Source organism: Candidatus Thiodiazotropha endolucinida (genome assembly GCF_001715975.1).
GTDB lineage: Bacteria > Pseudomonadota > Gammaproteobacteria > Chromatiales > Chromatiaceae > Thiodiazotropha > Thiodiazotropha endolucinida.
The window spans coordinates 170,872-228,542 of sequence record NZ_MARB01000003.1 but is presented as its reverse complement, the minus strand read 5'-3'; the positions used below and the strand labels follow the sequence as shown (position 1 = coordinate 228,542).

48 protein-coding genes and 1 pseudogene (1 of these 49 running past the window's edge) are annotated in these 57,671 nt (G+C 52.3%); 22 read left to right on the top strand and 27 right to left on the bottom strand.

Annotated features, from left to right (window positions below; all coding sequences use genetic code 11):
* Positions 1–98 carry the final stretch of an endonuclease/exonuclease/phosphatase family protein gene (locus tag CODIS_RS03675; RefSeq protein ID WP_069121366.1) on the top strand. It extends 706 nt beyond the left edge of the window, so 98 of the gene's 804 nt are visible here — the last part of the coding sequence; its start codon lies off the left edge, out of view; the stop codon is at positions 96–98.
* Positions 99–183: 85 nt separating this feature from the next.
* A complete protein-coding gene (locus CODIS_RS03670; RefSeq protein WP_069121365.1) occupies positions 184–1,725 on the top strand; it encodes a GGDEF domain-containing protein in 1,542 nt (513 codons plus the stop codon).
* 56 nt (positions 1,726–1,781) lie between these two features.
* On the opposite strand, the gene CODIS_RS03665 is transcribed toward CODIS_RS03670, so the two are convergent.
* From CODIS_RS03665 to CODIS_RS03650, 4 genes are all read right to left on the bottom strand, one after another.
* Positions 1,782–2,357 carry a hypothetical protein gene (locus tag CODIS_RS03665; RefSeq protein WP_069121364.1) on the bottom strand — a complete coding sequence of 192 codons (576 nt, stop codon included), beginning with the start codon at positions 2,355–2,357 and terminating at the stop codon, positions 1,782–1,784.
* The gene (locus CODIS_RS03660; protein ID WP_470259998.1) at positions 2,354–2,905 is read right to left on the bottom strand and encodes a CreA family protein; all 552 of its coding nucleotides are present in this window, start codon (positions 2,903–2,905) and stop codon (positions 2,354–2,356) included. Before CODIS_RS03660 ends, CODIS_RS03665 begins: the two co-directional genes overlap by 4 nt.
* Positions 2,906–3,290: 385 nt before the next feature.
* Positions 3,291–3,680: a TusE/DsrC/DsvC family sulfur relay protein gene (locus CODIS_RS20390; protein ID WP_162420124.1), complete on the bottom strand. Its 390-nt coding sequence runs from the start codon at positions 3,678–3,680 to the stop codon at positions 3,291–3,293.
* Positions 3,681–4,376: 696 nt separating this feature from the next.
* On the bottom strand, positions 4,377–5,144 hold the full coding sequence (locus tag CODIS_RS03650) for an HAD-IIB family hydrolase (RefSeq protein WP_069121512.1): 768 nt from the start codon (positions 5,142–5,144) through the stop codon (positions 4,377–4,379).
* 644 nt (positions 5,145–5,788) lie between these two features.
* Between CODIS_RS03650 and CODIS_RS03645 the strand changes: the two genes are divergently transcribed.
* Together CODIS_RS03645 and CODIS_RS03640 are read left to right on the top strand one after the other, a co-directional pair.
* Positions 5,789–7,021 carry an efflux RND transporter periplasmic adaptor subunit gene (locus CODIS_RS03645; protein ID WP_235615118.1) on the top strand — a complete coding sequence of 411 codons (1,233 nt, stop codon included), beginning with the start codon at positions 5,789–5,791 and terminating at the stop codon, positions 7,019–7,021.
* Positions 7,018–10,137 (top strand): efflux RND transporter permease subunit, encoded by a 3,120-nt coding sequence (locus tag CODIS_RS03640; protein ID WP_069121363.1) that lies wholly within the window; start codon positions 7,018–7,020, stop codon positions 10,135–10,137. Before CODIS_RS03645 ends, CODIS_RS03640 begins: the two co-directional genes overlap by 4 nt.
* Before the next feature lie 211 nt (positions 10,138–10,348).
* On the opposite strand, the gene phbB is transcribed toward CODIS_RS03640, so the two are convergent.
* Together phbB and CODIS_RS03630 are read right to left on the bottom strand one after the other, a co-directional pair.
* On the bottom strand, positions 10,349–11,071 hold the full coding sequence (gene phbB / locus CODIS_RS03635) for an acetoacetyl-CoA reductase (RefSeq protein ID WP_069121362.1): 723 nt from the start codon (positions 11,069–11,071) through the stop codon (positions 10,349–10,351).
* 39 nt (positions 11,072–11,110) lie between these two features.
* Positions 11,111–12,298 (bottom strand): acetyl-CoA C-acyltransferase family protein, encoded by a 1,188-nt coding sequence (locus CODIS_RS03630; RefSeq protein WP_069121361.1) that lies wholly within the window; start codon positions 12,296–12,298, stop codon positions 11,111–11,113.
* Between the two features lie 261 nt (positions 12,299–12,559).
* Here CODIS_RS03630 and CODIS_RS03625 point away from each other — a divergent pair, with 261 nt between their 5' ends.
* Positions 12,560–12,766, top strand: a complete 207-nt coding sequence (locus tag CODIS_RS03625) for a hypothetical protein (protein ID WP_069121360.1) — start codon at positions 12,560–12,562, stop codon at positions 12,764–12,766.
* 164 nt (positions 12,767–12,930) lie between these two features.
* Here the strand turns inward: CODIS_RS03625 and CODIS_RS03620 are convergent, their stop codons facing one another.
* The 7 genes from CODIS_RS03620 to metE all read right to left on the bottom strand — a co-directional run bounded on the left by CODIS_RS03620 (position 12,931) and on the right by metE (position 25,954).
* Positions 12,931–13,902, bottom strand: coding sequence for an aldolase catalytic domain-containing protein (locus tag CODIS_RS03620; protein WP_069121359.1), 972 nt, complete (start codon positions 13,900–13,902; stop codon positions 12,931–12,933).
* A gap of 181 nt (positions 13,903–14,083) precedes the next feature.
* Positions 14,084–14,941: an HDOD domain-containing protein gene (locus CODIS_RS03615; protein WP_069121358.1), complete on the bottom strand. Its 858-nt coding sequence runs from the start codon at positions 14,939–14,941 to the stop codon at positions 14,084–14,086.
* Positions 14,942–15,254: 313 nt separating this feature from the next.
* Positions 15,255–18,122 (bottom strand): diguanylate cyclase domain-containing protein, encoded by a 2,868-nt coding sequence (locus tag CODIS_RS03610; protein WP_162420122.1) that lies wholly within the window; start codon positions 18,120–18,122, stop codon positions 15,255–15,257.
* 599 nt (positions 18,123–18,721) lie between these two features.
* Entirely contained in the window at positions 18,722–18,952 is a 231-nt protein-coding gene (locus CODIS_RS03605; RefSeq protein WP_069121356.1) for a hypothetical protein, read from the bottom strand.
* A gap of 2,051 nt (positions 18,953–21,003) precedes the next feature.
* The gene (locus tag CODIS_RS20385; RefSeq protein WP_083220532.1) at positions 21,004–21,537 is read right to left on the bottom strand and encodes a universal stress protein; all 534 of its coding nucleotides are present in this window, start codon (positions 21,535–21,537) and stop codon (positions 21,004–21,006) included.
* A 15-nt stretch (positions 21,538–21,552) separates the two neighbouring features.
* Positions 21,553–23,280, bottom strand: a complete 1,728-nt coding sequence (locus tag CODIS_RS03595) for a TRAP transporter permease (protein WP_069121354.1) — start codon at positions 23,278–23,280, stop codon at positions 21,553–21,555.
* A 397-nt stretch (positions 23,281–23,677) separates the two neighbouring features.
* On the bottom strand, positions 23,678–25,954 hold the full coding sequence (gene metE, locus CODIS_RS03590) for a 5-methyltetrahydropteroyltriglutamate--homocysteine S-methyltransferase (protein ID WP_069121353.1): 2,277 nt from the start codon (positions 25,952–25,954) through the stop codon (positions 23,678–23,680).
* A gap of 104 nt (positions 25,955–26,058) precedes the next feature.
* Between metE and CODIS_RS03585 the strand changes: the two genes are divergently transcribed.
* The 10 genes from CODIS_RS03585 to CODIS_RS03540 all read left to right on the top strand — a co-directional run bounded on the left by CODIS_RS03585 (position 26,059) and on the right by CODIS_RS03540 (position 35,121).
* Positions 26,059–26,946 carry a LysR family transcriptional regulator gene (locus CODIS_RS03585; protein WP_069121352.1) on the top strand — a complete coding sequence of 296 codons (888 nt, stop codon included), beginning with the start codon at positions 26,059–26,061 and terminating at the stop codon, positions 26,944–26,946.
* A gap of 174 nt (positions 26,947–27,120) precedes the next feature.
* Positions 27,121–27,534: a bacteriohemerythrin gene (locus CODIS_RS03580; RefSeq protein ID WP_069121351.1), complete on the top strand. Its 414-nt coding sequence runs from the start codon at positions 27,121–27,123 to the stop codon at positions 27,532–27,534.
* A 213-nt stretch (positions 27,535–27,747) separates the two neighbouring features.
* Positions 27,748–29,124: an L-serine ammonia-lyase gene (locus CODIS_RS03575; RefSeq protein WP_069121350.1), complete on the top strand. Its 1,377-nt coding sequence runs from the start codon at positions 27,748–27,750 to the stop codon at positions 29,122–29,124.
* A gap of 62 nt (positions 29,125–29,186) precedes the next feature.
* Positions 29,187–29,864 (top strand): hypothetical protein, encoded by a 678-nt coding sequence (locus CODIS_RS03570; protein ID WP_069121349.1) that lies wholly within the window; start codon positions 29,187–29,189, stop codon positions 29,862–29,864.
* Between the two features lie 315 nt (positions 29,865–30,179).
* Complete coding sequence (gene sufB, locus CODIS_RS03565) at positions 30,180–31,619, top strand: Fe-S cluster assembly protein SufB (RefSeq protein ID WP_069121506.1); 1,440 nt, start codon at positions 30,180–30,182, stop codon at positions 31,617–31,619.
* A gap of 19 nt (positions 31,620–31,638) precedes the next feature.
* Complete coding sequence (gene sufC, locus CODIS_RS03560; protein WP_069121503.1) at positions 31,639–32,391, top strand: Fe-S cluster assembly ATPase SufC; 753 nt, start codon at positions 31,639–31,641, stop codon at positions 32,389–32,391.
* A complete protein-coding gene (gene sufD / locus CODIS_RS03555; protein ID WP_069121348.1) occupies positions 32,388–33,689 on the top strand; it encodes a Fe-S cluster assembly protein SufD in 1,302 nt (433 codons plus the stop codon). Before sufC ends, sufD begins: the two co-directional genes overlap by 4 nt.
* A gap of 48 nt (positions 33,690–33,737) precedes the next feature.
* Complete coding sequence (locus tag CODIS_RS03550; RefSeq protein ID WP_069121347.1) at positions 33,738–34,079, top strand: SUF system Fe-S cluster assembly protein; 342 nt, start codon at positions 33,738–33,740, stop codon at positions 34,077–34,079.
* 234 nt (positions 34,080–34,313) lie between these two features.
* Positions 34,314–34,640: a HesB/IscA family protein gene (locus tag CODIS_RS03545; protein WP_069121346.1), complete on the top strand. Its 327-nt coding sequence runs from the start codon at positions 34,314–34,316 to the stop codon at positions 34,638–34,640.
* A 28-nt stretch (positions 34,641–34,668) separates the two neighbouring features.
* Positions 34,669–35,121: a SufE family protein gene (locus tag CODIS_RS03540; protein WP_069121345.1), complete on the top strand. Its 453-nt coding sequence runs from the start codon at positions 34,669–34,671 to the stop codon at positions 35,119–35,121.
* A gap of 41 nt (positions 35,122–35,162) precedes the next feature.
* Here the strand turns inward: CODIS_RS03540 and CODIS_RS03535 are convergent, their stop codons facing one another.
* Positions 35,163–36,293, bottom strand: coding sequence for a methyl-accepting chemotaxis protein (locus tag CODIS_RS03535; RefSeq protein WP_069121344.1), 1,131 nt, complete (start codon positions 36,291–36,293; stop codon positions 35,163–35,165).
* Between the two features lie 236 nt (positions 36,294–36,529).
* Positions 36,530–37,249, bottom strand: a complete 720-nt coding sequence (locus tag CODIS_RS03530; RefSeq protein ID WP_162420120.1) for an SIMPL domain-containing protein — start codon at positions 37,247–37,249, stop codon at positions 36,530–36,532.
* Between the two features lie 1,324 nt (positions 37,250–38,573).
* Here CODIS_RS03530 and CODIS_RS21800 point away from each other — a divergent pair.
* From CODIS_RS21800 to CODIS_RS03520, 3 genes and pseudogenes are all read left to right on the top strand, one after another.
* Positions 38,574–38,822: pseudogene (locus CODIS_RS21800) on the top strand (methyl-accepting chemotaxis protein); the annotation flags it as partial.
* The gene (locus CODIS_RS21690; RefSeq protein WP_417903650.1) at positions 38,799–39,287 is read left to right on the top strand and encodes a CZB domain-containing protein; all 489 of its coding nucleotides are present in this window, start codon (positions 38,799–38,801) and stop codon (positions 39,285–39,287) included. The pseudogene CODIS_RS21800 and the gene CODIS_RS21690, both read left to right, overlap by 24 nt.
* A 13-nt stretch (positions 39,288–39,300) precedes the next feature.
* Entirely contained in the window at positions 39,301–39,825 is a 525-nt protein-coding gene (locus tag CODIS_RS03520; protein WP_069121342.1) for a PAS domain-containing protein, read from the top strand.
* 356 nt (positions 39,826–40,181) lie between these two features.
* Here CODIS_RS03520 and CODIS_RS03515 read toward each other — a convergent pair whose 3' ends face one another.
* The 3 genes from CODIS_RS03515 to CODIS_RS03505 all read right to left on the bottom strand — a co-directional run bounded on the left by CODIS_RS03515 (position 40,182) and on the right by CODIS_RS03505 (position 42,307).
* A complete protein-coding gene (locus CODIS_RS03515) occupies positions 40,182–40,406 on the bottom strand; it encodes a hypothetical protein (protein ID WP_069121341.1) in 225 nt (74 codons plus the stop codon).
* 286 nt (positions 40,407–40,692) lie between these two features.
* Entirely contained in the window at positions 40,693–41,550 is an 858-nt protein-coding gene (locus tag CODIS_RS03510) for a ThiF family adenylyltransferase (protein WP_069121340.1), read from the bottom strand.
* Positions 41,537–42,307, bottom strand: a complete 771-nt coding sequence (locus CODIS_RS03505) for a PEP-CTERM/exosortase system-associated acyltransferase (protein WP_069121339.1) — start codon at positions 42,305–42,307, stop codon at positions 41,537–41,539. Before CODIS_RS03505 ends, CODIS_RS03510 begins: the two co-directional genes overlap by 14 nt.
* Positions 42,308–42,701: 394 nt before the next feature.
* Between CODIS_RS03505 and CODIS_RS03500 the strand changes: the two genes are divergently transcribed.
* Complete coding sequence (locus CODIS_RS03500) at positions 42,702–43,895, top strand: GGDEF domain-containing protein (RefSeq protein WP_083220530.1); 1,194 nt, start codon at positions 42,702–42,704, stop codon at positions 43,893–43,895.
* A 138-nt stretch (positions 43,896–44,033) separates the two neighbouring features.
* Here CODIS_RS03500 and CODIS_RS03495 read toward each other — a convergent pair whose 3' ends face one another.
* The 5 genes from CODIS_RS03495 to CODIS_RS03475 form a co-directional block, all read right to left on the bottom strand.
* Complete coding sequence (locus tag CODIS_RS03495) at positions 44,034–45,242, bottom strand: efflux RND transporter periplasmic adaptor subunit (RefSeq protein ID WP_069121337.1); 1,209 nt, start codon at positions 45,240–45,242, stop codon at positions 44,034–44,036.
* Between the two features lie 5 nt (positions 45,243–45,247).
* The gene (locus CODIS_RS03490) at positions 45,248–47,611 is read right to left on the bottom strand and encodes an ABC transporter permease (RefSeq protein ID WP_069121336.1); all 2,364 of its coding nucleotides are present in this window, start codon (positions 47,609–47,611) and stop codon (positions 45,248–45,250) included.
* A gap of 4 nt (positions 47,612–47,615) precedes the next feature.
* The gene (locus CODIS_RS03485; RefSeq protein ID WP_069121335.1) at positions 47,616–48,356 is read right to left on the bottom strand and encodes an ABC transporter ATP-binding protein; all 741 of its coding nucleotides are present in this window, start codon (positions 48,354–48,356) and stop codon (positions 47,616–47,618) included.
* Between the two features lie 207 nt (positions 48,357–48,563).
* Complete coding sequence (locus CODIS_RS03480; RefSeq protein ID WP_162420118.1) at positions 48,564–49,100, bottom strand: LEA/WHy family protein; 537 nt, start codon at positions 49,098–49,100, stop codon at positions 48,564–48,566.
* 20 nt (positions 49,101–49,120) lie between these two features.
* Complete coding sequence (locus CODIS_RS03475; protein ID WP_069121333.1) at positions 49,121–49,354, bottom strand: DUF6116 family protein; 234 nt, start codon at positions 49,352–49,354, stop codon at positions 49,121–49,123.
* 828 nt (positions 49,355–50,182) lie between these two features.
* Here CODIS_RS03475 and CODIS_RS03470 point away from each other — a divergent pair.
* Together CODIS_RS03470 and CODIS_RS03465 are read left to right on the top strand one after the other, a co-directional pair.
* Positions 50,183–51,424 carry a hypothetical protein gene (locus CODIS_RS03470; RefSeq protein ID WP_069121332.1) on the top strand — a complete coding sequence of 414 codons (1,242 nt, stop codon included), beginning with the start codon at positions 50,183–50,185 and terminating at the stop codon, positions 51,422–51,424.
* 94 nt (positions 51,425–51,518) lie between these two features.
* On the top strand, positions 51,519–52,181 hold the full coding sequence (locus tag CODIS_RS03465) for a c-type cytochrome (RefSeq protein WP_083220528.1): 663 nt from the start codon (positions 51,519–51,521) through the stop codon (positions 52,179–52,181).
* Between the two features lie 61 nt (positions 52,182–52,242).
* Here the strand turns inward: CODIS_RS03465 and CODIS_RS03460 are convergent, their stop codons facing one another.
* A complete protein-coding gene (locus CODIS_RS03460; RefSeq protein WP_162420117.1) occupies positions 52,243–52,788 on the bottom strand; it encodes a PEGA domain-containing protein in 546 nt (181 codons plus the stop codon).
* A 778-nt stretch (positions 52,789–53,566) separates the two neighbouring features.
* On the opposite strand from CODIS_RS03460, the gene CODIS_RS03455 reads away from it, so the two are divergent.
* Complete coding sequence (locus CODIS_RS03455; protein ID WP_069121329.1) at positions 53,567–53,941, top strand: hypothetical protein; 375 nt, start codon at positions 53,567–53,569, stop codon at positions 53,939–53,941.
* Positions 53,942–54,148: 207 nt separating this feature from the next.
* On the opposite strand, the gene dinB is transcribed toward CODIS_RS03455, so the two are convergent.
* The 3 genes from dinB to CODIS_RS03440 form a co-directional block, all read right to left on the bottom strand.
* Complete coding sequence (gene dinB, locus CODIS_RS03450) at positions 54,149–55,342, bottom strand: DNA polymerase IV (protein WP_083220527.1); 1,194 nt, start codon at positions 55,340–55,342, stop codon at positions 54,149–54,151.
* Positions 55,327–56,055, bottom strand: coding sequence for a DUF429 domain-containing protein (locus CODIS_RS03445; RefSeq protein WP_069121328.1), 729 nt, complete (start codon positions 56,053–56,055; stop codon positions 55,327–55,329). The genes dinB and CODIS_RS03445 overlap by 16 nt, the downstream gene beginning before the upstream one ends.
* A gap of 70 nt (positions 56,056–56,125) precedes the next feature.
* On the bottom strand, positions 56,126–57,451 hold the full coding sequence (locus tag CODIS_RS03440) for a response regulator (protein ID WP_069121327.1): 1,326 nt from the start codon (positions 57,449–57,451) through the stop codon (positions 56,126–56,128).
* Between the last annotated feature and the right edge of the window lie 220 nt (positions 57,452–57,671).

Genomic DNA, 57,671 nt, shown 5'->3' with positions numbered 1-57,671 from the left:
CCAAGTCGGAAGTGCTCAACTATGCACACTCGGACCACTTGCCGGTCAGTCTGGAGATCGAATTGCCGAAAGATGTTGTGCTGCCCATGGCCGCATGAGGGATTTCCTCGACAATACCTGGATTTGGTTGCTGACAGCATTACGGTTACGCTTTACATACTCTCGCGAGAATGGCGATAAGCGATGAATGAGAAAGACTGGAAAGAGCGATACGAAGATCTACTGCGCCAACATGAAAGCGAGGATGAAGCCAACCGCGAGCTGAAGGAGTTACTGACTCGCACCATCATACGCTTGACCCTTGCAGCCAACGGTCTCGATTCCCGCCTGGACCCCCACCTGAAGGGGGTCCGTGACGCTGTCCGCGGTGGTGTCAACGATAAACTGAAGAGTAAACTGAATGCTCTGTCGGACGGATTGCTCCACTTCTCGGAAGATGCCGGTGAAGAGGATGTCGATACGACAGGCGACTACATCAAGCTGCTCAATTCCCTCCAATTAAACAAAAAAGAGGCACAGGAAGCGGCTGGGCTTATGCATCAGCTGGCCGATGATCCGTCACAGATGGAAATTGGTCAGTTCTCCCGATTGGTTCAGCTCTTGAGCAGAGAACAGCCCGTAAAAGTGAAAAAGACAGGGTTGTTCGAACGTCTGCTGGGTGGACCTCAAGGTGAACATGAGCAGGGGCCGAAACCTAATGATATTCTGCTCAATCTACTGGAGCAGGCCTCGTGGCCGGGGCATTGGGGAGATGAAATCAATCAATTGAAACGGCGTCTCGACGGAAAGGCATCAACCGATGCCTGGTCGGAAGTCCTGCGTGATCTGCTCGAACTCTCGGCAAAATCCTATGGCCAGGTTCAGATGGAGATCAAAGAGGCAGAGGATTTTCTGGAAGAATTGACCCAGCGCCTGCAGGATCTGGGTGTGCATCTGCAAAGTGCCCACGATGGACGAAATCAGATTATCGAGCACGGTCGGAGTTTGAGCGAGAAGGTGACCGGCCATGTCGGTGATCTGGGTGAAAGTGTCCAGGCGGCGACCGATCTGCAACAGTTGAAGACGGCCGTGCGTGACCGCTTGAGCCTTATCCAGAGTAATATCGATGACTACCTTCAGGAAGAGAAACAGTGGCACCGAAAAACCGAAGCGAGTGAGCAGGAGTTGAAACATCGGTTGGCGAAACTGGAGAAGGAGTCCAGCGAATTGCGCTCACGCATGGTCGAGGCCCATCATATGGCGCTGATTGATGCCGTGACAGGATTGCCCAACCGCCTGGCCTACGAAGAGCGGGTGGAGCAAGAGTATGCCCGCTGGAAGCGATTCAACGACCCTCTCTGTATGCTGGTCTGGGACATCGATGATTTTAAATCGATCAATGATCGCTTTGGTCATCAGGCCGGAGATAAGGCCCTGCGGGTCATCGCAAAGAGTCTTCAGTCACGCCTCAGAGTAACTGACTTCATTGCCCGCTATGGTGGTGAGGAGTTCGTCTGCCTGCTTTGCGGTACCAAAGGTGGCGAGGCATTGAAGGTGGCTGATGAGATGCGCAGGTCGGTGGAGACCAATGGCTTTCATTCAGCCGGAAAACCGGTTCCGGTGACCATTTCGTGCGGTATCGCGCCCTTTACCGGGAGTGATTCAATCGATAGCGTGTTTTTACGGGCGGACAAGGCCCTCTATGAGGCGAAGAAGGCCGGTAAAAACCGTTGTCAGTTGGGTTAAGCGTCGGCAACAAATCAGAGCCCAGGGGACAAAGCCCGGGATGTTCAACCCGGAGATCATATCTGCTGATAGAAATAGCGCCACGGATGCCCAATGCAAGCCAGTTCCAAAGCCGTGAGCAGTGTGGGTGATGGGATCGCTTCCTGGGGGAAGATGTTTTCCACAAATAGAAACAGGCGTCCGCAACCTGCGCTCTGCCTGAAGTCGTAGGTAAACGGATCCTGGCGGTGACCGCAATGGGGACAGCCGACCTTGCAGCTGTCATTACCCGTCAGGCAGGATTCGAAGCTGTCACGCCACTCACTCAATCGTTTGCGGCAGGCCTCGCAACGAGGGGGCTGAGTGTTTGTGCCGCAAAGCAATTTGGGGCGGGGGTAAGGGCCGTCTTGTAATAGGTGGCAGAAAGGTTCGCCAGACGCATCCGCTTGCAAGCGGATATAGGGAGAGCACCCCATGAAGGTCACCAGCTGCATGAAATGTTCCCCCAGCAGATATCCCGGGCCACTCTCCAGGGCACCTTCTATCAAACCTATCTCATGTAGTTTGGTGAGGATAGCTTCAGGATCATCAGGCAGCAGATAGGGATCTTCCGGTGTCAGCACCAGGCGACCGGTATGCAGCGGTTGGTTCATTGGCTGTTCGGGCCGGGTACCGGGAGTGGTGCCGGTCGATAGAGTGGAACCGCTGTGATGCTGTTTTTCGGCGAGCCATCCACCAGTTTATCGCTGTAAGTCATATAGACCAGGGTATTGCGTTTTTCATCATAGAACCTGACAACCTGCATCGTTTTGAACAAAATGGATGTGCGTTGTTTAAAGACCTCTTCACCATCCCGTGACTTGTTCAGAATGTCTGCGGCCAGCTTCACCGGACCCGTCTGTCGGCAGGCGATCGAGGCGTCTGAGGTGTCCTCTGCAATACCGATGGCGCCACCGACGCCTCCTGTTTTAGCCCTGCTCAGATAGCAGGTGACACCGGGAACAGCCGGATCATCGAAGGCCTCGATGATAATTTTATCGTTGGGACCGACAACCCGGAATTTGGTACTCACCTGCCCCAGCTCTTCCCCTTGCAGCAGAGAGGAAAAGAGCATAAACAGCAGCGCGGCCGGAATGGTGTAACGCCTCGGACGGTCTGGATTGTGTGTGGGCTGTAGTGCGACTTGCGGCTTGAGAGTCATGGTTCAAGGTTTTTTGTCCCGATTGTTCAGGGCCAGCTGGGATGAATCCAATCAGTTCTGCCGGGGCCGTTTTTCATCCAGCAAAGTGGAATGAGCGAATGATAACACCGCCGGGCGTGAAAATGGTCCCAGTGCTTTGGGTTGCGCCCCGAAGGAAGTGCCCTTGGGGTGTGTCTGAAAGAGGCGTCACCCTGTGTGGTCCGTTGTTCAGTTGGATATTTCCAAACTATACCACGCCATCACAGGTGTTTTATCAGGCACGACAGAGCCGGATGAATCAGTGTTAACAGTGCCTAGGAAAGAGTACACGAATCCCTGAGCAAGGCGCCCCTGTGATACTACTGCTCATGTTGCCGGGTAACGCCAGACTGTGAAGGTCTGTCGACTACAGGCAGCTGCGTCCGACAGGCCTTGTCAGGCCAGCAAAACGGCATGCCATCTTTGCGCCACCGGGAAAAAGGGTCTCAATATAGCGTTTGGTCCAGCGGCAATCGTTTTGGTCCTTGCACAGATTGCGGGCCAGGATCGGTATCTCCGGTGCGATCTCATACTCTTTGTAAAAACGATGCAGAAAATCGATCAACAACCAATGTTCTTCGGTCAGTTTTACACCAGCGGCTTCTGCTAGGGCTTCAGTCACTGCAGGACTCCAGTCATCGAAGTCGATTAGATACCCTTCATCATCAATGGCGATCATCCGACCGTCTACTTCGATGGTCCTGTTAGCCTTTACCGCCTCAAGCGGATCGGCTATATCGGGGTGTTCAAGCCTCATGTTGGTCTCCTTGGTGTGCATTTTGCCGTGTTTTTTGTTGTTGTTGTCTTTTAAAAATAGCAGGATAAACCGGTGATTTTCTAACCCGATGTTGATGTAAATCAACTCTTTTATACTTAAGAGATATTGAATATAGTAGGTTTCTATAACCAATTGTTCATAAAAAGATTTTTTGGGTCAGTAGGCTATTAATCCGCAGCATTATTTCTCCACGGAAATTGTGCCGACCCGGCATCAGGCATTGGCCGGAAGTTAATGGGAGTGCGTCATAGATCAATTCGATGATCCTGTGCCTGGTTATTTACGGAGACGTATTTCCGCTCCAACTCTTCAATGGGAGGGCTGGTGAGTCGATGAGGATTGTGAAATCGAAACCTTGAACGAGGGTGCCATGCTAGGGCCTGTTAACACTAATCCAATCGGCCCTGCTGGGACTATTTTTTTGTCCAGCAAGGCAGAATGGGCGAGGTGTAGTTACGCTACATGAGCGAATGATAACGCCGCTGGGCGGAAAAATAGCCCCAGCCCTTCGGGTTGCGCCCCGAAGGAAGTGCCCTTGGGGTGCGCCTGAAAAAGCGCCACTCGGCGTTGCTTGTCGTTCATTTGGAGTGACCAAACCTCTCTCCTCGCGCCTTGATTGGCGTTTTTTCAGGCACAACAGGGCCGATTGGATTAGTGTTAACAGGCCCTAGGGTCTCATGCCTGTTGCAACAGATGGTGAATCGCCTGATTCCAACCAGCAGGGCCGGGTAGCTCAGTGACTATGGCATCAGGTCGTTGTTCAAGTGTGATATGAGTGCCGTCAGGTTTGCGTACTATGATCGGAATATCGACTGCCAGCAGCATCTCCCGATCAATGTTGCTGTCACCCAGGCCTAGGGTTTTGGTGACAGCATATCCGTTCCGCTTCAGATGTCTGGTCACATATCCGATAGCCTTGCCTTTGTCCGTATCACCCAACAGGTGGTGGAATCGGTCACCTTGTAAAAGTCGCAAACCAGCATGGGTGACATCCAGCCGGAACTGACTTAGTCCGGCATCGCTGCCTTGCCAGAAAAACGCCTCTGAACCGAGTCTGTGCATGGCGAGCTGCGCCATCTCCTTTTCCAGTCCGGTATATGCCATGACCTCATCCACGGTCATGTCTCCGAATCCCAGGGTGTCGTAGCTGGGATTTGTCCGGCTATCGACGAGAAAATCACGGATCTGCAGATAACCTGGAGGAGCAATCTGTGGGGCCTCACCGGGATAGATGATAACGGCGCCATTCTCACCGATCATGGGCCCTTCGAGTCTAAGTCTTTGCATTAAAACAGCAAGTTCAGCATAGGTCTTGCTTGACGTGGGGATGACCGGAATATGCTGTTCTCTGAGCCGCTGCAGCGCGGGTAGCGCCTCATGATGATCGTGACTATTGGGATCCAATAGTGTGCCGTCAAGATCTGTGAATACAAGCCATCCCATTGTCATTGCTCGAAATTCTATACCTTCTGAGGGATCAAATCAGGTGTGCTGTATAAAGCCCACAGTCATACAGTGCGCATTAGCATACCTTGAGAATGGTATATCTGAATGATCTGGCGCAATTGACTGACTATTCGTCACACCGCAGGATCGGGTGAATATTAACCGAGCACCTGAATTGCGATAATCATGCACTGAAAAAAAAAAGGAGGGTGGATGAAATCCATGCCCGGCCTTTGGGATGAGATCTGATACCAATGCGGCTGTCACGAAACGCCATATACCCTGATATTGCTAAATTACATGTTTAAGCTACTCCATCGGCAGCTATCATTATATCCTTGTCGGGCTTAGGGCCTGTTAACACTCATCCAATACGCCCTGCTGGGGCTGTTATTGTGCCAAGCGGGGCAGAATGAGCGAGATGTAGTCATCCTACATGAGCCAATGATAACGCGGCTGGTGGCGAAAACAGCCCCAGCCCTTCAGGCACAACAGAGCGCATTGGGTTAGTGTTAACAGGTCCTGAAAGCGTTTGGAGGATTCTGACCCGCATTGTGCCGCCATGGAACTCGACCGGCAGGTATGCTCTCAAAATGCTATCAAACCCATTATCAATAAAACCTCTCCCGCTGAGGGATATAGTGAATAGACTTTCAATAGCCACTGCACTGTTAAATTTCAAAGGGGTGCTGACTGAGACAATCAGTTGGGATTCTGCCGCCAATTTTCTTCCGGTAAGAAACAATGTGGATGTGACGCTTGTGACTCCCATGACTGGAAAATATTCCGCCAATGGCTTGTTGGTCTGGCCATACCTGTTGTTTTTAATACTGATCTCCACGTCCGGCTGGGGTGCGGAAAAGCCGGCCCCCCTGGTAATCGTTGCGGAAGTCATCGAGGATGATTTCATCGAGCGGATTGAGGCATTGGGTACACTCAGAGCGAATGAATCGGTCGAATTGACAGTGAATGTGACGGAGACAGTCAGCGCGATTCATTTCGATGACGGTGAGCGGGTTGAGACCGGACAGGTGTTGGTGGAGATGACAAACAGTGAGGAGCATGCCCTGTTGCAGGAGGCCAGGGCCACTCTCAATGAGGCCAAGCGCCAATATAACCGGGTCAGTCGGCTCGAATCTCAGGGAATCGAGGCGCAGTCACTGCTCGATCAGAGACGGCGCGAAGTGGATACCGCTCGCGCTCGCCTGGCGGCCATAGAATCCCGTCTTGCGGATCGGCTGATCACAGCGCCCTTTTCTGGTGTCATCGGTCTGCGCAACATCAGTGTCGGCGCATTGGTGGAAACCGGCGATACCATCACCACCCTGGACGATGACACCACCATGAAGCTGGAATTTGCTGTGTCATCCGTCTATCTCGCGGATCTGCAACCCGGCTTGATGATTCGTGCCCGCAGTCGAGCCTTCCTGGATCGTATCTTCGAGGGTGAAGTGAAGGTCGTGGATAGTCGGGTCGATCCGGTCAATCGCTCGGTCCTGGTGCGAGCCATGATTGCTAATCCGGAGAGATTGTTGAAACCGGGCATGCTGATGACAGTCGAGCTGTTGCACAATCCCCGTCGTACCCTGCTGATACCCGAGTCTGCGCTCATGCCAAAGGGTAGCGATCAGTTTGTTTTCGTTGTTGAGGGTGAAGAGAATCGGGTGGAGAAAAGGAAAATCTCCATCGGATCACGTCGCCCCGGTGAGGTTGAGGTGGTCAGCGGATTGATGATCGGTGAGCGTGTCATCACCCATGGCACGGATAAGGCCAAGGCCGATGGGAAGGTACGTATCAAGGGCGTGCAGAAAGGCGAGGTTGCCATCGATGCCTTACTCAAGCCATTGGTCAAGGCCACCAAGGGCAAGCCATGATCCTTTCTGACATCTCAGTCAAAAGACCGGTCTTCGCTTCTGTCCTCTCGCTGTTATTGATTGCCTTCGGTTTGGTTGCCTTCGATCAGCTGCCGTTGCGCGAGTACCCCAATATCGATTCACCGATCGTTTCAGTGGAGACGATCTATCCCGGTGCGGCCGCCAATGTGGTGGAGACGCGTATCACCCAATTGATCGAGGATAGAATCGCCGGTGTCGAAGGGATACGATTTATCTCATCGGTGAGTGAAGATGGACGTTCCGCAGTGACCATCGAGTTTAACGTGCAGCGGGACATAGACGGTGCTGCCAATGATGTGCGTGACCGGGTATCGGCCATTCTGGATAACTTGCCGTCGGAAGCCGAGCCGCCGGAGATCCAGAAGGTCGACAGTAATGAAGATGTCATCATGTGGCTCAACCTGGTCAGTGACCGGATGACCGTACCCGAGCTGTCCGATTATGCGCGGCGCTACCTGGTTGATCGCTTCTCGGTGCTCGATGGCGTGGCCCGGGTGCGGGTGGGCGGCGGCCAGACTTTTGCCATGCGCATCTGGATCGACCGACAGGCCCTTGCGGCACGCGGCTTGACGGTAACCGATGTGGAGCAGGCCTTGCGCGCCGGGAATCTGGAGTTACCCGCCGGGAGCATCGATTCCGTCGACAGGGCATTCACGGTACGGGTGGACCGGACATTTCACTCCGCTGACGATTTCGCCAGGCTGGTGCTCGCCCGGGGAGATGATGGTTATCTGGTGCGGCTGGGTGAAGTGGCCCGGGTTGAAAAAGGTGCCGCAGAGACGCGTACCTTCTTCCGCGGCAATGGTGTGCCGATGGTCGGTATCGGTATCATCAAACAGTCCACCGCCAACACCCTGACTGTGGCCGAGGCGGCCAAGGCAGAGATGGAGCGGGTCAATACCAACCTGCCCGAAGGTATGGAGATCAAGCAGAGCTTCGATAGCTCTGTATTCATTGAGAGGGCTATCAGCGAGGTCTACAAGACCCTGTTTATCGCCATTCTTTTGGTGGTTACCGTGATCTTTCTCTTCCTCGGCAGCGTGCGTGCAATGATAGTACCGGCGGTGGCGGTGCCGGTTTCACTGATCGCCACGTTTCTGGTGCTGCTGATACTCGGTTTCACCATCAATATACTGACCCTGCTGGCCCTTGTGTTGGCGATCGGCCTGGTGGTGGATGATGCCATCGTGATGTTGGAGAATATCCATCGTCGTATGGAGGAGTATGGCGAGTCTAGGCTTGTGGCGGCTTTTCGCGGCGCCAAGCAGGTTGCCTTTGCGGTGATCTCAACCACCGTAGTGTTGGTCTCCGTGTTCACCCCCATCGCTTTCCTCGGGGGTGATCTCGGACGGCTCTTTTCAGAGTTTGCCCTGACCATGGCAGCAGCGGTCGGCTTCTCCAGTCTGGTCGCCCTGACGCTGTCACCCATGCTGGCATCTCAGATCCTGCCTGCCGGCAATGTCGGCAGGGTAAGCCTCAGCCGATGGGTGGACGGATTGTTTGGGCGTATCCGGGATATCTATATCAAGACACTTCATGTGGCAATGCGTCATGTATGGCTGATGCTGTTGTTGTTCGCCGGTATCGTGGCGATGGCTTACTGGTTGTTGCAGCAGATACCGGATGAGTATGCCCCCAAGGAGGACAGGGGTGCCTTCTATTTGATCGTCAACGGTCCGGAGGGCGCCTCTTATGAATATATGAAGGAATATATGGATGAGATCGAACTGCGCATGATGCCCTATGTGGAGTCCGGCGAAATCACACGCCTGCTGGTAAGGGCGCCTAGGCGATTCAGTAACTTCGCGATCTTCAACGGCGGTATCGTCATCAATGTGTTGAATGAGTGGAACTCGCGCCGCAGTGCCTGGACGATCATGAATGAACTGCGAAAAAACCTCTCCGATCTTCCCGGTGTGAAGGTCTTCCCGGTGATGCGCCAGGGCTTTGGCCGACGCATACAGAAACCGATCCAGTTTGTGATTGGAGGGGGTACCTATGACGAGTTGGCGGAATGGCGGGATAGGCTGCTGCAACAGATCGAGCAAGACAATCCGGGTCTACTGGGTCTCAACTGGGACTATAAGGAGACCAAACCGCAGTTGAAGGTGGATATCGACTACGATCGGGCGGCGGAACTGGGTGTTACCGTCGAGACCATCGGCCGTACACTGGAAACCATGTTCGGTTCACGCAGGGTAACGACCTATATTGAGCAAGGGGAGGAGTACGATGTTATTCTTGAAGGCGAGCGCGACGATCAGCGTACCCCTACAGATCTGAATCATCTCTATGTCCGCTCCACAGCCAGTGGTCAGCTGGTGCAGCTCTCCAATCTGGTAACGCTGCGGGAGGTCGCCGACTCGATCAGCCTGAATCGCTATAATCGCGTGCGCGCCCTGACTATCGAGGCCAATCTGAAACAGGGGTTGGCCTTGGGTGCGGCGTTGGAATACCTTGAGGGGTTGGTGCGTGAGCATCTGCCCGCCCATGCCATCATCGACTATAAGGGGCAGTCCAGGGACTACAACACCGCAGGCAGCTCCGTCGTATTCGTGCTGATACTCGGCGTGGTGGTGGTCTATCTGGTACTTGCCGCACAATTTGAAAGTTGGTTGCACCCATTGATTATCATGTTGACCGTGCCCTTAGCCATGGCGGGGGCGCTGCTGGGTCTCTATCTGACAGACCAGACGCTGAATATCTACAGCCAGATAGGTTTGATCATGCTGGTGGGACTGGCGGCAAAAAACGGTATCCTGATCGTTGAATTCGCCAATCAGCTCAGAGATGCGGGCAAGGCATTTTCAGATGCCCTGATAGAGGCGGCCCATGTGCGATTTCGCCCGATCGTGATGACCGGTATAACCACGGCTGCCGGCTCGCTGCCTTTGCTGTTATCAGCCGGTGCGGGTTCTGAGACACGCACTGTGATAGGCACTGTCATCCTCTCGGGTGTCATTGCCGCGACCCTGTTTACCCTCTATATCGTACCTGTCGCGTACCATCTCCTGGCCAGGCACAGCGGATCACCTAAGCAGCTCAGCCAGCAACTGGAGAAGGAACTGACGGAACAGCAGAGCCAGCTGGATTAGCGTGAATAATCATAAAACCAATCATGTAAGCAGCATTATTTCGCCGCTACAATACGCAAATCACCACATAACAACGCTAGTGGAATAGTAAATGGCTTCAGCGGCAGCCATGCACATCGTCATACCATTAGCGCTTGTTATGTGGTGATTGGCGTTTATTTGCGGCTTGTTCCTTGTCTGGTTAGTAGCTTCCTGATTAAGGGGAGAATCCTTAATACATATGTTGACCTCCATTCACAGAAAGCGTCGATCCGGTGATGAAGCTTGCATCGTCAGCAATCAGGAACAAAACGGAACGGGCAATATCTTCCGGTTCTCCAAGACGCCCAACCGGTATTGTCTTGATGATTTTCGCCAAAATATCCTCCGGTACGGCACGCACCATGTCGGTTGCTACATAGCCCGGCGCCACAGCGTTGACGGTAATGCCTTTGGTGGCGCCCTCCAAGGCCAAGGCTTTTGTGAAACCATGGATACCTGATTTCGCCGCCGCATAATTGACCTGTCCATACTGTCCGGCCTGGCCGTTCACAGAACCGATATTGACAATGCGGCCGAAACCCCGCTCACGCATACCACTGATGACAGCGTGACAGGCATTGAAGCATGAGGCCAGATTGGTCTGGATGATCTTGTCCCATTTTTCAAAGTTCATTTTATGCATGGTGCCGTCTCGGGTAATGCCGGCATTGTTGACCAGGACCTCAATTGGTCCGATCTCTTCTTCAATCTTTGCGATTCCAGCCTGTACCGCATCAAAATCGCCGACATCGAACTTATAGGCGGGGATGCCGGTACGCTCAGTAAATGCCTTGGCCGCCTCTTCATTACCGCCGAAGTTTGCGGCAACCGTGTAACCCGCATCTTTCAATGCTACAGAGATTGCCTCACCAATTCCGCGTGTTCCTCCAGTCACTAATGCTACACGTCCCATAGATCATCTCCTCTGCTAGATTGTTGATTTATTGTTTATTCAGATACGCTCGAAGGCTGCTGCGATACCCTGACCGCCACCGATGCACATGGTGACCAGCGCATTGCGTCCACCGGTACGCTGTAGTTCATGGATTGCCTTGGTTGTGACGATTGAACCGGTCGCTCCGATGGGGTGGCCCAGGGAGATGCCGCTGCCGTTGGGATTGGTTTTATCCATTGGAAGATCGAGGTCTCGAATCACAGCCAGGGCCTGGGCCGCAAAGGCCTCATTGACCTCCAATACATCAAAGTCGGCGATTGACATGCCCGTATCCTCCAGAAGCCGCTTGACCGCGGGTACGGGACCTATGCCCATGTATTTGGGGTCACAACCGGCAAAAGCGTAGCCAATCAGCCGTGCCATCGGTTTGAGCCCCATGGCTTGCGCCGTCTCTGCCGCCGCCAATACTACGGCTGATGCGGCATCATTGATGCCGGAGGCGTTTGCAGCCGTGACTGTACCGTCTTTCTTGAAAATAGGGCGTAGCTTGGCCATGTTGTCCATATCGGCATCGGTACGAAAATGTTCGTCTTTTTCGAACAGTATCGTGCCTTTGCGGGACTTAATCTCGATTGGCACAATCTGTTCTTTAAAACGACCCTCTTCCCAGGCGGTTGAAGCGCGTTTATGGCTTTCGACGGCCAGCTGATCCTGTTCCTCACGGGTTATTCCCCACTTCTCGGCAATATTCTCCGCAGTGATTCCCATATGGACATTCTCGAAGGGGTCCGTGAGTGCGCCTACCATCATGTCGACAATCTTGCTGTCCCCCATGCGCGCGCCCCAGCGTTGGTTGACTGAAGTGTACCCGGCGCGGCTCATACACTCGGCGCCACCACCAATAGCGACATCGCAATGGCCGGTTTCAATTTGCTGGGTGGCCGAGACAATCGCCTGCAGACCACTACCGCACAGGCGGTTCAAGGTAAATGCAGGGGTATCGACCGGCAGGCCTGCGTTTACCGACGCAACGCGGGACAGATACATATCTCTCGGTTCTGTGTGAATAACGTTTCCCAATACGGTATGTCCAACAGTATCGGGATTAACCCCGGCACGTGCGACCGCCTCTTTTATGACGGTTGCCGCCAATTCGCACGGAGCAATATCTTTAAGGGTGCCGCCATATCCGCCAACGGCTGTACGTACTGCGCTCAATACGACTATGTCGCGGGTTGTTCCCATCTCCTCCTCCGTATCATTAGTGAATTCTATCTCAGCATAAATATATTAGCATGGAAAAATCATCCGATTGTAAATTGCTTCTCCCGGTAGTGGCACAAAGTGAAAATGGCTGTTACGGCGCTGGGAGAAAAAGCAGCACCAATAAAGCAGTATCGAGAATAACGCCCCTGTGATCTTGGCCGATAAATCAGCACACATATTTCTTTAACGCTTATCCACAAAATAAGAGGGGTAACCTTATGTCAAATATTGAGTGTAAAGATGCCGGGAATCGGCGCTCACACTGATATTTATGATGCCATTGAACGCATCGGCCTACGAGCTGAACAAGTGGATAAACAGCGCTTTGCAAGTCATCCGCTGGTTACTGTTCATGATGAAAAGTCGGGGATGACCGTTAACATCAATCCAATAGGTTCTGTTACACCTGAAAATGAGCTAATCGAGGTGCTGGAATCTTATTCCTAAATACGAAGACAAGCACATGGAGCGCAAGACATGCGCAGAAGCATGTGCCAAGGCTGCTGATAAACCCCTTGCCTGATCATTATACGATTACCGGATGATTCAACCTCGCTGGCTCCCCAACACTTTGAGGGTGTTGGGGAGTTGAATCGCTCTATGACTTTTATTCAAGAAATAATGCCTTCGTCCAGGCGGCTTGATTCAATCAGGAAATCGTAGCAGCGATCACGATTCTTCTTGTCCCCGCGCAGCTTCATGGCGGCGCGCGGGTGTTGATTGAGGTGTCCGCTGATACCATAGATGTCATTGAATCCCCATTCGATCTCTTTGCGCAGAGGGACGAACTCCTCCTGGATCGCTTTGTATATGGGTTCGACGTCAAACTTGGGGTTCTTCAAGAAATTGAGCAGCAGTTCAAGGTTACAGTTACCCGCGCCGCGACCGATGCCATTGATGGTTGCATCGAGAAGGTTCACCCCGTCGATAATCGCCTGCTGGGTATTGGAGAAGGCGAGCTGTTGATTGTTGTGCGCATGAAATCCCAGCTCCTTGCTTGGCGCATATTTCTTGTAGAGATTCAGGTAATCGGTCACCTGTTCGGAATAGAATGCGCCGTAGCTGTCGACGAGATAAAGGTAATCAAGTTCGGCAGTCTCCTCAACCTGGTTGAGGGCTTCGATCAACTCGGTACGAATGGCGGCAGAGCAGGCCATGATATTGATGGTTGTGTCGTACCCCATGTCCTTTGAGCGTTTGACCAGGTCCAATCCTTTGTCGATGTCGGGGACATAACAGGCCACGCGCGCCATGTCGAACGGACTTTGATCTCTGGGTTTCAGGCTATTGAAATCCACCCGTCCGATATCGAACATCACCGCGATCAAAGGTGGGTTTTCACATTCATGGGAGTCGATAATCATCTTCAGATCATCATCGTCACAGAAGTTCCATTTGCCGAATTTATCCCGACTGTACTCCTCACTGACGGCAAGCTTCTTGCCCAGTTCGATAATATCCACAGCGGAGTCGCAGGCAGCGCGATAGACCGCCTTTACGAAATCATCGGTAAAATGGTAATTGTTGATCAGACCGCCGTCGCGAATGGTACAGTCAAGGACTTTGAGCTCTTTGCGAAACACGTTGGAATTCCTCGTGACATCAGGTGGGATTGAATCTGCTGATTCTAGCCGATCGCATGCGCACGTACTATAGGTGAGTTTCTGGACGGATCGATATCATCATGAAATGAATTACAGGTTAAATCGATAATCTGTGCGCTGACAGTCAGAGCAATGCCATTGGGGTTAGCGATGACTGGCCCTAGGAGGCCTTACTGAGTGGTGCGAGTGTTTCCAATAGCTTATCGACCTCGGATTCGACGGTTTCCAATATTTCGAGGCAGATCTCAGATGAGACATTGGCGCTATCCAATGCCGATGGATGAGGTTGCAGCGTCCCCTGGCCAAAGGGTTGGTTTTCATTCCAGGACCTGGATAGAAGTACGGCGATGTGTACGATAGAGGTCTCCAAAGAGAATTTTCTGGAGCGCAGGGGTTCCGGATGGAATTCGGTTGTTTCGATCAGGGAGTCCGGCAGTTGCCACTGTCGCATCAGGACAGCGCCAACCCGGGCATAATCCAGACCCAGCAATTCGCGTTCGACCTCCACTGGTGGCAGTTGTTGTTCTCGAGCCAGGCTATCGGCCCTTATGATCTCCTGGGGAACGCTTTGATAGAGGATCAGGTGGCCGATGTCACTCAGCAGGCCGGCGACAAACAGTCGCTCACTATCCAGCACCCCCCGTCGCTTGGCGAGCTGTTGGGCGGCAAGTCCGCTGAACGCGCTGCTTCTCCAAAAACTACGCATATCCAGGTGGGCGGGATCGATTCCGCTGAAGGCGTGGGCGACGCAGGTTGTCAGCGCCAGATCGTGGATTTGCTGGGCGCCGAGCATACTGACGGCTCTTATCACGGTCTCTATTCGGCCGGCAAGGCCGAAATAGGGACTGTTAACCAGTTTGAGCACTCGGGTCGTCAATGCCGGATCTGTACTGACCGCATCGGCTATTTCGGTAATCTCGTAGTCGGGTCGCTCGACCACCGATTTCAGTCTTAAGTAGGCTTCAGGCAGGCTGATGAGTTTGGCTTCGCGGGTCACCTTTTCCCAGAGGGTTGGCATTTTATTACCTCAAATCGCTGCGTACCCAATCACTTGGCGCCACGGTACTATTGCTTGCCTCCGGTTTCAATGCGCAGCATGAAAAAAATATCAGTCGGTGGCATATAAAGTGATTATATCAGCCCTGCGCCATAATCGAAGTGCGGATTAAAGGCGGGAACGTATGGCCGTGGTGTCTGACTCGCCAAAGGATGGTGTGATTCCGTCGTATCGAATTGGCAATGGCCCCGGATAGGTGCCGGTGAGCTGTCTGTTTGGTGCCCGGCTTACTGCTTTTATTGTGCCACCGGGCCTCCAGCCAACCGAATGTCTGTCAACCGTTATAGGTTTGAAGTAGATCAGTGGCTTGTTCCATCGTGACAGGATCGCTGTAGAAGGATCCCTGTATCTCATCGCATTCAAGCTGTGAAAGCATATGCTTTTGAGTCTCAGTTTCCACACCGATGGCTGCAACTTTTAAGCCGAGGCTTTTGGCCATGGAGATGATTGCTTTAACAATAATCAGGTTTTGGCTGTCGGGGAGAGTGCTGTCGATGAATTCCCGGTCAATCTTGATATTCCTTATGGGCAGATTATGCAGGTAGCTGAGGGACGAAAATCCCTTCCCAAAATCATCCAGAGTAAACTGAATTCCGGCTTTACTCATAGTATGCATTGCTGCTTGAGTCTGTTCGAAGTTTTCAATAAGTGTGCTCTCAGTGATTTCAAGTTCGACTTTGTTGGGCGGTATCTTGCGCTTGTTGCATATTCGAAGAAACCTTTCACTGAGTGTTGACTCCTCTCTTAATTGGACAGGTGAAAGATTGACTGCGATACGTAGGTCGCAGAAGCCCATTTTGTGCCAGCGACGCAGATCCAAACAGGCTTTTTTAAAGACCCAGTTTCCCAGCTTGTTAATCAGACCGGTATGTTCGGCAACAGGAATAAAGTCGTCTGGCGGTATGGGTCCGACCTTGGGATGTGTCCAGCGGGTGAGTGCTTCCATGGATGTAATAAGGCCGGTTTTGGCATCGATCTTCGGCTGGTATACGACCTCAAACTGTTGCTGAATTATGGCTTTATAAAATTGCATCTCCAGCCAAATGTCGTGGAATGCATTTCGGTTGAGGTCTCTGGAAAAGAATTTAATGTTATTGCTTCCAGGATTGCTTTTGGCAGCGTGTCTGGCGCTATAGGCCATTTGCAGAAGGTCGAAAGTGGTGTCGCCGTCGTGTGGATAGAATGCGGCGCCAACACTGAAAGAGACAAACAGCTCCTGGTTATCGACTTCCATGGTTTTCTTTAGTCTGCCAAGAATACGGCGTATTACCCATGTTACGGATTTAATATCTTTGATATCGCTGAGAACCAGGGCGAATTCGTCGTTGTTCAAGCGGGTTATGGCGGGAATTTCATCGTCCTCCTCTTTATCCAGCACTGCGACGGTGTCGGATCTACGGAGTGAATCGATCAGTCGTTCAGCGACGATTTTCAGGATCTGATCGCCTATTCCTTGCCCAAATGCCTTGTTGATGCGTGAAAAGTTATCGATGTCCAAGGAGACCACGGCAACCGCGTGTTTGTTACGCTCTGCCCTGATAATGTCTCTCGAAACGCGGTCATCGAATAAAAGTTTGACGGGTAAACCTGTTAATTCATCACTTTTACCCAGTTTGCCTATCTCATCTCGGGTGTACTCAAGCTCGGATTCAAGCCGCTTGACAATCGTTTGAAGATTATCTACTTCAGCCTGCAAGAGACCCGCAGTTGCTGAGTCGATCGCATTTTCAGGTGCCGGAATGATCTCTTCTGCTTTGTCGTTATCCCGTTCTATATTTTTCTTCAATCCGGGTTTCCAAACGATGACCTGATTTTTGCCTTGCTGTTTAGCTGCATAAAGCGCATCGTCTGCGTTGTTGACCAGTAATATCGAATCTTCCATCTGCTGTTGTAAGGCAGCAAGGCCGAAGCACAGCGTAACCTGCTGACGATTGGTGAACAATGTGCGGCATTTATTCTGTATGTCCAGGCGCAGTCGATCTGCGATGGTCGTCGCCTGTTTGATATCTGCATTCGGCAATGCCAGTGTAAACTCGTCACCACCATATCTGCCGACTACATCCTCGGGCCTTGAATTATTGTTCAGGATCTCCGCTACAAGCTTGATGATTTTGTCACCGTTTGCATGGCCATACAGGTCGTTTATCCACTTGAAATTGTCGATATCGACCATCATGAAAACCAGGTCGTGTCCTTTCGATCTGGACTGCTCAAATAACATATCAAGCTTATCGAAGAAGGCGCGGCGATTGAGGCATCCGGTGAGTGGATCTCTTGTCGCGAGATACTCCAACTCAACGGTTTTGTCCCGCAGCGCCTTTTCGGAACTCCTCAGTTTTCTGAGTGTGGAGCTGAGTTTTCTATGCTGCTTTTCCAGATCGGTAAGATCATCGAATGTGGCGAGTACGCCACGGATGGTTCCTAGCGAATCAAAAATGGGTGCTGTATTGACTGAGAAGGTCTTTGTCTTATTGCTATATTCCAGACGTACCGGTACCCCGGTTTTGCGTTCGCAATTGTACAAGCTGAAATGCCAGGGCAGGATATCACCATCCATGCCGCCCTCTCTCTGCTTCCACTGCATATGGCCGATTTTTTTACCAATAACCTCTTCTCTATTTTTTTGTCCCGTTTTTGCTATAAACGAGTCATTGGCCAGGACTATCCGCTCTTTTTCATTGACGATGACAAGTCCTTCGGAGAGCGCATTAAACGCGTTTCTGACTTTTTCGGGGATAATTGAAATCGTGTCGAAATGTTGAGTGAATTTCTTATTGAAAAATAGATAAGTGATCAGGATGAGTAATAGGGTGATGAGTGCGAATACAGCCAGTTCGATCAGCGAATATTGCATCACATCCGATGGGTGGCCAAAGGCCAATTCAAGCGTTCCCAGCACCCGGTCATTTTTCTCTATGGGGACCTTTATCTCCTTGTAGATGGGGCGATCCGTGACAAGTTCCCCGGAATGCGAATGGTGTCCTCCGACTTCCAAGTGTATTCCGTCATTGAGATAGACGGTCGCGGAGATAATTGCAGCATGTTCTTCTACGACCTCATTCAGCAGGGACTCAACGGATGGATGGTGGTCAAGCGATGCCAGCGATGACAGGCGTGAAGCTGTGCCAGTGGCCGTCTTCATCTGGTTTGATTCTTGACGCCGGTCCCCCTCTGGGGCGCTGTTCGACAGCTGGAGCAGGGTGAGTACTCCAAGTGTGATGATGATAGCGACGATGCCTAGTTTGTATGAGAGGATGAGTGGACGCATCTGAATGGTAGAGGCTTTGCCGGTTCGACAGGTGTTTGGTTGTTTGTCACGGTATTAAATTCAGCAATTTGTTAAATATATGTCACAGTTTTTGTATCGACGGATTCCTCATTTTATTTAGTACGCATATCAATACGAGCATCATTGAGAAGAGAGATACGCAGGTGACGTGAATGGACATGGAAGTATCTGCTAGAGTAATGTAACCTATTGAATAAACAATAAAAATGTGTCATTTTGTTTTCTCTCTGCGCCCGGACCGAAACAGCGGCATGCCCCGTTTGTGGTGTGCAGACAACCAAACGGATCATATTTGACAGGTGTAGGGACCACGTCTGGTCAAGCGTGAAATCCCAACAGGTGATTTGCTGCGGATCTCAATTGAGACTTTTTATAATTTACACAAGTCGGCAGAGCAACCGGGAATGGGTATTGCCATGACAGACAGCCGGGTTGAGTTGAATGCCCGTGCCTTAATTGCCATATAGCGATTCCATCTTGCTGGTGATACGGCTTTGATTCTTTACTTCATTCAACGGGTATTTCACGATGACGCCATATCGTTTCAGTTCTCCGATCCTGATTTTCGCATGGGGAACTTTTTTGCCCAATTCTGCCGCGACTTTCACATTATGTCGTTCGAGACAGTCGCGCTTATTGGTCAGGCCGCAGTAATTCGCCGGCTGACTGATAACATCGATCAATAGTTCAAGGTGGTCGTTGGGACAGGGAAAACTGCTGTTTCCCCGACGATAGACCCGTTGACCAAAAATTCATGTTATTCAAGGTGCTGGAGGTGAATGATATGCGGATATGATGTTTTATGGTCACCGGTCATCCGCTTCTTGACTACACTTGGTTAACTGTAACAGAACTGTCATAAAGGATTGCTATGGTCATTGGAAACACGGGTGGAGATCGTGAGTATTTTAGGCGCCAAGGGGCAAGATATGGGTAAATTTGCAAGCAAGTTACGCATTGGGGAGAAGATAGGATTCGGCTTTGGTCTGGTGGGTCTGCTGTTTCTTGGTGTAATTTGGCAGTATCACTCGACACTGCAGCAGTCGCTGGCTGACTACCAGCGTCTCCAGGATGTCTATGGTGCAAAAAAGAGCTACGCGCTGGAGATCGAAAACAGCATGCTCGAGGCGCGCCGGGTAGAAAAGCTGTTTCTTATCGATCGTAGCGAAGCGCGTGTGGAGGAGGTAGGCGGGCATGTGCAGGATGTACTCCGGTATGCAGAAGAACTGGGAAATATCGATCAGTCCGCCGCCAAAACATCGAGTCGAATCAAAGAGCTCAGCCTTGCCTACAATCAGCAATTCTTGATGATTGCTGACGCCTGGCGAACAAAAGGACTGGATCATAATTCGGGTCTGCAGGGGGCATTCCGTGATACCGTGCATGAGCTGGAAGCAATGGCAGGCCGTTTTAAAGTGGGAAACCTCTATTTGCAACTGCTGCAAATACGACGAGGAGAGAAGGATCTCGGGCTACGACGTGAAGCGCAATACCGCGACAGGGTTTTTCAGCTTATCGAAGAGTATAAACAGAAGTTAGCCGACTCGGAGCTGGAGCAGCCGGTACAGGAGAAGTTTTTGCAGGAGATCAATACCTACCGCGATACTTTTACGGCCTATGCGCGTGATGTACTTGCGAATCAGAACGTCGCAGGCGGTAAGGGACCGTTTTGGCAAGCAGCCCACCGGCTCGAAGCGCTCATCAACGGTCATTACATACCCGACCTGGAACAACATATCCTGCAACTTAGGCGGCGGGAAAAGGACTACCTGCTCAGGGGTGACAAGGTCTATGTGGACATGGCGCTCCACGAACTCGAGCTTATCAATGCCCAGGTCAAGGGGTCTGACATCTCCATGACGGATAAAGCCATGTTTGGTGGGTTATTGGCAAAATATAAAAATGACTTCCTGGCACTGGTAGAGCAAAACAGAAGAATTGAACAGGTCACTGAGGAGATGAAAAAGGCGGTATCCGAAATTGCCGGCCTTGTGGACGACAATGTGGTCAGCGCCAACCAAACGATGAATCAGATGGCGTCGGATATCAATCTCTCGTCCAGAGAGAACGAGAAACTGATGTTGTGGATTGTAGCCGGTGCTGTTTTATTGGGAATATTCTTTGCCATTACCATCACACTGCGCATTGTACATCCGCTGCGGAAAATGGCGGGTATCCTGGATCAACTGGCGTATGAAGAACCGGCGGAACGAATGCCGTTTGTTCCCGAAGGACGGGATGAGGTTAATTCCATGGCCGAGTCGGTCAACACGATGGCCGACCACAAGGCGCGTTTTATCGCCTGGTGGAAGATGTCGATGGAAGAGGCCGATGTCTGTGAGCAGCTTAAGAAGGTCATCACGGCGGGTGACGGGCAAAAGAATCAATCGCTTGGAGAGGCTGAAAAGGAACTGTTGAGCGCAATTGCGGCAAGGAGAGAGTTACTCGCGGAACAATATCGTGAGATATCGCGACTCAACAGGGGTATATCCGAGCGGGCGGAAAGGTTGCTGAAGGAGCACCACAAGGGTGAGTCGGGTACCTCGATCAATACGATTTACCATTTGACGCAATCGATACGCAATATTCTTGAGATGACGGCGACACCGCACAATTCCAAAGCGATGACAGGCCCTAGTGATGGATTCGGGGGAGTGAACGGCGTAGCAGACGAAAGGCCTTACATTCGTCTATCTGCGGGGTATATCGCTTATCGGTTCCATAGGCATGCAAGTCATACAGGAGGAATGGGTATTACCATGACAGGCACTTTGGTGTGGCGGATGACGCGACGTGCGGTGTCTCCCATCAGGCCGCCTTGCAGAATGCCTTGGCCGCGCTTGCCGATGACCACCAGGTCGTAGCCGCCGGAGTGGGCCTTTTCCACGATTCTGTCACCCGGTTCGCCAATGTCGACGGCCACATCGTAGGTTACATAGGGTGAATCGTCACTGCTGTCCATGCATTCTTCGCAGAACTGTTCGATACCCTCTTTAATCGAGGTGTCGCTGCGTTTCCGATTCACCAGGATCTCCCTGGCCTCTTCCACGTTGCGGTTTCTGATCTCGTTCCAAAGCTCTTCATTGAAGTACCCTTCGAGAAACTTCTCGAACTCACGGGATTCCACCACGTGGAAGACGGTCAGTGCGGCATCGTAGGTATGTGCCAGACTGGCGGCATGAGGAAAGGCCAGGCGGCCCTCTTCGGAGAGATCGGTGACATAGAGGATCTTTTTATAGCCGATACGGGGTAGTTTTCTATTAGGCATATCCGATCTCGCTTATCAGGTCTTTACCGGTGATTTCTTGAACCAATCCAGCCAGATGCCGCTGAGCAACCAAGCGTAACCGTAGGTGCCGATGAGGATCAGTATGAAGGTGACGGCGATATCCTTCACTGTGCCATCCAGTGAAAAGCCGGGTACATAGCCGAACAGGAAGGGACCGAGGTAGAGGAACTTGGCGAATTTGAATGATGTGAAAGCGGTCTTCCACATATTCGCCTTGGCGATTGTGGCGCCGGCGAAAGCGGCGATACAGACCGGTGGCGTGATGTTGGAGTCCTGCGACAGCCAATAGACAATCATATGGGCGGCAATCGGGTTGACGCCCAGTTCGGTGAGTGCGGGTACCGCAACAACCGCTGTAATCAGATAGGCTGCCGTGACCGGAACACCCATACCGAGAATCAGTGAGGCCAAAGCGATTAACAGAATGGTCAGCCAAAGTTTGCCATCCGCAAGCTCGATGACGATATCGGCGAAGGTAAGCACCAGCCCGCTGTAGGTGAGTACGCCGATGATAATACCGATCACGCCCACCGTGGCGCCGATCTTCAAGCTCGATTCAGCGCCGGCGCGGGACGCTTCCAGGAAGCCTTTCAGATCGATGCGTGTACCCTTGCGGAACCAGCTGACGACAATACAGGCCACAATGCCGAGGATAGCTGAGTAGCCGGGCGAGTAACCGAGCAACATGAAGATGGTGATAATGACCAGCGGCAGGACGTAGAACCACTCCTTTTTAAGTATCTCCTTGGCGCTCTCTTTCGATTTCTCGCCCACAATGTTGAACCGCTTGGCCTCATAGTGGACCATGACGAATACACTGAAGAAGTACATCAGGGCCGGAAATATGGCCACCAGCATGATCGTGGAGTAGGGTACGCCGGTCAATTCCGCCATGATAAAGCCACCGGCTCCCATGATAGGCGGCATGAACATACCGCCGATGGAGGCAGCCGGTTCGATGCCGCCCGCCACGTGCGGTCTGAATCCGGCCTTCTTCATCATCGGTATGGTAAATGCGCCGGTGGAGACGGTGTTGGCGATGGCGCTGCCGGAGATGGAGCCGAACAGTCCTGACGCGATGACAGATACCTTGGCTGGACCACCGATCTTGTGACCGACAGCGGCAAGGGGGAAATCGATGAAAAAGCGTTGAGCGCCGCTCCTCTCCAGGAAAGCGCCAAAAATCACGAACAGGATGATATAGGTCGCCAATACATTGGCCATGATGCCGAACACGCCATCGCTCTTGTAAAAGATGCTGGTGCACAGGTCAGGGAAGGTGTCCCCCGCATGCGATATCATCTCCGGGGCGTACTCGCCATACACGCCATAGAGCAGCATGACCGCACCGATAATGACAAACACGCTGCCGACTACCCGCCTGGCAAGTTCGACGCCTATCAGCACGCCGACCATGGCGATCCACTTATCGAGTTCGGTCTCTGCACCGGCACGATAGTTGATGGCCTCGAAATTGACAATCCAGTAGCCGATCGACCCGATGGATGCCGCGATCAATATATAGTCCCACACCCGACCCCAGACAGTGGGTGTGCGGTAGAGCATGAAGACGAGCATATAGGTGATGATGATATAGATGCCGCGGTGGTACTGGGTGGCGGCGGGTTCCAAAACTGCGGAGTAGGAGTAGAAGAGCACCAGTCCCAGTGCCAAGGCGTCGAACATGATCTGTTCGATTTTATGGAGTTTTTCATAAAGCATCGTATGATCCGCTAGCTAGGGCCTGTTCAACGCTGAAAGAGATCGCCATATGAGAGGTTATTCTTCCGGCTATTTGAATATTATTACTCTTAATCCTTATCTCTACCCAGTATCGCTCTGCGTCTGGATGTGGCGGTGTGACGATCCCGTTGACACCGGTGCGATAAGAACAACCGGATTATGAAGCCGATTGTTAACACGCTATATACTGTAGTGATAATGCGCCGTTCTCGTTGTTATCTTGGCATTTAAACATGATGCGGTCGAACTGAGTTCTTACGCCTTTTGATCCATACAACATAGACGAAAAAGATGATCTATGCCAGCAGGTGGCCAAACAATCAGCCAATTCATGGCCCGTGAAGCGGATCATGACGTTGGCTTCATGTTGCATGGCTTAAGCGGATGACTCGCGCAGTAGACCTGCGGCCCGCTGCATGGCTTCAAGCGCCGGTACCACTTCCTGCCAGCGTCTGGTCTTGAGGCCGCAGTCGGGATTGATCCACAGTCGATCTGCCGGGATCCGCTGCATTGCCTGCCGCATAAGCGTCATCATCTCATCGAGGGATGGGATGTTTGGGGTGTGAATGTCATAAACACCCGGTCCGATTGCGTTAGGGTAGTCGAATGCCTCAAACACTTCCAGCAGCTCCATGTCCGAACGGGATGTTTCGATGGTGATCACATCCGCGTCCATGGCGGCGATTGCCCCGATTATGTCGTTGAACTCCGAATAGCACATATGTGTATGAATCTGGGTCGAATCCTGCACGCCGTTGGCGCATACTCCGAATGCATGAGTGGCCCATTTGAGGTAACCCTGCCATTCACTGCGCCTTAGAGGCAGTCCTTCCCGCAATGCCGCCTCGTCAATCTGGATGATCGCAATTCCGGCCTGTTCCAGGTCGAGCACCTCGTCTCTCAAGGCGAGCGCCAGCTGAAGGCAGGTGGTCGCACGGGGCTGATCATCGCGCACGAATGACCAATTGAGCATGGTGACCGGGCCGGTGAGCATCCCTTTCAAGGGTTTTGTCGTCAGGGATTGGGCATAGTCTGTCCACTCGCCGGTCATGCAGTGATGACGTTCGATATCACCATAAATAATCGGCGGCTTTACGCAGCGTGAACCATAGGATTGCACCCAAGCGTGCTCCGTAATGGCAAAGCCATCCAGCTGTTCGCCGAAATATTCCACCATGTCGTTGCGTTCCGCTTCACCATGTACCAGCACATCCAAGCCGATCTCCTCCTGCTGCCGGATGCAGTAGGCGATCTCCTGTTTCATGGCCTTTTTATAACTATTCCAGGTCAACTTGCCGTTACGATAATCCCTGCGGCATTGACGTATCGAACCGGTTTGGGGGAAGGAGCCGATCGTGGTGGTGGGGAGGGGTGGCAGATTTAATCTCTGCGCCTGTACCTGGCTGCGGACCTCATAGGGACTTCGACGTTGTGCCATCGACGGAGTGATTTCCGCCATGCGCTGATGAACGGACGGCACGATCACCCGCTGAGATCGTTTGCGTGTGAGCAGAGCGTTGGCGTTGTTCTCCAGTTCGGCGCTCACGCTGTCTCGCCCCCGATTGAGCGCAGTGGCGATGAGTTCAAGCTCAATCAGTTTCTGTTTGCCAAAGCTGCACCACGATTTGATCTCCGGATCGAGTTTTTGCTCGCGTTCCAGGTCGAGTGGAACGTGCAGGAGTGAACATGAGGGAGCGATCCATAGCCGTTGCCGGAGGCGGCTATGGATCGGCTCCAGCCACGCCAGAATAGCGTTGAGGTCACTCTTCCAGATATTTCGACCATCGATAATACCCAGGGACAGGATCTTATGCATGGGTAACCAATCGATAATCCGGCTGACCTCCTCCTGTTGTCGGCTCGCGTCGATATGCAGCCCGGCAACGGGCAGTTCGCATGCCAGTTGCAGGTTTTCCCGCAACTGACCGAAATAGGTGGTCAGCAGCAGTTTGACCGGGCTGTTTTGCAGTTGGTAATAACTATTGCGCAAGGCATGTTGCCAGGTTGCGCTGAGTTCGGTCACCAGTATCGGTTCGTCGATCTGCACCCACTCTACGCCAGCCGCTGCAAGTTGAGTCAAAAGATCGGCATAGATGGGCAGCAAACGCTGCAGTAGATCGAGTTTATCGCTGCCGTCCTTGCTTTTACCCAACCAAAGATAGGTGACCGGGCCAATGATAACCGGTTTAATCCGCCTGGGGTCAGTGCCGGTTTCGGTGATTCGCGTGAGCAGTGTATCGATCGCCAACCGAAATTCCGTGGTGTGCTGAAACTCCGGTACGATGTAGTGGTAGTTGGTGTCGAACCATTTGGTCATTTCAGCAGCCGCCACCGGCGGCGTGTCCTGATTGGAAGCGCCCCGGGCAACCTGAAAATAGTCATCAAGGGTGGTGATCCCCGCTTCCTGCCGGAAACGGGGCGGGATATTGCCGAATAGAAAACTGCTATCCAACACCTGGTCGTAGAGCGAAAAATCTCCCACTGTCAGCATGTCCAGTCGAGACTGCAACAGCAGATTGTCCCGGCGAATTTTAAAGGCCGTCTGTTCCAGCTCCCGTTGGTCAAGCTCCCCCCGCCAATAGGCCTCGAGGGCAAATTTCAATTCTCGCTTGGTACCGATGCGGGGCAGTCCGAGGTGATGTGTTGTGACCATAATCCTTGCTCTGATATGTGGTTATTACCAGAGCGCTATTGTAAGTAGGCAAATTATGAAAATATAATGATCATATTGCTATAAAATATGAAAATATCTCATATATGATAGAGCTGACCCACCTCAAGATCATCGCTGCCCTGAAGCGTCATGGAACGCTCACTGCCGCAGCCAATGCACTCTTTCTCAGCCAGTCTGCACTTTCACACCAAATACGATCTTTAGAGGAAAAGCTGGGTGTTGAACTTTGGCAGAGGCAGGGGCGCCGGTTGAGGTTGACCCGTGCCGGCATACAGTTATTGAAGACAGCGCATGAAATTCTGCCCATCCTGGAGCAGACTGAACAGACCTTAAAAGCCTTGGCTGAAGGGAAGCAGGGGACATTGCGTATCGGAGTAGAGTGCTATCCCTGTTATGAATGGTTGAAGGACGTTATTACTGACTACTTGAGTCGTGAACCGGATGTGGAGGTTGATATTTTTCACCGTTATCAATTTGCCGGACTGGAAGGGCTATTGAATCGCCATATCGATCTACTCATCACTCCGGATAGGGTGGAACAGCCCGGGCTTGGTTTCGATACGCTTTTCAATTATGAGTTGATGCTTTTGGTATCCGATTCCCACCCGTTGGCTGATGCATCATGGATTGAGCCGGAGCGGTTGGCGCAGGAGAACCTTATCACTTTTCCGGTGGCGCCGGAGCGTCTGGATATCCTTACCCTGTTCCTATGGCCGGCGGCGGTGAGAACGATAAAACAGAAGCAGATTGAATCATTCGAGATTATGCTGCAGATGGTGGCCTATAATCGTGGCATCTGTACTTTACCGGACTGGCTGGCCGTCAAAGTATGTGCGGAGTTGCCGCTGAAAGCGCTGCATTTAGGGAGTCAAGGCATCAATAGGAAGTTGTATGCTGCCTATCGTCATGAAGATGGAGGGATCGGCTATCTGCAGCGATTTCTGAAAAGGGCAAAAAGATTTAAACCCTAAGGTAGGCGTTTTCAGGATAAAATAAGATCCTCGCACCATGGAAACAAAACAGCTGAGCAGACGTATGTATCCTCCATCTCATCATGGATACACCGATCTATGAAGATCAGGTACCAGGTTGCAAGTGGAATCTTTGATTAATACGGGGCGGTGCAATAGATCGGTGGCGGACCAATGAAGAGATTTCTTACTTGGCGGGATGACTGGTATCTGGGGATCGATGAAATCGATCAGCAACATCTGCATTTAGTGGAGCTGATCAATCAGGTGGCAGACTCGGTAATGACGCAAAATTCAGAATCGAGTAATGACGGAGGTGCGATGCGGCTGGTGTTGCAACTTCAAGAGGAGACCCGGCAGCATTTCAGGGATGAGGAGGCCTTTATGCGTAATCATGAATATCCCCAGGTCAGCAGTCATCATCGGGAACACGCACTGCTGCAGGCTGAGTTGAGTGATTTGATAAGGGAGATAGAAGAGGGGAAACGCAGGCTCGATATAGAAACCCTGACTTCACTCAAGTATTGGCTTATCGATCATGTCATAGAGAGCGATATGGATATAGCCCGTTACATGAACAGTCGATAAAGACCATGCAGGGACAGAGGCTGTTGGCCTGTACGTTACAACTTCAAAAGCCTACCATGATAATACAGCAGTATATGCGGTGATACTGTCCACAGCTCAGGCTGGCTGTGTACGCGGTCAATCACAGAGCCAAACAATCAGCATGGACTGAGTGATGTATAAAACGGTCGATGATATAGAAAAATGCATTGAAGCAGTCGGGAGTTGGCTGGCATGGCAGTGAGTGTTTTCGATCTCTTCAAAATCGGTATAGGCCCTTCCAGTTCCCACACCGTCGGGCCGATGCTGGCGGCCAAACGATTTGTGGAAAAACTGTCGGATGAGCGCCTTCTAAAGGTTACACACAGAATTCAGATAGAGCTGTTCGGGTCATTGGGAGCCACCGGCAAGGGGCATGGGACGGATAAGGCCCTATTACTCGGACTCATGGGAGAGTCGCCGTCAACGGTGGATGTCCAGGCCATACCGCAGCGGATCGATGCTATCCGCGAGCAGAAATCAGTGGTGCTGGGCAGTGGGCTGCAGCTCTGCTTCGATATGGAGGGTGATCTTCAGTTTCATCGGAAAAAACAGCTCAAACTGCATGCCAACGGGATGCGGTTCACGGCCTTCGACGATAAGGGGAAGGAGATTTCACAAAACCATTTTTATTCCGTTGGAGGTGGTTTTGTGATTGAGGAAAATGCGCAAGGCGAAGTTGTTATCAGCGAGGATAAAACCCTACTCAAGTATCCTTTTCATAGTGGCGAAGAGTTGTTGCGGGTCTGTGACGAGCAGGGGCTCTCCATCAGCCGGCTGATGTTGGAGAATGAAAAGTCATGGCGTAGTGAACAGACGATACGCGACAGTTTGCTGCAGATATGGCATGTCATGCAACAATGTGTGGAACGGGGTTGCACCACTGAAGGGGTGCTGCCGGGTGGGTTAAAGGTTAAACGACGCGCTCCACGACTCTATAGGCAGCTCAGTAACGATGCGGAACTCAACCAAGTGCCGCTTGGCACCATGGACTGGGTCAATCTGTTTGCCCTGGCGGTCAACGAGGAGAATGCCGCCGGAGGCCGGGTGGTGACCGCTCCAACCAATGGGGCTGCCGGAATTGTTCCCGCGGTACTCCACTACTATTGGCGTTTTTCACCGGGAGCAACGGAGGATGGTGTGATCCGATTCCTACTCTGTGCCGGTGCGATCGGTATCCTGTACAAAGAGAATGCCTCGATTTCCGGTGCCGAGGTGGGTTGTCAGGGTGAGGTCGGTGCCGCCTGTTCCATGGCCGCGGGTGCATTGGCCGAGGTATTGGGCGGCACGCCGCGCCAGGTTGAAAATGCCGCGGAGATAGGAATGGAGCACAATCTGGGCTTGACCTGCGATCCCGTAGGTGGTCTGGTGCAGGTGCCGTGTATCGAGCGTAATGCCATGGGTGCGGTAAAGGCCATAAATGCCGCACGCATGGCCTTACGGGGAGACGGGTCACACTTTGTTTCACTGGATAAAGTCATAAAAACCATGCGAGAGACCGGCGCGGATATGAAGACAAAATATAAAGAGACATCGAGGGGGGGGCTGGCAGTCAATCTTGTCGAGTGTTGAATTTGATCTAAAAAAGAGGAAGGATTCGCTGAATCTGACCGATAAAGGATGAAGAAACCAATATGAATGAACAAGGCGTTTTTTACAGCTGGGAACAGGCCTGTGACTACGTCGGTGACAGTCGTTTTCTGCATGAACTTGAAGAGTTCTATTTTCACTTCAACGGGTTCGCTTCTGTCGAGGTGGAGAGCGGAACCTTCGACAGGGTCTATGTGGATGGTTATCTCAAGCTCTACGCCACTGATGTCAACGAGCTGAAAAAGAATCTGCCGGTCACCTACAGCAGTGCCATCATCGATCACAACATCACAATCAATGGTGTTGTTCGTGATGACCTGTTTCAGAAATTTCTGGTATTTGACGAAGAGCTGCTCATTGGCGATGGGAAAGGCGGAATGGATAATGAGTTCAACTATCCCGCCGACATGCACTTCAACCACGACGATTTGAATCGAGTCTGTGACACTTACGGTATACAGCGTCCGCATTCAGAGCCTCAATCCAAGCCTATTGTCGTCAAGGATGAGGTTACCCTGCAGGTGATCGGAGCTCTCGCCTGTATGCTGGCCATGAACAACGATCTCGAGGCCTCGCTGCACAACCAACGGCACATATCGGAAATCATTATCGACGATCTTTTTATTATGCTCAGCGGTATGGGGATAGAGGTCGACGGTAAACAGAAATTCCTCTATGAAAAACTTATTTCAGAAGGTGTGAAAAGCATCATCGAAGGTTGATCTGTCTTTCGGGAAACCCTTGTGCCGCTGGGGTATGGTGTCCCGACAAATAAGTAATGAATGTTGTTACTTATTGTATTTACTAGTTATTTTCAGCCCACCCGATTTCACATAAGCGATTACCTTAGTATTTCTCTAGGGTATAGCCCTTGCAAAATATAATTCCTGACTATATTACTGTGTTATTAGGTTTCAGCAGTCGGCCGGCATTGGCCAGGGGCAGTAAGAAATGAATCTATTTCCGCAATCTGTTTACCCGATTCCATTTGCTGTAACAGCCGCAATTGCATACCGCTGGAGAGATGAGATATGGGTATGACAGACAGTAGTGTAGAGAGTCTCATAAGCACCGGATATGCCGAGGGATTCGTCACCCGGATCGAATCGGATACGCTGCCGCCAGGTTTGGACGAGTCGGTAATCCGTGTCATATCGTCACGCAAAGACGAGCCGGAATGGATGCTTGAAAAGCGCCTCCAGGCGTATCGCCATTGGCTGAGTATGCAGCAACCGGACTGGGCTGCCATACGTTATCCCGCTATCGATTTCCAGGCAATCTCCTACTACTCCTCACCGAAGAAAAAACCGCAACTTGCCAGCCTTGACGATGTGGACCCGGAGTTGCTGGCCACCTACGAAAAGTTGGGGATTCCCCTGGACGAGCAGAAGGCGCTGGCCGGCGTGGCGGTGGATGCGGTTTTTGACAGTGTTTCGGTAGCGACCACATTCCGGGAGACATTGGCTGAAGCGGGTGTGATCTTCTGCTCCATGTCGGAGGCGATACGCGAATATCCGGAACTGGTGCAGCGCTACATGGGATCGGTGGTCCCCTATAAGGATAACTATTTTGCCGCTTTGAACAGCGCGGTTTTCAGTGACGGAACCTTTGTCTATATACCCAGGGGTGTGAATTGTCCGATGGAGTTGTCCACCTATTTTCGTATCAATGAGGCGCAGACAGGGCAGTTTGAGCGTACCCTGATTGTCGCCGAAGAGGGTAGTCAGGTCAGTTATCTGGAAGGCTGTACCGCACCGATGCGGGATGAAAATCAACTCCATGCGGCAGTCGTGGAGTTGGTGGCCATGACAGATGCAAAGATTAAGTATTCGACGGTGCAAAACTGGTATCCGGGCGACAGTGAGGGCCGAGGCGGTATCTACAACTTCGTGACCAAACGGGGGGATTGCCGGGGTGACCGTTCACACATCTCGTGGACCCAGGTTGAGACAGGGTCTGCGGTTACCTGGAAGTATCCCAGTTGTATCCTGCGTGGCGATGACAGTGTGGGTGAGTTCTATTCCGTGGCGGTGACCAAGGGCAGGCAACAGGCGGATACCGGCACCAAGATGATCCATATGGGCAAGAACAGCCGCAGCACCATCGTATCCAAGGGTATATCGGCGATGCAGGGCAGCAACACCTATCGGGGTCTGGTACGTATTGCAGCGAAGGCGGAAAACGCGAGAAATCACACCCAGTGCGACTCCCTCCTGATCGGTGATCGTTGTGGCGCCCATACCTTTCCCTATATCGAAGTGAAGAATCCCACTGCTCAGGTGGAGCATGAAGCCACAACCTCGAAGGTGAGTGAGGATCAGCTGTTCTACTGCCGTCAGCGTGGCCTCTCGGATGAGGATGCGGTGTCGATGATCATTAACGGCTTCTGCAAAGAGGTCTTCAACGAGCTGCCGATGGAGTTTGCCGTTGAGGCTCAGAAGTTGCTTGCTGTAAGTCTGGAAGGGGCGGTTGGTTGAGATGGAAGAGAGGTTTTCGATGTTGACGATAAACAATTTACGGGCCAGCGTGGAAGACAAATCGATCCTGAAAGGGATCGACCTGCAGATCAATGCAGGTGAAGTGCATGCCATCATGGGGCCTAACGGATCGGGAAAGAGCACTTTGGCACATGTCCTTTCAGGAAGGGATGGTTTTCATGTGAGTGACGGTAGTGTGAGTTATATGGGTGAGAATCTGCTCGACCTTGAGGTTGAAGAACGGGCGCATAGAGGTCTTTTTCTTGCGATGCAATATCCGGTTGAGCTACCCGGGGTGAACAACATGACCTTCTTGCGGGAATCAATGAATGCGATACGCAAGGCCAATGGTGAAGAGGAGATCGATGCAGTCAGTTTCATGAAGCTTGTTCGCGCCAAGGCAAAACAGGTGAAGTTGGATGAAAAACTGCTCAAGCGTTCGGTGAATACGGGTTTCTCGGGGGGTGAAAAAAAGCGCAACGAGATTCTTCAGATGGCCATGCTGGAACCTCGACTGGCTATTTTGGATGAGACAGATTCCGGTCTCGACATTGATGCCCTGCGAACAGTCGCGGATGGCGTGAATATGCTGCGTTCAGAAGAGAGATCCTTGTTGGTGGTAACCCATTATCAGCGTTTACTTGATTATATTCAGCCGGATTTCGTCCATGTGCTGGTGGCGGGCCGCATTATTCGTTCCGGAGGCAAGGAGTTGGCATTGGAGTTGGAAGAGAAGGGGTATGGCTGGCTGCTTGATGAGGACGCGGCATGAACATGCACGGCTACCAGGAGACGGCGCAACGTACCATCGACAGCCTGGCTCATGACAATGGAGATTGGCTCATCGAAAAGCGACGTGCTGCGATGGAGCGTATGTCTGAACTCGGCTTTCCTCATGCCCGCCAGGAGGCCTGGCGTTATACGGGTGTGGAGAGTTTGTTGCAAAAGGGGTTTATATCGACCCCTTCAGTATTGGATTCATCACGGGAAATCGCCATCGATCGTATGCTCGAGGGTCCTGTTGCGGGGCGTCTGGTGTTCGTGGACGGTATCTACCACCCCGGGCTGTCGATAGGCATTGAGCAGACAGGATTCAGGATCGGAAATCTGCGCGCAGCTATGGCCACGGGTGATCAGTCGGTGCTCAGCTCGGTGGGTAATCTGTCCGGGGTGGGAGATCATGCCTTCACCGCCATGAATATGGCGACCCAACAGGATGGTGCTGTCATTCAGCTGTCGAAAGGTGTCGTGATCGAGCTACCCATTGAGTTGTTGCATATAACAACCGGTAAGCGAAGCGGGCATGCACAACAGATACGTCATTTGGTCGAGTTGGATGCGGATGCTTCGGTTAGCCTGGTAGAGCGTTATCTGTCGGCGGATGGTGACAACGACTACTTCAATAATATCGTTTGCGAGATCAATCTGGCGGAGGGAGCAACCCTGACACACCAACGTGTGCAGCAGGAGAGCAATCATGCCTATCATTTGTGCGGCCTCTATGTCAATTTGGGCCGGGATGCCCGCTATCTGGGTGTGAATGCGGCACTGGGCGGTGCATGGTCACGTACTGAGTTCCATCATCGGTTCTCCGGGGAAGGTGCGGAATGTGAAATCGACGGCCTCTACGTGGCGGGTGACGGTCAATTGACGGACTTCCATCTCGATGTGGATCACGGCGTGCCCCGTTGCAGAAGTCAGGAAAATTTCAAAGGTATTCTGCATGGGGTGGGAAGGGCGGTATTTGACGGTTTGATCCGGGTCGGGATTGATTCGCAGAAGAGCGAGGCGCATCTGCACAACGCCAATCTGATGCTCTCAACCAAGGCCGAAATCGACACTAAACCCCAGTTGGTTATCCTCGCGGATGATGTGCAGTGCAGCCATGGTACGAGTGTGGGCCGATTGGATGAACAGGCACTCTTCTATCTTCGCTCGCGGGGAATAGATGCGCATCAGGCACGGCGTCTGTTGTGTCTCGGTTTTGCCGGCGAAATTATCGACAAGTTTGCCACAGATTCCCTGCGTGAAGAGATCAGGAATGATCTGGAACAGCGGATGCGGTTTTGATGTCCATAGACTTTTTCGCACAGAAACGATGAATGACGGTATTGGCAGATGAGTGGACTGCAAATCAACGAAGCCGGCAGCAGAACGCGACCCACACGGGATGCGTTGATAGAGGCCCTGTGCACTGTTTACGATCCTGAGATACCGGTCAATATCTACGATCTGGGATTGATCTATCGACTGGAAGTGGATGCCGAGGGCAAGGTCGAAGTCGATATGACCCTCACGGCACCCGCCTGTCCGGTAGCGGGCACTCTGCCACACGAGGTCGGCAGAGTGATCGATGCAGTGCCGGGCGTGACCGATGCCACCATAAGGTTGGTGTGGCAGCCTCCCTGGAACCAGGAGAGGATGAGTGATGAAGCTAAATTTCAGCTGGGACTACTTTAAGAATCCTTACTGATTATGCGGCAGGGTAGTTATTGGTAAGAGATGGTTTGGCTCGTAAAAGCCGGTGATAAGTTTTGAGTTTTTTGGTGTTCAGTTTTGAGTTGATAGAGCTGCGCTTGTTTTTTACATAAATTCAAAACTCAAAATTGTAGAAAGTCGCTTGTCAAATGGCTGAGTAGAGTGGGCAACCAGGGTCCGTTTCAACACTTTGTTTGCCTTAATTAGAGGTGTGTTATGGCAATTCAACTGACTGAGAGCGCCGCCGGGCATGTCAAATCGATGCTGTCTCGTAGAGATGGCGCAATTGGATTGCGTCTGGGTACCAGAAAGAGCGGCTGTACCGGTTTCGCTTATGTGGTCGACTATGCGGTACAGGTGGGAGAGGATGATCGATTGTTCGAATCCCATGGCGTAAAAATCGTTGTCGATAGTGAGAGCCTGCCGATGCTCGACGGTATGACAGTTGATTATGTCAAAGCGAATATGCTCAATGAGGGTTTCGATTTTATCAATCCGAATATCAAGGATGAGTGTGGTTGTGGTGAGTCTTTCAGTGTGTAATCAGCTGCCTCAAGGTCTGGAGAGCGGGATGAGTGAAATCGATGAGATCGTGGAAAATTTTGAATTTTTCGACGATTGGGACGGGCGTTATCAATATCTTATAGAACTGGGAGAGGCGTTGCCCGCCATGCCGGATGTTTTGAAGGTGGAAGAGAACTGGGTAAAGCCCTGTATGAGCACCGTTCACGTCTCAGCGCATCGGGATGAAGACAATCCGGCGCTGATCTATTTCATCGGCGACTGTGATACCGCGATCATCAAAGGTGTGCTGGCGCTTTTGATAGACCTGCTGTCCCATCGTACCTTGAGTGAAATTCATGAGTTGGACGTGGACGCTCTCTTCACGCGACTTAAGCTGCAGGAGCATCTGAGTCCGAGCAGGCATGTCGGCATCTATGCCATTGTGGAAAAAATGATCGAGAGGGCCGAGGCCCTCTCGAAAGTCGAGACATCAAAGCTCGAGCCAACCATTTTGTCGTGATCTGTAACGGTCTTCTCAGGCGTCTGCCATAGCCGTCTCTTTCATTGTGCATCATCCGCGCACAGGATATGCGCATTGGACTCGCCAGACTGTGCCAGTCCCTCAAGGTTCGATATGACCTGCATACTGGCCTCTTCCATCATGCTGATGTTGTTGATGCTGGCCTGCTTATCCCCGCTTTCAAGATGGATCAGGGCCTGTTTGCCGTATTTGTGAACATCCTGATGAGGCGCTTCGATTTCACGATAACCGGGAAGGTTGGAGAAACAAGAGACCCCTTCGCCGTTATAATACCACTGGCCCAGGCGGCAACTCCTGTGATCGGAGAGGGCATCGGAGGGGAGCTCGGCCAGACCGAGAAAGGCCTTGTAGATGCTGAACTTGAAAACCAGATGATCGAACTTCGCCAGCTCCACGAAGGTCCGCAGTGAGGTTGAGGAGATGGTCTCCTCCATCGATTTTGAAAGGTCGAATTGCTGTTTGATGGTTGAGATGGAATCAGAGACCTGAGTCTTAAAACTGTGGGTTACATCCATCATCGATGACATGGTGTCCATCGATTTCTTCGTCTCTAGCGTGATGGTGTCAACCAATGCGGCGATTTCCGTTGTAGCCTCCCGTGTACGCCCTGCCAGGCTGCGAACTTCATCGGCAACCACGGCAAATCCCCTTCCCATCTCACCAGCACGCGCAGCCTCGATTGCCGCATTCAATGCCAGCAGGTTGGTCTGTTCCGATATGCCCTGAATGATACTGACGAAATTACTGATGTTATCGGCAATCGTACCCAGTTTATCAACGCTTTCCGAACTCTCTTGGGAGATCTGGGTGACACTGTCGATTTCACTGTGCATGACCTCGACACTGGCGATTGCCTGGGTTGAAATCTCAGAACCGCGGATGGCATTCACCTTTTCATCTTTCATGTTCGTGGCTGTATGCATCAAAGAGTGCTGAAGCTCACTGAAAGAATCACTCAAGGTGGAAAAATTTCCCATTAACTGTTGTTGTAGATGCAGCTCTTTTGATTCCTCTTCAATCCGTTGACGCAATTGTGCATTCTCTTCCTGGAGTGTGGAGATTTGTGCGGCCTGCAATTCGACCTGATTGATCTTCTCTTCCAGTTGCTGTTGTAACTGGGAGATCTTTTTCTTGTTGGATATGCCAAACATAAGAATTCTCGGATAAGAAAGTTAACGACTACGGGTTTTACTGAATTCGATATGCCTATAGCGGCCGATAGTCGTAAAAATAAAGGTTAAAAAGGTTACGTAAATGTAAAATAGTGTGAGAAAACATAGGCATCTTTGCAGAAGGTCTTACGGTCGGCGCTGTCCCGACCATAGGTCGTATAACCTGGGGTCGTGCTTGGTTATAAGGCTTAGGATTAAATCCGCAGTGATCTATGTTACCGGTCTAACTGCAACTCAATGGTGCCGGTGGCCTCGATGCGCAGTGTCTGACTTCCCGCAGCGAGTGTAGGGGCAGCAGATGCTCCCTCCAGGGCCATCATGTTGGCGCGCATTCGCAAGGGCTGAACCGGCCGGTCCGATGCCTGTATCGATATTTCCACCAGGCGATATGCGTTTCGTCCAAACTGTTTCGTCACCAGGTCAGCACGTTTGCGGAAGGCTTCGATCGCCTGCAGCGTCAGCGACTCCTCCACCTTTTCCCTTTGCGCCGGCGAGATTGCATAGCTGATTGAGTCCAGAGCCAGGGTTGACTGCAGCTGGTTCAGCAGTTTACTCAGCCTGTCACTGTGGGTACTCTGCAGGCGGATCGATTGGCGTACACGCCAGCCAGTCAGACTCTGCTGCCGGTAGATTGGCGAAGTCTGATAGCCGAGGGTCTGCACCTTGATGCCTTCTCTGCCCTTTGCTTCACTGACGGCCTGAGAGAACAGGCGGTTGACGCTATCAGTCAGCGATCCAGGGTCACTCCCTTCCTTCTGTGCATAGAGGACCGCGATCAGGGTGTCGTTCTCAACTTCAGCCGAAGCACTGCTGTGTAATTTCACATGATCGTAGTGGTGGGTCTGTCCCTCAGCCTGTAGTGGGGATTGCGGCGCCATCAGGCTGAGACAGACGAGGAGAGATGCGGGTAGTTTCTGTATGGTCGATTTGGACATGCAACCTCCTGTCATCGTTTTGGTTATGCCCATCTGCAATGGGTCGGCTGGTATCAGTCGCTGCCACCCGCTCACACACTGTCCGGGTACAGACCTGTCGGCACAATCCTATAGTAATTGTCTGATAATTATGTACAACTGCCAATTTGTATCCATTAATGGGTAGGCGGTGCGGATTCATAGGCTTCCAGGGAAGATCGGATTCACATCCTCCCGGCGAACTTAAAGTTATTGTCCAGTCAGGCGATATAGATTACTGCAGCTTGCAGGAAATAGTTGAAATTCCGCGGGTTGAAATGGAAAGCAATATTCCGCCCTCAGGTAATGAAGTGGTTCTGGAAAACAATAACATTATCGTATCAACATCGGGTACTAAAGGGAGAATCAGGTAGGTAAAACGGGATTTCATGCGTAGCAGCGGTCTCTGTAAAAGTGAACTGCTGGGTAGGCAGCACAATATCATCCGCCACCCGGATATGCCGCGTGGTGTTGTCAATGAGCTTTGGGAGACCATTGCGATTGGCGTAGTGTGTTTCGCGAACCACGTTAATGTGTCAAGTCATTAGTGTGGAAGGGTTTAAGAGTTATGAAACGTCTGTACTTAGCCACCAGGCTGAAGGTCCTTGTAGCGGTTTTCGTTATCCTGAACCTGCTGACCATTCTATCGGTCCTGTTACTGGGCGGTTATCAACACTGGCTCTGGGTATTTCCTTTGCTTTCCATCGCAACTGCCGTGCTGGTCGGACATCGGATGAAGATGCCGTTCTACGTTATGCAGGAGATCGAAAGGGCATTACAGGAGATGCTTCAGGGACAGTTCACTTCTCGCATTACCAGGGTGCCCTGGATGGGGGAAGCCGGGCATATCGCATGGAACCTGAATGAATCGCTGGATCAGTTGGAGACATTCTTCAGAGAGGTCAAGACCAGTTTTGAGCTGGTTTCCAACGGCCGCTATTATCGCCGCACCTTGCCTACGGGATTGCATGGTGAATTGGAAAAAACTCTGGCGCGTATCAATGAATCACTGGATGCAATGTCGGAAAATGCAAATTATATCAAACGCAATGAAATGGCGGCCGAGTTGCAGGAACTGAATACCAGTCAGATCATGAGCAATCTTTTGTTGAGCCAGAATGATCTTATACGTATTACCGATGAGATGCAGAAAGTCTCTTCCATAGCCACCGACAACATGCAAAAGGCCGAAGAGAATCAAGAGGCGGTGTCCCATGTCGTCGATTCCCAGACCAGAACCCTTGGCCTGATAGAGCAGAGTCACCAGACCATGGGTAAACTCAATGCCATGAGTGATGAGATAACCGGCATCCTAGGCATGATCGGCGAGATTGCCGACAAGACCAATCTGTTGGCCCTGAACGCCTCCATTGAGGCGGCACGCGCCGGTGAGCACGGCCGTGGTTTCGCGGTGGTGGCGGACGAGGTGAAAAAACTGGCCGAGAGCACCAAGACAGCGACAGATGAAATTCGTAGTGTGGTGACCACCTTTCAGGGTGAAACGACCGTGATGCAGTCCAATTCCGATGAAATGCTGGAAATGGCAAACAGTGTGCAGAAGGCTGTGGAGGAGATGAACACCAGTTTCAATCACTTCGCAGACAGGGCACAAAAGACCTATGTCTCTGTCAATTTTGCACATGACATCTGCTATGCCTCACTGATCAAAGTGGACCATATGATCTACAAGCAGAAGGCCTACAAATCGTTTTATGCGGGAACCGATAATCCCGATGCTCAGGCCGTGCTGGTGGATCACCAAAATTGCCGGCTTGGCAAGTGGTATTATGAAGGTCTTGGCAGGGAGAGCTTCGGCCATCTGCCAACCTTCAAGCAACTCGAGACGCCGCACTCGGCAGTACACAGCCACGGCCATGCAGCACTCAACTATCTGTCGGAGGATTGGCAAAAGGATCAGCAACTGCAGAAAAAGATTATAAGCACTTACACGGAGATGGAACACGCAAGTGACCAGGTGATGGATCGTATCGATGCCATGATTTCTGAGAAACACAACTAGCAGGGGTGGGGCCATGAAGCGAGCTATCACGCCGACCGATCGGGAAATCCTTATGGATGAGCACGATTTCATCGTCTCCAAGACAGATTTGAAGGGACGCATAACCTACGCGAACCGTATCTTCATGAAGATTGCCGGTTACAATGAAGGGGAACTGCTTGGTGTGCAGCACAATATTATTCGTCATCCCGACATGCCGAGAGGGGTCTTTCGTCTGTTGTGGAATGTGATCGAGTCGGGGAATGAGTGCTTTGCCTATGTCAAGAATATGGCGAAGAGCGGTGACTTCTATTGGGTTTATGCGAATGTCACGGTCGATTACGACGATAACAACAATCCCATCGGCTATTTTTCGGTTCGCCGCAAACCTAGCAGGGAAGGAATCGAAGCCATGATTCCCGTCTACAAGGAGATGTTGAGGATCGAGCAGCAGGCCGGTGCGCGCGATGCCCCCAATGCATCTTTGCAATGGCTGGTGGATGTGCTGAAGAGCAAGAATACGACCTATGAAGAGTTCATTCATACCTTGGGTCATTGATATTTAGTCGAGCTATTGAAACTGATTAACTATGCACTCGACAGTCCTGGTTGTTCACATTCCTGAATCCGGGTGACTTCTTTGTTCGATTCTGAATGCGGCATTCTGGAGTAACCTGTCGATTCTCCCTGATTAATTTTGAGTCCTGTAACAGCCCGTTTTTAGATATTGGCCGCCTAGATCAGGCTCAGTATCGCAACGATGGAAAATGCCGATGATAAACAGCATTGGTATTAAAAAGAACTGAATGAAGGTTTGACCATTCCGGCATTGTCTCCAGACTGCATTTTTTTACTCCTTTAAAATGGTGTCATTGTATATGGCATGCTATGGCTGACGGGGTGAGTGTAAGTACGCTATGCGTTGAGCATGCTATAGACTTTATTTACAGCATCCAGCTCCTTCTTCAGCTTTTTACGATTTACCGCTGAACTCTCCCTGGTCAGTTTCTTTCGCAGTTTTTGTTTCTCCGCTTTGACTTGGCTAAGATAGCACTTCACTTTTTTCCGTTGTTTATCCCGCTTTTTCTCAACAGTGTCTAAAAGGAAGTTAATTTCTTTAACCAACACTTGATGTTTCATTGATTTCCTTTGCCTCCACATAGGGATTTGAACGCTATATGCATTACTCAGTTGCACGGATAGTGCCAACCAAAATGGATTTGTGATTAACGATTGAAAATCAGATAGATAGGGTGATTTATAGAAGCAGGGAAGCCAAATGATAGGTGTATCAAGATGAATACACTTCCTTGCTGCCATCAGGTCAATTATGCTTCAGGTCTTGTAAATCAGAAGGTTATAAAGCCTTATTCGTCATACTGCACGGCATGTAACAGGTTAAAATGTTACACCCCCCTTGATGACATCATCCCAGTAATCGCCTTTCACCCAACCAGATGGCAAGGCGTTGCAGGGGGTGGCGATTCCCGCCGGGTCGCCAAGTACGGCGTAATCGGTTTTGGTAAGCATCGAACTGGAGACCCCATGGTGCGGCCAGGACCTTCCCTCTACCGAGTAGGATTTTCAATACCTGGGTTGCGGCAAGGCCCGCGCACAATTCGCATCCCATTGGTGTGGAAGGCCCCTTTTTGGCCGCCAGGTCAATCCGTTCGGGTAATACCAGAGAGGTGGCGTGAAGGGCGGCTGGCGCCAGGCCGACGAGAAAGTGCAGATATTGCTGATACTCGCCTTTTCCTTCCAGCTGAAAGTACGCTTCAAAGTTCATTCCACCAGGCAAAAAATTGAGCAATGCCGATCCCATCCCCAGAGGTGCAGCGGTGACTGCAGGGATCTTCATTCGATCGCAGGCGGAAAAAAGAGCCCGTCTCGCTTCTAGGGCAAAGAAATCAAGTCCATCCAGATAGAGATCACAATCACTGAGAAAGTGCTCTGCCCGGGCAGGTTCCACTCCCCGCTGGAACTTATTGATATCGAGCTCGGGATTGATCGACAGGGCCATTTCCAGCAGTACATCGAGCTTGGGTCGGCCAATCGTTGTCAGGTTGGCGCCAGCCTGGCGATTGAAATTCTCGATTGCAAAGGTATCGAAGTCAGCCAGATTGAAGCCCCCCACGCCAAGCCGGGTCAGGGTCAAAAGATGGCTGCCCCCCACCCCTCCCAGTCCGGCAATGGCGACTCGGGAGTTACGCAGTCGCTGCAGCTCCGACTCCGTTACCCAGCCGGTGGTACGTGAAAATGCCTTATGGAAATCAAACTGGATCATTGTACTGCCGATCGTCCATTTGCGATTTTCCCTGCCATGGCTGGCTATCCAATTCACCATGTATTAAATCGTATAGCGATAAGATTTGGGGGTTCATGTGACATGTCAGTTCACTGCGTGGCAACTCATACAGCGCTCGTTCGCCTTTCAGCTCAAAGGTGGAGCTGATCTGCCTGAACATCAATCCATAACGTTTCAGATGGCGTTGCAATCTCGGTTCCATCACCACCAGGGCGAAATCGAGCTTGCAGATATCCACCATGGCGATGGCTGAAAGATAGAGACCGATGGAGATGTTGGGGAAATTGCGCCGTTCTTCCTTGGTAAAGAGTGTAGGATTATGACTGCCGAGAATAAAAGGTTTACCGGTCTCATTGGCCCGCCGGCGAAAACAACTCGGGACCGCCAGGCGTGATATCTCCCCAACTTTGCTCTGGGTAAGGTGACTCAGATTATCGCTCCTTGTGATATCGATGTCGTGGAGCTGAAAGGGCAGGTGGGCCTGCCTGTTACCGGCCGGTGGTACTACCAGGCGTACGCAACCGGCGATATCCCCCGTCCGTTTGTGCTCCAATAGGCAGTGATGTGCGTAGTTGTCACATTCATCACGTTCGAGACGACGCTCATTCAACGGTTCCCAGCCCAGTTCCTCGGCATAGACCTGATAGCGAATGCTATAGCTGAAACGCCTTTGGTGGTGTGTTGCTGCGTAACGGGGATAAAAGTAGATCGAAAAATTCCTTGCCAGGTTATCCATTCCTATCTCCCTGATTTAGTACTAATGCCGGATATAAGGTTATGGCATGATTTCCTGATGGCGCTCAGTCTCAACCGACTATCGAAATAGTGTGATTGATCCGCTGCAGTTGCCATGTGAAACAGGCAGTAGTCTTATAAACATAGTCAGTCACCGGAGAAGAGACAACTGTTTCAGATTGCAACGGAAACTCGAACGGCAGCAGAGAATTGTATTGTCCGGATCCATACCCGCTCCTCAGGCTGTGGGCAGGTTTGAGAATGGTGCAGTGTGCGGTAATTGACCTGGATCACGGTTTACTCAATTGATTGTTAATTATCAGTTACATTGAGCGCTATATTTACGTCCACATTGATGCCGGAAGATATAGGGATGCGGTAGGGATGCAGCAGACATGAAGTACTTAGTAAAGATGTATATATCACTGATCGAGTCATTAGGAATTTACACCACGGATCAGCTCTATGAGTTAATCAGCACCAAACAGCACGGAATGCCCATCTCCCGTCATCGTGCCGCGGTCATGCAGAGTCGCGTTTTTTTCTTCAGTGTGATTTTTGCGGTATTGGTCCCCGCCTGGTCGGTAATCGATATCCTCTATCTGCCCCAGGCGCTGTGGAGCGAGTTGTTGCTGATCCGTTTACTGGCTGCCGCCAGCTTCGCAGTCATCGCCTGGCAAACCCGCAGAGAACCCGATCTCATGCTGGCCCGCATGCTGCTTGCCGCCATGTTGGCGATAACACCACTCTTCTACCTCCTCTCGGATCAGATCATTGCAGACCAACAGCTTGGCGGAACGGCCACGATACTGGCGGAAGTCTATGCCCTGCTACCTTTTGTCATGGTGGCTGGTCTGACACTGTTTCCATTGGCAATATCTGAGTTTCTCAGCTATGCCGTGCCGATCTTCCTGGTGGTGGTTTACTCCGTCTATCCGGAGAACCCGGCTGAGATTGCCGAAGCCGTCTCAACGCTCTGGCTGCTGATACTGTTGCTGGGTGTCGGTCTGTTTGCCTCAATGACTCAGCTTCGCTACATGCTGTCCCAGGTCAGTCATGCCAGTTACGATATCCTGACAGGCATGCTCTCCCGTCGTGCCGGCATCGAGATACTCGAATTGCAGTTTCGTCTGGCGCTGATGAGTGAAAAACCCCTCTCCATCCTCTATTTTGATCTGGATAATTTCAAGGCAATCAACGACACCTACGGCCATGATACGGGTGATACCGTATTGAGAGTCGCCTCCCAGCAGATTCGTGATACGGTGAGAAAAGGGGATAGTGTCATTCGCTGGGGTGGTGAAGAATTCATTGTCGTACTCCCCACTGCCGATCATAAAGAGGCAAACGATGTCATTACACGGATCATGCTGGCCGGTCTCGGTAATCGACCGGATGGCTCGCCCGTCACCGCCAGCATTGGAATAGCTGAAGTTCAGCAGGACAGATTAAAAGACTGGAAATCCCAGGTAGAATTGGCGGATCATCGCATGTATACCGCCAAATCCAACGGCAGGGCACGCTGCATTGGAGTCGGCGGGCAATCGACGGAGTGGGTGACGGCCTTGGAACAGTCCGCTGGTTTTTAAGTGTCTCTCCATGGTTGATTTGTCTGTCTCCTGTTTACACCTCCCCCGTGTCTAATGATGCTGGGTAGTCTGTCTATGAATCGATCTGCTTGTATCAGTGGTCGGGATGAACCCTGGTGCCGTTGACGCGAACGGCCTTTAGTTCCTGGCCTCGATTTCGATTCCCTCCGCAATCTTGTCGCCAGGGTGCACAACCACGCGTTCACCGGTTGAGAGTCCTGAAAGGACCTCCGCCTCCAAGCCGGTACGCCTTCCCAGTGTGACCCGGCGCTGGCTGGCCTTGCCTTCATGCTCCACGAATACCGCCCACTCGTCGCCATTCCTGAACAAGGCGGTTAAGGGCAGTTTGAGCACATCGCCGCCGTGCCACAGGACAATGCGCACATCAACCTGATAGCCATGGGCGATGCGCGACCACGCTTCCTTTGGGGAGGTGAAATCGATGATCACATTCACCCGCTGCTCTTCGATGCCCAGGGCCGAGACCTTGGTGAAACCGAAGGGTTCCACCCGGCGCACTTTGCCCGCCAGATCGGTTTCACCACCCCAGTTTTCTATAATCACCGGTTGTCCGGTTTGAACCTTGACCGCATCTGAAGAGAGCAGGTCTGCCACGATCTCCAGTTCGGTGGGATCGCCTATCTCCACCAGCGGTTCGCCGGCGTTTACCACCCCCTCGCTCTTGTGTAGGATCTTCAGGATTCGGCCATTCACAGGCGCCTTGATCGGTACACATTGGCACGCCTCAGAGTTGTTCCGTGTCTCGACGGGGGAGATCAGTTGTGCCCGTGCCCTTTCCAGTTCCGCCTGGCGTGCCTGGCGGGTGGCGACGGCGGTTTCCAATGCCGCCTGGCGGGTCTGGTGGGTGCGCTCCGCCGCCTCCAGTTCCCGTTCCGAGATCACGGCCTCCTGGCGCAGGCTGCGTGCCCGTTTCAGTTCACTGAGGGCGAACGCGAGTTCAACCCTGGCTTCCTTAACTGTCGCTTCGGCAAGTATCAGGTTCGCTTCGGCCGCACGGATATCAGCCCTGGCCTGGGCTTCGCTACGGGGATCGAGCAGGGTCGGGTCGATGGGCTCGATTTCCGCTATCAGGGTCTCTGCCGCAATGACTTCATCGCCTACTTCCGCATCGATACGCATTGCTCTGCCGCTGATCGGTGCCGACAACACGAACACGTCCTCTACCCGGGTCTCACCCTCTTCATCCACAGTCACCATCAGTTCGCCGGGGCTCAGGGTGAGCAGATCCACCGGGATCGGTTTGGGGATGAAGGCCCATACCAGTGTGCCCATCAGGATCAGGCCTAGCAGGCTCCATAACAATATGCGTTTCCAATATGCGTTCATGTCTCTCACTCACGTGTCTTCAGTACTGCAATCAGATCGAGATGGTCAAGCCTGCGTCTGACCACTGCTGCCGAAATGGCGGTGGCGCCGAGGGTGACCAGGACCGCTGTTGCGTCGGTGGCGGCCTTGATGACCAGGGGTATGCGGTAGAGTTCGGAGTCCATGGCGCTGGTCATCACCCAACCCAGGCCGTGCCCCACGAAACAGCCCAAGGGCAGTCCGACCAGGATCAGCAATGCCGCCTCGCCCAAAAGGATGTAGGAGATCTCGCCGCGATGAAATCCCAGCACTCTCAGCGTAGCCAGTTCACGCCCGCGTTCGGACAGGGCGATGCGGGTGCTGTTATAGACCACACCGAAACCCAACGCGCAGGCAAAAGCGGCGAAGAAGGTGATATAGATCATGATGGTTTCGGCCATGGTGTCGTTGAACTCCTTCACTGCCGCGTCCTTCAGTACCACTGCCGAAACCTTGGGGAGTGATTTCAAGCGTTGGTAGAGGGAAGAGAGCTGATGCTTGTCCACCAGCAGATTGACCGCTTCCAGGCTGGGCCGTTGATCCATCAAACGGTTCAGGGCTTGAATATGCATATAGGCGGGGGTGCCCATGTAGGTTTCAAACAGGTCCACCACTGGGATTTCCCGCTTGGGACGACGATCCTGCAGCACCTCGACCCGCACGGTGTCGCCTATCCCCACGCCCAGTTTCGACGCCAGTCTGGTTGAGAAAATCAGGCCGTCCGGCGGCACTTGGAGTACCTCCCCTCCGGCATCGTAAACTCGCTGCAGATGTGGGTTCGGCAGTACACCCTCTATGGCGCCCCGATGGCTGCGATGACCGACCAGGAAATCGGCGCTGACGGCACGCATCGGCTCGGCAGCCAACACCCCGGGCATGCGCCGGAACTCGTTCAGGACGGTGTCCGACTGGGTCTCCACCAGACCTACTGTCATGCTCTGTCGCTGGGCATCGTGAAAGTAGACCTGGACGATCTTTTCGATGGAATCGATCCACTGCAGGGCCATCACCATCACCGCCACCGACAGGGCGATACCCAAGCTGGTGAGCAAGGCCCGGATCGGTGATCGGAAAATCTGTCTCAGGATGATCCGGGTCGGCTGGTCCAGCCAGTGTCCGGCACGGCTTTTGGAGAGTGCGGTCTTGCGGAACATCGGGGGGGCAGGCGGCAGCATCGCCTCGGCCGGAGGCAGGGTCGCGGCGTGGCGCACCGAACCCAGACTGCCTGCCAGGGCAGCGATCAGGCTGACGATGGCACCGATGGCGAAAACACCTGCATCCGGTCGGAATATGAGCAACGGAAAGCGGAAAAACTCCGCGTAGAGCTCAGTGTTGACCCGTCCCAGCCAGGCGCCGAGGAGCCAACCCAGCAGGATCCCGACACTGGCCATCGCCATCACCAGCTTGGTGTAGTGCCAGCCCACCTGCCAGTTACTGTAACCAAAGGCCTTCATCAAACCGATCTCGCTGCGGTCGGTGGCGATGAGCCGGCTCAATACCATATTGCTGAGGAAGGCGGCCACGGCGAGAAAGATGGTCGGCAGGATCGTCGACATGTTTTTCAACTGTTCGATTTCGTTCATCAGAAACCAGTTTGAGATCTGGTCCTTGCGTGCAATCGCACCCTGGCTGCCGTAGCGTTCGAGCAGGCGGTCGAGTCGTTCGATTACCTGTTCGGGATTGGTGTCGTGAAGCAGACCGAGGCTCAAGTCGTTGAAGGCGCCGTCGAGGTCGTAGGCGGCTGCCATCGCTTCCTGACCGAGCCATATGATGCCGTAGCGCATATCGTCGGGGGTCAGGGCTCCGGGCCCGATGGCGTAGATGAATTCCGGGGAAAGGGCGATACCAACCACCGTGAGGGTGCGTTGATTACCGTTCATCAGCGCCTGGAACTGGTCCCCTGGCTGCAGGTCGTGTGCCTCGGCGAAAGGTTCGCTGAGCACTGCCTCGTCGGGATGACCAGGCGCGACCAGGCGTCCGCTACGCATCACCAGTCGATTCAAGCGGGGCTCGCCCTGTTCAGGGATGGAGACCAGATGACCGATCACCGGCTCTTCAAATCCCTCGATGGAGAGTGTGGCGAACTGCTTGATGCGCGCTTCAACCGAGCGCACACCGGGGATTGTACTGATGCGTTCGACCAGTCTAAGCGGGGCACGTTTCACGTTGCTGAAGACTTCTGCAAAGCGTTGTCGCTCGTAGTAGGCGGCTGCGGTATCCTGCAGGGCCTGCTGGGCGGAGAGAGACATCACCAGTACCGCCACGCCCGAGGCGATCACCACAGCAATCGCCAGTACCTGACCGCGCAGTTTCCACAGGTTACGCAGCAGTTTCAGATTCAATGCGCGCATGATGTCACCAACTCAGCTCCCTTGCCGGCTGGCGGCTGGTATTGCTGACACTGTTGATGACCTGGCCATCACCGAAGTGAAGCACCCGGTCGGCCATGTTGCCGATCACGGTATTGTGGGTAATTACCGCCGTGGTCGTGCCCAGTTCTCTGTTGACCCGCTCAATGGCTTCGAGCACGAGGATTCCGGTATGGCTGTCCAGGGCACCGGTAGGTTCATCACACAACAGGATATCGGGGCGCTTGGCGATGGCCCGGGCGATGGCCACCCGTTGCTGTTCGCCGCCGGAGAGCTGCGCCGGGAAGTGATCGAGCCTTTCACCCAGTCCGACCAGTGAAAGCGCCTCCGCAGGCGCCATGGGGTCGATCGCGATCTCGGTCACCAGGGCCACATTCTCGCGTGCCGTAAGGCTTGGTATGAGATTGTAGAACTGAAACACGAACCCGACGTGATCACGCCGGTAACGGGTAAGCAGTGACTCATCCCCTGAAGTGACATCCAGATCGCGAAAGCTCACCTCTCCGCTGCTCGGGGTATCGAGACCGCCCAGAATATTCAGCAGGGTCGATTTGCCGCTGCCGGAAGGGCCCAGCAATACCACCAGTTCACCCTCATACAGGGATATATCCACCCCACGCAAGGCGTGTACGTCCACCGCGCCGGTGTGGTACGTCTTGGTAAGCGAGCGGCCCCGCAGGGTAATCGTCTGTTGCGTTGCTGGGTTCGGTGGGGACAAGACTTTCATCACTCCTTGAAGCCTGAATAATCAACTCAGAGAGTGCAGGCGCCACGCGTAAATCAAAGCAGCTCACCTCTCCCTTCTGGAAGTATAACCGGCCATGGGGGAGATGAGTTGACTGACAACAAGCCAACCTTAGAAAGCGTGCCTCGCATTCATTTGTCGGATAAGCGGGTAACAGAGGTGAGTGAGCCTGACAGAGCCCTGGGGGCGCTAATGACTTTTTTTCGAAGGCACGACGGTGGTCGGTAACAGGTTGATCTCGCCTTGCTCGTTAAAGGGAAGGGACAGCATGCTGTCCGGTGTGCTCAGGCTGCCGCTTATCTGATAATCGAAGGTCCCGTTCTGGCGATCCTGAAGCGCGCCGAACTGTTTGATCAGGCCGAACACCGTACTGCTCAACTTAACTTCGAGTATGGATTCGCTGAAACCCTGAACGGTGGCTACCTGATTACTGACGCCCGAGGCGAACCGTTTGCCGTTCAGATCCAGGTCGAAACTCATGCCGTCGATATTCAGCTCCTCTTTGGAGCGGTTTTGCAGGCGGATTTTGACCAGATAGCGCTGCTCCATGAGAGTCGACTCAAGCGGCTTCAAGTCGGCAATGGTTACCCGGATTTTCTCCTCCTGGGTCTGCAGGGAGGCGCAACCGGAAAGGATCTGGAGAAGCAGCAGCAGAGCAGTACAGGTGGTCAGCTTGGCAAATGCATGGGCTTCTGATCCGGAATACCGGCGGCGTGTCTGAATCACTCTGTTTTTTCCTTCGTTCATCATTGCGGACCCTGTTCCGTATGTTCAATCGGTGTTGGTTCTTGCGGCTCGGGTTTTCGCCACGAACCGAACAGTAGTGTCAATAGCCCCAACAGCAGCTCGTCTGCGAAAGGGATCAGGTCGGGTATCAACAGATCGATGACAAACAGCGAAGCGGTCACCAGAAACAGCTGACGGAACTTCAGTCGGTCAGCGTATTTCAACAGGGCAGCGATAATGGGTATTTGGGTCATCTGGTTTCGGATTTCAGCCTGTCATGTGAAAACGGTACTCCAGCAACAAGTTTGCGCAGCAAACCGCATCGATCTCCACTGGCAATGGTCTCCGAAGAGCAGGTGCCAGTCCAGTTCAGAGTGTGAAATATTATGACTTTGTCCGGTCATGCAGGTGATCACCCCAGCAATTTCACAACCACAATGTGGGTAATTACTTACATGAAAAAGTAGGGTAACTACCCATAATAAACATAACAACCATAGGGTAATGTTAGCGCGAAGGGAGTCTTAAGAATTAACATAAGTCGAAAAAAACTAAGAGATTTCGATCTCTAACTGAGGGTGCTACACGAATCATAGCTTTCAGTAAAAGAAAAATTGGAGAATGGATGGGGTGACCGGTAGGCGTGCAGGCTCTTCTGCTATTGAATCGGGTTTTTAAGGGGTTCTTTTTGGGATTTTGGTGTGTTCGCTCTTCAAGCTGGATGGGGCTTGACTCCGATATCTCAAGGGAGACCGGTTCATTGGCAGGTTTGTACGCCACGCTGGATATAACAATAACGCCAATCGTGTAGGCATGGTGCTAAGTACGGCCGGCTTCGTAGGCATTCTGCCGGCCGCACTCTGTCACCACCTTCCGGTTAAGTCAAATAATTGACCACCCTTCACCATGATTACTTGGATGCGGTATTGCGTGAGGTCGCTTTTCACGCGGCATCCAGCGAAATGGGGTCGTTGACTGGTTATGGGAAAATCGGTGGCGCTAGCCGCTGTCGTGTTCGGAATGACCGCAAAGCAGTAACAAACGACTGAGTTAAATTTAGCTTTCACATTCTGGAGAAGCGTATGACTAATAGACTCACGATGTTGCATGGCTATGCAATGGGGATGTTGATACTGATAGGGAGCCTGGTGCTTCCGCAACCGGCGGATGCAGTGCCCGCTTTCGCACGCCAGACAAGCATGCCCTGTACGGCCTGCCATTTTCAACACTTTCCAACACTCAACTCGTTCGGCAGATCATTCAGGGCGGGTGGCTACACACTGACCGGTGGTCAGGGCATGATCGAGGGCGATGATATCTCCCTGCCGTTGATGTTGAACGCATCGGTTATAACCAAGCTGCGTTATGTAAAGAGTAACGGCAACACCAATGTCGGCAGTGACTATGGTGTTATCGAGTGGCCGGACGAAGCGGCTCTCCTGGTGGGGGGTAAGCTGGCCAAGGATGCCGGCTTTCTCATGGAGCTGGGATTGACCGATGCCAACTCGTTCCTCTCAACCAAAGTCCATTTCAACGTGGGTAAGGCAGGAGGTACCCAATTCAGTGTCATACCTTTCTCCACCGATGGCCTGGGATCGGCATACGGATTTGAGTTATTGAATACCGGCGCTCAGCGCTCACAGCGGCCGATCGAGGATCGTACAGGCTTCAGTGCCGCCCAGGCGCTGGGTTTGGGCAGTGGCGAGGCGACCGGTATTGCGCTTGTTGCCTCGAGTCATAACTTTTTCATCAACTACACCCCATGGGTGCCGGGTTGGGAAGAGAATAACGTGGAAGTCAAGCCGTCCGGGCTGGCTCACTACCTGCGCGCTGCCTACACTCCGTTTATCGGATCCTGGGATACCGGGTTTGGCTTTCAGCTCTGGTCGGGGGATGCGGAAGTCGCCGATGGCGCAGGTGGCGAGACCCTGATTGCAACCGACGGCTGGGTCGTGGATGGCCAGATACAGGGCAGTGTGGGTAGTATGCCATTGGGCATCTATGCCAGTTTCGGCAGTTGCTCCGCCGATGAGTCCCATTTTCTGGAAGGCTGCACAAACACCGATGATGGCGAGGCGTTCGGTATTCTTGCTCAACTGGGTATCCTGCCCAACAAAGCCAATGTCTTCGCTGCCTATCGCGCTCTCGACGACGGTTCGGATGAGGATTCTGAATTCAATTCCACCACAGTCGGCATAAACTATCTGTTCTCTCAAAATATTCGTTTTGAACTCTTCTATGTGAAAGAGAGTGGTGATGGTGTGGATGCACGCGACAATGATCGTGACAGCAAATGGTTGTTCCAACTCTTTGCCGGCTATTAATGGACAGCATGCACACAAATCGAAAAACGAATCGACTTCTCAGTCGCCTCGGCTGCATGTGGATTGCAGTACAGAACCAAGTGAGGATTAACTCATGAACAGAATTGTTACTAGAATGGCTGGATTCGCAGCGTTGGTTAGCGCATTCGGATTGATTTCACTCCCTGCTTACGCGGGTGATACCTATCAGGGCTATACTCTTTATAATCAGTCTTGTTTTCTCTGTCATGGAACAGATGGCAAGGGCAATGGACCTCTGGCAAAAAAACTCGACGTGGCGCCTGACGACTTGACCGATGGAGATAACGGCGCGGCGGAAAAATCTGACCGAGAGCTGTTTGGCATGATACAGGGCACTATCAAGCACGGTTCCGGTGCCAGCGCCATGCCGCAGTGGGGGTTGGCCATGCCGGGTAATCAGATCAATTCCCTGGTCGCCTACATCCGTTTTCTGCAGAGGTCCAAGCACCCCCTATTGGGTGATCCTATTGTGGGGAAGCGTGTATATGACAATAATTGCGCCGCCTGTCACGGCCGCACGGGTAAAGGGGACGGACCGCTGGCAGCCGTGCTGAATCTGCAACCGAAGGACCATACCGACAGTGCTGAAATGAACAAGCACCCCAACTCCCACATGGTTGAGATCGTGACCAATGGAACACCGGGTAAATCGCTGATGCCCGGCTGGAAGGACATGCTCACAAAGGCGGAAATTGAAGGAGTGGTCAGTTATCTGCGTTTGTTATCAACCTACTAGAAAACAAATAGTGTGAATTGGGTAGGGCCGCTGCCAAAAGGCAGCGGCTTTTTTTTACCGTTTACAATGTGTCGAGAATTTTTTTCCGGGCTTGTTGATACTCCTCTTCCGTAATCAAGCCCTCCCGCCTGAGGTCATCGATGCGAATCAGGCGTTGTTTAACCGTATTATTCGCCGGTTGTTTACCGGTTTCGATTTTTTCAACCTTTGGTGTATGCCGTGGAGTGGGACTCTGTTGAGTAGCGGATTGATGCTTTTGCTCCACCTCCATGTTTTTGGCTGCTGGTGGTCTGTTTTGTTGTGAAATAACTGAAGGTGTTGTTGCCTTGGCAGGTTGGGAGGCCTGATTACCGGCGCTTGACTGGGTTCCGCTGCAGTTGAGTTCGATCGACAACCCGGTGTTGAATTCCTGGTAACGGATGCGTCTTCTAAGATCCTGGCAACCCGACTTTCTGATCAACAGTGTACCGTACATCGGCTCTTTTTTGACGTCGTAACCCACAGGGTAGATTTGCTGTTGCGGGATTGAGATCGGCGTTTCACCGATCGCTTTTCCCATCACATAGACGGTGGCTCCACTGGGTTCAGTATCAACATTAAGCGGCATGTCACCCGAAACTCCGCCTATACCCGTACAAGCCTGGAGCAAAGGTAGGCAGGCTGTGATGCTGATCGCATCTTTTATCCCCGGTAATAGATGATTCCCCATTTTGTGCCCTCTTTAACAGGATTTTGTTCTGGCCTGCAGGCACTATAAATCAAGCCAGGAAAAATGACACGTCGCATCAGTTGGCTCGTTAATTCTTTATGAAGTCCTGATTCATGCCGTCTCCGGCATTTTCAAACTACTGTGACAGAAAACAGCGTACCCGGTGTTGTGTATATGAGATCGCTTGCAACGTGAAAAGGTGGTGGCGCATCCTTGCGGTGCTGAAAACGCATAAGCGTTGCGAGACGTCTTAACGTTTAATTAAGTAATAATCACTGGATCACATTTTTGATGAGTGATCATGGGTGTTTAAGTTTAGATTAATAATGGGGTACTAGTTTCAACTTTAAAGATTTACGACTGCCTCAGGAGATGCGCTTTGTCACTAAATAGCGCTCAGGGGGCAAACTCTGGCAAGAGGTGTGATTGCTGGTACAAATGGACAAGTAAATGCCCGAGCTGTTGAGGGTTTTTTCATTGGTCAGGACGGTTTTCCGGCCCTTTTATGGTTTATTAGGGCTTGAATTTTTACAAGTCGTTTATTGAGTTTTTATAACTCTGGAGGTTTGAGATGAATACAATTGTACGGTATTTTGCGTCTTCCGTTATGGCGCTATCCCTATTATATTTACCTTTAACCGTATCAGCGGATGATGCGGCCACATCAATCAATGGAATGACTGAGATCTCTTCGGAGAGTTTGGATGAAACACTGGTCATTGTGAACAAGATCGTGGGCGTAGATGCCGAGGGTAATGAGCATATCCTCTATAACGAGGATGATGGACGTGTGTATCGCTTGGATAATATCAATCAGGCGATCCATGACATGAATGCCAAGGGCGTCGATACCAAGGGAACCTTCTGGTCTCTGCAAGCGGTGTTGAGCGACACTGTCTATTTAATGGGTAAGAACAATAATCCCTATCCAGCGCAGCGTGTTGAGACCGCTATTCCTGAAAGCCTGCCGTTGGCGGTGGAGAATCTGCGTATAACCAAAGACAGGGTTATCGCTATCTATACCACTAACTGCGACAACAACTCGATTTAACAATCTAATAATCCTCCCTGACAGATTTGCCAACAAGCGAATCTGTCAGCGCAGAGGATTTCTGTGTTTATAGCAATTCGACTAATTTTTTAATTGTTTCTCTGAATGCAAAAGTGGATTGTTGCAAATCTGACAATGGCTGGTGTCAGTTGATTAGTTGCTGATTGATAATGAACAAGATCGTCGATGATATAATCGTTCTGCCTACTACTCCTTGCGACGCCGAACCCCAAACCGTACCGATTTCCTGCCGAACTTATCGCTCACCGCATCCATGGTTTGGTACAGACGCTCCTGTTTGGGGGCGTGGTCAGCCGTTATCTCATCAAACAGGTCAGCCTGCTCCGCAGCCTTGGCGGCATCGCTAGCCCAGCCACTGACACCCAGACCTACCAGTCGCACCGGTCGTCCGACCCATTGTTCGGACTGATAGAGCTCCCATGCCTGTTGGAAGATCTCCTTGTCCGTCGATGTCGGCGTCGTCAGGGTCCGACTTCGGGTATGGGTCTCGAATCCTTGAAAGCGGATTTTGACGGTCACAATACTCCCCCTGCGGCCCTCCTGGCGGGCGATGTAGCCCACCTCCTGTGCCGCCCAGTGCAAGGTATCACGCACTATCTCCGGATCGGTGATGTCTTCGTTGAAGGTGGTCTCTTTGGAGATTGATTTGCGCTCACTGTCGAGGTGAACTCTGTCCGAGGCGATGCCATGAGCCTGCTCGTGTATTTTAGTGCCGGCGAGGTCGCCCAGGTGGCGCCTCAATTCCAGCAGGGATAGACGACGCACATCGGCCACTGTTCGCAGGCCGATACGTTGAAGGACCGGGGCGCTCTTCGCACCCAATCCACGCAGTATGGTCAGGGGTTGGGGATCGAGGAAGGCTTGCACTTGATCCGCCAGTACGATGGTGAGGCCATCGGGTTTCCGGAAGTCGGAGGCAAGCTTGGCGATTAGACGATTGGGTCCGATACCAACCGATGCGGTCAATCCCACACCCTCCAGGATAACCGACTTGGCGCGGCGTCCGATGACCTCAGGGGGGCCGATCAGGCGCTGCATGCCAGAGATATCCAGGAAGGCCTCGTCCACGGAGACCTTCTCCACTGCCGGGGAGATACCCTCCAGGGCCTGCATGATCTGTCGCGAAACCTCGCCATAACGGGTCATGCTGGGACGCAGATAGACCGTCTCCGGCGGCAACCGACGGACAGCCTCGCTGATCGGCATGGCCGAGCGTACGCCATAGCGCCGGGCCTCATAGGAACAGGTGGCGACCACGCCGCGCTTGCCCGGTTTCGCGCCCACGACCAGCGGGCGTCCCTGATACTCAGGGTGGTCTCGCTGCTCGATGGATGCAAAGAATGCATCCAGGTCGATATGCATGATCAGTCGTTGAGACATATATTGCAGTATATAAACACGATCTCCATGTTCAATCCGAATTCGTCCTTTTCTGTCATAGTGGGTAAAGAGACAAGTCTTTCTGCATATGATGCGCTTACCGCGCCAACCAGTGCGTCCAGGATGTCATCATCTGCGAGATCCCTTTTTCTCCAGCCATGACGTGCTTCGTCCACGATCGTTTGGATGTGGGGAAGATGGCGTTTGAGAAGTGAAAACCGTTCCGATTGACCCGCTGGCTTCTTCTTGTTGTGGGCCATTGGCTGGCCGTTATTGAGCGTACAAAAACAGACTTCCGGGTGCATCTCTCTCAATTTTCCGGGATCGGGTAGATCACGTATCAGCCGGTCCGCCTCAGCGATCTTTGCTACGATCCCCCAACTCTGTCGCGATAGCTTTCTACCGGTCACCGAATGGTTGACGGCGCTCCCCGCCTGGTAGCTCTTACAATCGAGCACCTGACGACAGGGGACAGGGAAGACACTCGATGCCCTTGGACCCAGTAACTTTCTTGCTTCACGATCACACTTTCGTTCTTCCTCACCAAACGATTTCAGGCCAACCGGTATATCGATCAAGGTGAGATCGGAAGCAATGATGGTGTTGCGTAGTGCCTGCAAGTGCTCGACCACGCCAAGCCTGAATCGTGCCGAGTCAAAGAGTTGAGCGAAAAACCAGCCTCGGCGACAACCATCGATGCCGACGACGTTCATCGTTCTGTCCCTGGCGGATGGGCGAAGCGGCAATGCATATGATCAGTATAACCTGCCCTGATCCTACACTTTAAAATCGAATCTCTTGTGCAGCCGGTTTAACGCAATCACCGCGGCTATTGACATAGGCCTGGTTGCGCCCGTAGTTCTTGGCCGCGTAAAGGGCCTTGTCGGCATGGCCGAGAAGGGTATTGAGGTCGTCGCCGGGATGGTCGTCCACACAAGCAAGACCGATGCTCACCGTGACCTCGATGCCGACAGGATTGAGCTTCTCCACTGCCATACGCAGATCTTCGGCCCGGGCCGGTATTTCGGGACCATGGGCGATGACGACAAATTCCTCACCGCCAAAACGGACGGGTAAACTGTCATTAAAGCGGCGGTTCAGCAGTTTGCCCAGTGCCATCAGCACCTTGTCGCCCATCAGGTGGCCATTGGTATCGTTGATGCGCTTGAAGTGGTCCAGATCGATAATCATTACCCAGCCGTTTTCGAAACTGGAGAGAAATCGCTGGCCTTCGTCCACCAGATAGCGTCGGTTGCGAGTGCCTGTGAGGGCGTCTGTGGTGGCTATCCTCTCCATGTCCAGCGTTTGACGAAGCAGGGCGTCATACTGATATTTGACTAGCAACAATGAGCGTATCCGAGCCATGACAACCTCTTCCACCAGGGGTTTGATGACGAAGTCGTTGGCACCGGCATTGAAGACCTCCACCTGGGTATGCGTCTCATCGTTGCCGGTTGTTACCAGTACCGGCAGTTCCTGCGGAGAGTAGTGCATGCGTACCCGCAGGAAATAGAGCAGGTCGCCACCGGTCATTTCACCCTTCAGGTGGAAGTCGGTGATTACCAGGTCAAAACCTTTTACACGTTGAGTACGGGCGCTTTCGAGCAGGGATTGGGCCTCTTCCACAGAGGTGACGTGCAGGACTTCCATGCCGTGCTGTTCCATAATCTGTCGGGTAACGGTGGCGGCAGTCTTGCTGTCCTCGATGTACAGGATGCGGCCACAGAGATCGGGGTTCCTTTCCATGAATGATTTGATGAACTGTCCGAAGGCCTTGAAGCCGAGAGCTTTGTCAAAATAATCGGTGACGCCCGCATTAAAGCCTTCGTGCAGCAGACGCTGATCGGCATCAGAGGAGACAACGATGACGGGAGTATAGCGATTACGCTTACTGGAGCGGATGCTGCGACAGAAATCCAAACCGTCCATGTCAGGAAGCAGTAAGGCGGTGGTTATCAATGAATAGCGGTCTTGTTCAATGAGTTCCAGGGCCTTGCTGGCGCTGGCACAGCTGGTGATAATGATCTCAGGCATGGCTGTCTGCAGCCGCCGGGTGAGTACTTCGCGAGCGGCACTGGAGCTATCCACCAGCATGATACTGTTGCCCATACTTTTCTCACAATCCTATGATCGTATAGTTACATCATTTTCAAATACCAACCACGGGCGCATGCAACACTTGTGCAGAATGCGCGGTTGATAGTCGTCGGGGGGCAGCGCATGCCTGCTCTGTCCATGAGTAGAAGCCGTATTATAATATTTTATTCAGTTCGGGTTAAGCCGGCCCCAGATTTGGAGGAGTGGCGTAAGACGCGGGGACAATAAAGCC

Coding starts and splice junctions, on each gene's coding strand:
- CODIS_RS03670 (WP_069121365.1), top strand. CDS start 184: ATGAATGAGAAAGACTGGAAAGAGCGATACGAAGATCTACTGCGCCAA.
- CODIS_RS03665 (WP_069121364.1), bottom strand. CDS start 2,357: ATGAACCAACCGCTGCATACCGGTCGCCTGGTGCTGACACCGGAAGAT.
- CODIS_RS03660 (WP_470259998.1), bottom strand. CDS start 2,905: ATGACTCTCAAGCCGCAAGTCGCACTACAGCCCACACACAATCCAGAC.
- CODIS_RS20390 (WP_162420124.1), bottom strand. CDS start 3,680: ATGAGGCTTGAACACCCCGATATAGCCGATCCGCTTGAGGCGGTAAAG.
- CODIS_RS03650 (WP_069121512.1), bottom strand. CDS start 5,144: ATGGGATGGCTTGTATTCACAGATCTTGACGGCACACTATTGGATCCC.
- CODIS_RS03640 (WP_069121363.1), top strand. CDS start 7,018: ATGATCCTTTCTGACATCTCAGTCAAAAGACCGGTCTTCGCTTCTGTC.
- phbB (WP_069121362.1), bottom strand. CDS start 11,071: ATGGGACGTGTAGCATTAGTGACTGGAGGAACACGCGGAATTGGTGAG.
- CODIS_RS03630 (WP_069121361.1), bottom strand. CDS start 12,298: ATGGGAACAACCCGCGACATAGTCGTATTGAGCGCAGTACGTACAGCC.
- CODIS_RS03625 (WP_069121360.1), top strand. CDS start 12,560: ATGCCGGGAATCGGCGCTCACACTGATATTTATGATGCCATTGAACGC.
- CODIS_RS03615 (WP_069121358.1), bottom strand. CDS start 14,941: ATGCCAACCCTCTGGGAAAAGGTGACCCGCGAAGCCAAACTCATCAGC.
- CODIS_RS03610 (WP_162420122.1), bottom strand. CDS start 18,122: ATGAAGACGGCCACTGGCACAGCTTCACGCCTGTCATCGCTGGCATCG.
- CODIS_RS20385 (WP_083220532.1), bottom strand. CDS start 21,537: ATGCCTAATAGAAAACTACCCCGTATCGGCTATAAAAAGATCCTCTAT.
- CODIS_RS03595 (WP_069121354.1), bottom strand. CDS start 23,280: ATGCTTTATGAAAAACTCCATAAAATCGAACAGATCATGTTCGACGCC.
- metE (WP_069121353.1), bottom strand. CDS start 25,954: ATGGTCACAACACATCACCTCGGACTGCCCCGCATCGGTACCAAGCGA.
- CODIS_RS03585 (WP_069121352.1), top strand. CDS start 26,059: ATGATAGAGCTGACCCACCTCAAGATCATCGCTGCCCTGAAGCGTCAT.
- CODIS_RS03580 (WP_069121351.1), top strand. CDS start 27,121: ATGAAGAGATTTCTTACTTGGCGGGATGACTGGTATCTGGGGATCGAT.
- CODIS_RS03575 (WP_069121350.1), top strand. CDS start 27,748: ATGGCAGTGAGTGTTTTCGATCTCTTCAAAATCGGTATAGGCCCTTCC.
- CODIS_RS03570 (WP_069121349.1), top strand. CDS start 29,187: ATGAATGAACAAGGCGTTTTTTACAGCTGGGAACAGGCCTGTGACTAC.
- sufB (WP_069121506.1), top strand. CDS start 30,180: ATGACAGACAGTAGTGTAGAGAGTCTCATAAGCACCGGATATGCCGAG.
- sufC (WP_069121503.1), top strand. CDS start 31,639: ATGTTGACGATAAACAATTTACGGGCCAGCGTGGAAGACAAATCGATC.
- sufD (WP_069121348.1), top strand. CDS start 32,388: ATGAACATGCACGGCTACCAGGAGACGGCGCAACGTACCATCGACAGC.
- CODIS_RS03550 (WP_069121347.1), top strand. CDS start 33,738: ATGAGTGGACTGCAAATCAACGAAGCCGGCAGCAGAACGCGACCCACA.
- CODIS_RS03545 (WP_069121346.1), top strand. CDS start 34,314: ATGGCAATTCAACTGACTGAGAGCGCCGCCGGGCATGTCAAATCGATG.
- CODIS_RS03540 (WP_069121345.1), top strand. CDS start 34,669: ATGAGTGAAATCGATGAGATCGTGGAAAATTTTGAATTTTTCGACGAT.
- CODIS_RS03535 (WP_069121344.1), bottom strand. CDS start 36,293: ATGTTTGGCATATCCAACAAGAAAAAGATCTCCCAGTTACAACAGCAA.
- CODIS_RS03530 (WP_162420120.1), bottom strand. CDS start 37,249: ATGTCCAAATCGACCATACAGAAACTACCCGCATCTCTCCTCGTCTGT.
- CODIS_RS21690 (WP_417903650.1), top strand. CDS start 38,799: ATGCTGGAAATGGCAAACAGTGTGCAGAAGGCTGTGGAGGAGATGAAC.
- CODIS_RS03520 (WP_069121342.1), top strand. CDS start 39,301: ATGAAGCGAGCTATCACGCCGACCGATCGGGAAATCCTTATGGATGAG.
- CODIS_RS03515 (WP_069121341.1), bottom strand. CDS start 40,406: ATGAAACATCAAGTGTTGGTTAAAGAAATTAACTTCCTTTTAGACACT.
- CODIS_RS03510 (WP_069121340.1), bottom strand. CDS start 41,550: ATGATCCAGTTTGATTTCCATAAGGCATTTTCACGTACCACCGGCTGG.
- CODIS_RS03505 (WP_069121339.1), bottom strand. CDS start 42,307: ATGGATAACCTGGCAAGGAATTTTTCGATCTACTTTTATCCCCGTTAC.
- CODIS_RS03500 (WP_083220530.1), top strand. CDS start 42,702: ATGAAGTACTTAGTAAAGATGTATATATCACTGATCGAGTCATTAGGA.
- CODIS_RS03495 (WP_069121337.1), bottom strand. CDS start 45,242: ATGAACGCATATTGGAAACGCATATTGTTATGGAGCCTGCTAGGCCTG.
- CODIS_RS03490 (WP_069121336.1), bottom strand. CDS start 47,611: ATGCGCGCATTGAATCTGAAACTGCTGCGTAACCTGTGGAAACTGCGC.
- CODIS_RS03485 (WP_069121335.1), bottom strand. CDS start 48,356: ATGAAAGTCTTGTCCCCACCGAACCCAGCAACGCAACAGACGATTACC.
- CODIS_RS03475 (WP_069121333.1), bottom strand. CDS start 49,354: ATGACCCAAATACCCATTATCGCTGCCCTGTTGAAATACGCTGACCGA.
- CODIS_RS03470 (WP_069121332.1), top strand. CDS start 50,183: ATGACTAATAGACTCACGATGTTGCATGGCTATGCAATGGGGATGTTG.
- CODIS_RS03465 (WP_083220528.1), top strand. CDS start 51,519: ATGAACAGAATTGTTACTAGAATGGCTGGATTCGCAGCGTTGGTTAGC.
- CODIS_RS03460 (WP_162420117.1), bottom strand. CDS start 52,788: ATGCCGCTTAATGTTGATACTGAACCCAGTGGAGCCACCGTCTATGTG.
- CODIS_RS03455 (WP_069121329.1), top strand. CDS start 53,567: ATGACTGAGATCTCTTCGGAGAGTTTGGATGAAACACTGGTCATTGTG.
- dinB (WP_083220527.1), bottom strand. CDS start 55,342: ATGTCTCAACGACTGATCATGCATATCGACCTGGATGCATTCTTTGCA.
- CODIS_RS03445 (WP_069121328.1), bottom strand. CDS start 56,055: ATGAACGTCGTCGGCATCGATGGTTGTCGCCGAGGCTGGTTTTTCGCT.
- CODIS_RS03440 (WP_069121327.1), bottom strand. CDS start 57,451: ATGGGCAACAGTATCATGCTGGTGGATAGCTCCAGTGCCGCTCGCGAA.